Origin of the sequence: Protofrankia sp. Cas3, assembly GCF_963555955.1 — a bacterium.
Taxonomy (GTDB): Bacteria; Actinomycetota; Actinomycetes; order Frankiales; family Frankiaceae; genus Protofrankia.
In genome coordinates, this window is sequence record NZ_CAUVXP010000018.1 from 1 (window position 1) to 54,132 (window position 54,132).

Below are 54,132 nucleotides of genomic sequence, written 5' to 3' on the forward strand. Positions count from 1 at the left end.
CGGCTCCACCCCGAGGAGGGTCTCCGCGTTCGGTATCAGCGGCACGAACGCTCATGTGATCCTCCGGGACGCGCCCGTGGCCGAGCAGCGAGCGCCCGTGGCCGAGCGGGCTGCGCCTGCGGCCGAATGGACGGCGGGTGGTACGCCGCCGGAGCCCCGGACACACCCTCGGGCCGTACCGCTGCTCGTGTCGGCCAAAAACGAGGAGGCACTGCGCACTCAAGCGCAGCGGCTGCGGTCTCACCTGGACGAACACCCCGGGGCGACCCCCGCCGACCTGGGCCTGGCGTCGGTCACCACCCGTGCCACGTTCGAGCATCGTGCCGTCGTAGTCGGTGCCGACCACGCGGAACTGCGTGACGGGCTGGCGGCGCTGGCTACGGGGGAGAGTGTCGCGAACACCGTGCGCGGCCTTGGGGGTCGCGCTTCCGAGGTGGCGTTCGTATTCCCCGGTCAGGGTGCGCAGTGGGCCGGGATGGGCCGTGACCTGATGAAGGGGTGTCCGGCGTTCCACGAGCAGATGACGACGTGCGCCAAGGCGTTCGAACCGTACCTCGACTGGTCGCTGCTCGACGTGATCAGCGGCGCGGACGGGTCACCGTCGCTGGAACGCATCGACGTGATCCAGCCGGCGCTGCTGGCGATGATGGTGTCCCTCGCCGCGGTCTGGCGTGCGTACGGGGTGACACCCGCCGCGGTGGTCGGCAACAGCCAGGGTGAGATCGCCGCCGCCCACGTGGCCGGGGCGATCTCCATTGATGACGCGGCCCGCATCATCGCCCTGCGCAGCAGGCTCTTAGTCGAACGGATGCTGGGCCGTGGCGCGCTGGCGTCGGTCGCCCTGCCGCCCTTGGAGATGTCCGTACGGCTGGCGCGGTGGGGTGACCGGCTCAGCATCGGCGGGGTCAACGGTCCCCGCCTGGTCACCGTCGCCGGTGACGCCGTGGCGCTGGATGAGCTGGTCGCGGAGCTGACCGCCGACGGTGTCCGGGCCCGGACCCTGGCGTCATCGGTCGCCACCCACTGTGCTCAGGTGGACGGTATCCGTGCGGAGCTGATGGACCTCCTGCGCTCGGTCACGGCCGCCCGCGCGCGGATCCCCTTCTACTCGACGGTCACCGGAGAGTTGCTGGACACCACCGGCATGGACGCCGAGTACTGGTACGCCAACACCCGCGAGCCGGTGCTGTTCGAGCGGGCCACCCGCGCGTTGCTGGTCGCCGGAATCGGCGTGTTCGTCGAGGTGAGCCCGCACCCGGTAGCAGGGTTTGGGATCCAGGAGACGCTGGACGACACCGGCGGGGACGCCCTGGTCGTGGGCACGCTGCGGCGCGGGCAGGGCGGTCCCGACCGCCTGTTGACCTCCCTCGCCGAGGTTCACGTCCACGGCGTCGCCGTCGACTGGCGGCCGGCCTTCACGGATCTGGACGCCCTCCCGGCCGCGCTGCCCACCTACGCCTTCCAGCACCAGCGGTACTGGCCGGACACCACGGCGGCCTCCCAGCCCGCCGATCTGGCCGCGGCGGGCCAGGACGCGCTGGGGCATCCGGTGCTGAGCGCGGGCGTTCGGCTCGCCGACGGTGACGGCCACCTGTTCACCGGGCGGATCGCCCCGGCGGCCCACCCCTGGTTGGACAGCCAGGCCGTGGCCGGGCTCCGGCTGCTGCCCGCGGCGGTCCTGGTGGACCTGGCGATCCGGGCGGGTGACGAAGTCGGTTGCACGGTGCTGGACGAGCTCACCCTGGCCGAGCCCCTGGTCGTGGCGGACTCCGGCCGCGTTCAGATCCAGGTCCGGATCAATGCACCGGACGCTTCGGGACGCCGCCCGCTCACGGTGCACGCCCGGCCCGAGGAGGCGCCCGCGGAGGCGGCGTGGACCTGCCATGCCACCGCGACGCTGGCCGACCGGCCGCCCGCGGCGGCGTTCGAGCTCCACACCTGGCCGCCGCCGAATGCGTCACCGGTGGACGTCGACCGGCTGTATGAGGATCTGCTCGGTCACGGGTACCGCTACGGACCGGCCTGCCAGCGGCTGGCGAAAGCCTGGCGGCGGGGAGCGGAGCTCTTCGCCGAGGTCGTCCTCGATTCCGGGAGCGGGGCTGACGGGTTCCGCCTGCATCCCGCGCTGCTCGACGCGGGCCTGCACCTGATCCTGTGGGATCGGATGATCTCGGGGGGCAGCGCGATCCCCGTGGTGCCCACGGCGTTCCGCGACATCCGCCTGTCCGCCACCGGGGCCACCACTGTGCGGATGCGGATCGCCCCGGCGGAAACGGACACGGACCCGGACAGGGACAGGGACACGGTGTCGGTTGAGCTGGCCGACCACACGGGCGCACCGGTGGCGGCCATCGCATCGGTGGCCCTGCGTCCACTGGCGGCGGGCCGGCTGCACGCGCGCCACGACGCGGTGGCCGACGCGTTGTTCGCCCTGGACTGGGTTCCGCTCGTGGCTCCGGCCGTACCAGAGCCGGGCCGGGCTGCGGCCGTACCGGAGCCCGGCCCGCGGGGGTGGGTGGTGGCGGGACCGGATCCCCTCGGACTGCGCACGGCGCTGGACCGGGCCGGCATCCACGCCCGTGCGTGCCCGGAGCTGACCGAGGCCGCTGGTGAGGGCACCGAGGCGGTGGTGGTGACCTGCGTCCCGAACCCAACTGACGAATCGCCGGCGGCCGTGCGCACGGCTCTGCATCGAGTGCTCGGGCTGGCCCAGTCCTGGCTGGCCGACGATCGGTTCGCTTCCGCCCGGCTGGTCGTAGTCACCCGGGGCGCGGTGCCCGCGGAAGCGCACGACGACGTGCCGGACCTGGTGAACGCCCCGGTGTGGGGGCTGATCGCGTCCGCCCAGTCGGAGAATCCGGACCGGTTCACACTCGTGGACCTCGACGGCGATGAGGCGTCGTATCGGGCATTGCCCGCGGCGGTCGCCTGCGGCGAGCCTCGGCTCGTCATCCGGGCGGGCGTGGTCCTGGGACAACGGCTCACCCGGGCGGCGATCCCGGCCGTCGATCCCGCCGAGTGGGATCCGGACGGCACCGTGCTGATCACAGGCGCCACCGGCACCCTGGGCGGGTTGGTCGCCCAGCACCTGGTCGCCGAGCACGGCGTCCGGCATCTGTTGCTGGCCAGCCGGAGCGGCCGTCAGGCCGCCGGTGCCACGGACCTCGAGGCCGAACTGACGGCGCTGGGCGCCCAGGTGACGGTGGCCGCCTGCGACATCGCCGACCGCGCCGCCCTGTCCGCCCTGCTGGCTTCGATACCCGCCGGGCACCGACTGACGGCGGTCGTGCACGCCGCGGGTGTACTCGACGACGGGATCCTCAGCTCTCTGACGCCGGCGCGGGTCGACGCCGTGCTGCGGCCCAAGGTGGACGCGGCGTTGCACCTCCATGAACTCACCCTCGACCGGAACCTGGCCGCCTTTGTATTGTTCTCGTCGTTCGTGGCCCCCTTCGGCAGCCCGGGCCAGGCCAACTACGCGGCCGCCAACACGTTCCTGAACGCGTTGGCCCACCGCCGTCGGGCCGCGGGGCTGCCGGCGGTATCTCTCGGCTGGGGCTACTGGGCCCAGCGCAGCGGCATGACCGGGCATCTGGACCAGGCCGACCTGGAGCGGCGGATGACGGGCAACGGCCTGCGGCCGATGTCCGCCGCGGACGGGTTGGCACTGTTCGACGCCGCGCTCGCGGTAGACCGGCCCGTGCTGCTGCCGATGCGCCTGGACCTGCGGGCGCTGCGCGCGACCGGGGTCGTGCCGCCGTTGCTGCGCCTCCTGATCCGCACTCCGATCCGCCGGGTGGTGGACGCGGCTGGTGACATCCGGACGCTTGCCGAACGGCTGGCCGGGTTGACCGGCCCGGAACGGGACCGGGAACTGCTGGAGACCGTGTGCGCCACCGCGGCCGCGGCCCTGGGTCATACGTCCGCGGACGCCGTTGCGCCGCACCGGGCGTTCAAGGATCTCGGGTTCGACTCGCTCGCCTCGGTCCAGCTCCGTAACCGGCTAAGGGCGGCGACCGGCGTACGGCTGCGGGCGACGCTGGTCTTCGACTTCCCGACGCCCGCCGCGATCGCCGGTCACCTGCGGAGCCAGCTGTTTCCCGCCGAGTCCGCCGGCCCGGACGAGCAGCCGGGTAGCACGTTCGACTCGATGGACGTCGAGACACTGGTACGGCTGGCTCTCGACGGCGGCTCCTGAACTGTCGGACGTCCTTGGAACCGCCGGAGGTCATGGTGGCTTTATCCCCCGAGAAACTCGTCGAGGCGCTGCGCGCGGCGATGAAGGAGAACGAGCGTCTGCGGCGACTGGCCGCCGACCTGACCGAGCCCATCGCGATCATTGGGATGGCGTGCCGCTACCCGGGTGGCCTGCGGTCGCCGGAGGAGCTGTGGCGGTTCGTCGCCGCGGGCGGCGACGCCATCGCCGCCTTCCCCGACGATCGCGGCTGGGACACCGCGGACCTGCCGTACGCCGATGGCGGTTTCCTCCACGACGCCGCCGACTTCGATCCCGCCTTCTTCGAGATGTCGGCGCGTGAGGCTCTGGCCACGGATCCGCAGCAGCGGCTGCTGCTGGAGACCTCGTGGGAGGCGTTCGAGCGAGCGGGGATCGATCCGCTGTCGGTACGGGGTAGCCGCACCGGCGTCTACTTCGGCGTCATCTTCCACGACTACGGCTACCGGCTGCGGCCACCGCCCGCGGGAATCGACGGCTACGCCTACTTCGGCAGCGCGGGCAGTATCGCCTCGGGGCGGGTCTCCTACACGCTCGGCTTGGAAGGGCCCGCCATCACGGTGGACACCGCGTGTGCGTCCTCGCTGGTGGCGCTGCACCTGGCGAGCCAGGCCCTGCGGCGCGGCGAGTGCTCGCTCGCACTGGCCGGCGGCGTGTCCGTGATCTCCACCCCAGAGCTGTGGGGCGAGGTCACCCGGCAGGGACTGGGCCTGGCGGCGGACAGCCGCTGCAAGTCCTTCGCGGCGGCCGCGGACGGAACCGGTTTCGCTGAGGGCGTTGGCGTCCTGCTGGTGGAACGGCTCGCGGACGCGCGCAGCAACGGGCATCCGGTCCTCGCGGTGATGCGGGGGAGCGCCGTCGACCAGACCGGCGCGAGCAACGGCTTCATGGCTCCCAGCAGCATCTCGCAGGAGCGACTGATCAGCCGGGCGCTGGCGGACGCCGGGCTGTCGCCGTCCGACGTGGACGCGGTTGAAGGGCACGGCACCGGCACCCCAATTGGAGATCCGATCGAGTTGCAGGCCCTGCTGGCCACGTACGGGCAGGAGCGGCCGTCCGATCGGCCGCTGTGGCTGGGCTCACTGAAGTCCAATATCGGGCACACTCAGGCGGCCGGCGGGGTTGGCGGGGCGATCAAAATGGTGATGGCGATGCGCCATGGCGTGCTGCCCCCGACGCTGCACGTCGACGCACCGAGCCCGCATGTGGACTGGTCCGAAGGGGCGGTGGCGCTCCTCACCGAACCCGTGCCCTGGCCGGAGACCGGCAGGCCCCGCCGCGTGGGCGTTTCCGCCTTCGGGGCCAGCGGCACCATCGCGCACGTGATACTTGAGCAGGACGCGGCACCCATGCCCGCCGAGCGGCCCGTGCCCGCCGAGCGCGGCGCGGGCCGTCAGGTGGTGCCGTGGCCGCTGTCGGCCCGATCCGAGGCTGCGCTGCGGGCACAGGCGGAACGGCTTCACGCACATGTGAACGAGCACCCCGACCTGTCGCTGACCGACATCGGGTTCTCGCTGGCGACGACCCGGTCTGCCCTGGAGTACCGCGCGGTGCTGGTCGCCGGTGACCGCGCGGAGTTCCTGCGGGGCCTGGCCGCGCTGGCCGAGGGCCTGACCGCGAGCCACACGGCCGCGGGCGGCAGGCTCGCGTTCGTCTTTGCCGGTCAGGGATCGTGGGGTCCTGGCACAGGACGGGAACTGGCACGGATATTTCCCGTCTTCTCGGCGGCTCTGGACACGGTCTGCACGGCGCTCGACCAGCATCTCGAGATTCCGGTGCTGGAGATGCTGTGGGCAGGCGAGCGGGTGGACCCGCCGCAGGCCCACATGCGGGCGGCGGCTTTCGCGGTCGAGGTGGCGCTCTGCCGGCTGCTGGAGTCCTGGGGAGTGGCACCGGACATCGTCGTGGGATACGCGGCCGGTGAACCCTCCGCCGCCCACGTGACCGGCTCGCTCTCCTTGGCGGATGCGTGCGCCCTGGTGATGATGGAGCCATCGGCGTGCCACGAGGACAAGAACATTCCCCAGGACGTGACGACCGTGGTGGCGCTAAGCCCCGGCGTGCCGGACACTCTCCCGGCCAGGTCCACGCTGGTGTCGCTGCTGCCAGCCAGCCGGTCGGAAGTCCGCGCCGCCACCGACGCGCTGGCCTTACTCCACGCGCGGGGTATCGCGGTCGACTGGCGGGCCTTCTTCGCTGGCGTCGGCGCCCGGCGTCTGGATCTGCCCACCTACGCCTTCCAGCGTCGACGCTACTGGCTGGAGGCCGACACCACGTGCGCGCCTACCTCGCCGCTCAGCTTGGCCTAGCCGGACCGATACTCGTCGGCGACGAGTATCGGGTGTGACCAATTTCGGTCTTCGTTGGTTTCCGAAAGATGCCGGTGACGATGCTCCCATTAGCGTGGGAGGATCTCTCCATCCCGATAACAGGGGGCCAGCGGAGGGAGTGCCGATGTCGGCGGCGTTCCTGAATATCGTGATCGGGTTGGCCACTTCGACGTCGATGCGGGCGGAACATGCCTCATCCTCATGAACAACAAATGGAGATCGACGCCTGAGCATGGCTCAGCAGGCCGATAAGGGGTTGTAGGCATGGGTTCACCCGAGCCGCAGGCATTCACGGTCGAGGTTTCCGATGCGGCGGTCGACGACCTGAAGGCGCGGATTTCCCGGACTCGGTTCGCCGACGACTTCGCGAACGCGGACTGGTCCTACGGCGTGGCCGGTGGCTATCTGCGCGAGCTGGTCGGCTACTGGCTGGACGGCTTCGACTGGCGCAAGACGGAAGCACAGATCAACTCGTTTCCGCATTTCCGTGTCGAGCTGGACGGGGTGCCCGTCCACTACGTCCACGTGCCTGGTCGGGGTGTCCCGGGCGGTCCGGCACCGCTGCCGCTGGTGCTCACCCACGGCTGGCCGTGGACCTTCTGGGACTTCCACAAGATGATCGGCCCGCTCAGCGACCCGGCGGCGCACGGCGGCGATCCGGCAGACGCTTTCGACGTCGTCGTGCCGTCGCTGCCGGGTTTCACCTTCTCCTCACCGCTGCGCGTGCCCGGCATCAACCCGGTCGATATCGCGAAGCTGTGGGTGCGGCTTATGCGTGAGATTCTTGGCTACGGGCCGTTCTGCGCCCAGGGTGGGGACTGGGTGCGATCGTCACCGGGCGTCTCGGCCATGCCCATGCCGATGACCTGCTCGGTGTCCACCTGTCGATGCCTTCATTCCCGACTCTGCACTGGGACGATCTGCGGCCCGAGGACTACGGCCCGGGCGAGGAGCACTGGTACCAACGGATGCGGGCGCGGCTGCGGAACGCCCGCAGCCATGTCGCCGTCCACACCGCCGATCCGCAGACGCTGGCCTGGGCGTTGAACGATTCGCCGGCGGGGCTCGCGGCGTGGATCGTGGAACGTCGCCGCAACTTGAGTGACTGCGGCGGCGACGTGGAGCGGCGTTTCACCAAGGAAGATCTGCTGACGACGGTGTCGCTGTACTGGTTCACCGAGACGTTCCACACCACAGTGCGGCTATATGCGGAGACACGCCGACGACCGATGTCCCTTGCCCACACCCGCAGCCCAGCGATCGAGGCGCCCACCGCGATCGCTGTGTTCCCGCAGGACGTTGTGCTGTTCCCGCGGGCGGTCGCCGAACAGCACGCCAACCTGGCGCGGTGGACCGTCATGCCCAGCGGTGGCCACTTCGCGCCGATGGAGGAGCCGCAACTGCTCGTTGACGACGTCCGCGCTTTCTTCCGCCAGTTCCGCTGACCGCCACCCAGGCCCGCGGCAGGAAGGCGAGCTCCTCCCAGAATGCGTTGATCGTCGGTGTTTCAGTACCCGGGTAAGGTAGACGATCATCGCCGGTATGTCGTCTTCCCCACCGGTCAGGGCCGCGCCGAGCGCGGCGGTGCTCCGCCATGGCCGCCGCGGCGGCCCGGATCGCCTGGGCGCGGGGATGGGTCCTTGAGTTTTCATGGCAAACCTCCAGCGGGTCATGCCGGATGAGGAGCGAGCGCGGTACACGCCGCGCGGGCCGGCGGAAGGTGCAGAGCAGCTGTGGGGCGGCCCGGACGATCAGGCCTCAGGGCCGGTGTCTTCGGGGGGAAGAACAGGTCCTCGATCCGGCCCTCGAAGACGGCGGCGATCTTGAACGCTAGGGGCAGGCTTCGGGTCGAAGCGGCCCGTTTCGATGGCGTTGACCGTCTGTCGGGACACGTCGGGGCGGTCGGCTAGGTCCGCCTGGCTCCAGCGCCGCCCGGCCCGCAGCTCACGTAGCCGGTTCCTCATCGGATCCGCTGCGTCTTGAAGATTAGCGCGGCGATCCAGATCAGCATGTTCCCCGGCGATGACCTCTTGCAGTGCGGCAACGTGGGCGCTCAGGGCGGCCCTACCCGGCGCAGTCAGCGAGATCCACGTGGTTCGGCGACCGCCGTGAACTCCTTTGTGGCTCCTGACGTAGCCGAGCGACGCGAGGGCGCCCACGTGTTTGGAAAGCACCGAGTCGCTGACCTCGAGGCTGTCGCGAATGGTCGAGAACTCTGCTTCGGACACAGCGGTCAGCATGGTCATCAGCCTCAGCCGGGCCGGTGCGTGCAGGTTGGCATCCAGCTCAAGCATCAGTGGCCGACCAGCACCAGCAGCGCCAGCGCGGCCAGTGCAAGGGCCGAGATGACCACCAGCCACCCGGCCGACTCGGCACGAGCGTGAGTCGCCGGGTCTCCTCTGTAGAGGCGCAACCAACGTCGGCCGCTCAACGTGTAGGCCAGTCCCCCAGCACACGCGCAGACAGCCACCAGCCAGCGCAGGTCGCCTCCCCGCTCGCGGCGACGCCGTACGACCTGCGGCATGCCTGCGTATCGACATGGCTCAACGGCATGGTGCAGGGCACCCAGGTAGCCGAGTGGGCCGGGCATTCGGTGGCGGTGCTCTACCGGGTGTACGCGAAGTGCATAGACGGAGGCGTCGACACACAGCTTTGCCGGATCGAAGCGGCTCTCGGGATCGAGCGGGGGCACAGCGCCGCCGTTCGGACCGTGGATGGTTCTGTGCCGCGCATGGTCCGTGAACCGTCGATCGCCGCCGGGGACGACCGGACACCACCGGACACGACCGGATCGGGTAGTTGATCGACTACATAGGCTGTGGCCTGCGGAAACGCTGGAAAATAGCTGGTCGGATCAACCGGTGCGGGAGGGGGGACTTGAACCCCCACGCCCGAAGGCGGCAGATCCTAAGTCTGCTGCGTCTGCCATTCCGCCACTCCCGCGTAGGTACCACAGTAGCGATCGGCGGGCGTGTGCTGTCGCCGGTGACCGCGAACCCGCCCGTGGATCGCGGTCACCGGCGACAGGCGTGTCGGAGGCGGCCAGGATCTGACGATGCGCCTGACGGCCTCCGACATCCAGCCTGCCGGCCCGGCCGCCACGTGACCAGGGGCCTCTGGGCGCCCACTGACGGGTGCCTCCGGCGGGCGCCCAGAGGCCCGTCCGCGGGTGCCGGTATGGTCATCTGGCGGGTCCGTGAGGGCTTCCCGCGGGTGCCGGTACGGGGTCAGCCGGCCAGACCGAGATCGCGGATGAGTTTGGCGACGTGGCCGGTCGCCCGGACGTTGTAAAGCGCTTTCTCGATCTTTCCGTCGGCGCCCACGACGAAGGTCGACCGGATCACACCGAGGGTCTTCTTGCCGTACAGCGTCTTCTCGCCGTAGGCGCCGTAGGCCGTGAGCGTCGTCCGGTCCGGGTCGGACAGCAACGGGAAGGTGAGCCCCTCGTTGTCACGGAACTTCGCCAGCTTCGCCGGCTTGTCCGGGGAGATGCCCAGCACGTCGATCCCGGCGCCGTTGAGCTGCACGAGGCTGTCCCGGAAGTCGCAGGCCTGCTTGGTACAGCCGGGCGTGGAGGCAGCCGGGTAGAAGTACACGACCACCGCTCGCCCCCGGTAGGCGGCGAGCGACACATCCGTGCCCTCGGCGTCGGGCAGGGTGAAATCCGGGGCGGTGTCACCAGGGGTGAGACGAGCAGCGGCGGCAGTCTCGGTCATGGCCGGAAAGTTAGTCCGACGTCCGCCCTGTCGCAAACCCGCCCCCGTGCACATGCCCGTGCGCACGCCGGGGTGGCCGCGTTGCCGGCGGGGAACGGACGGCGAGCGGCTCGACCCCCGCCGCCGTCGCCACCCCGACGAAGGCAGTCGGGTCCACCTGGTCGGCGGCCCATCGGCGCAGCTCGTTCACGATCAATGCGGAAAGGTCGACTCCGGCGTCGGCGTCCGCGTCGGCGAAGACCAAGGGGTCGATCGCGACGTCCATGATGACCAGGAAGGTGCGGCCGTCACCGACGATACGGCCGCAACCCACCGCGCGGCCCGGTTCGTCGACGGCCTCCACGCACAGCCCGGCCAGACTGCCGGCAAGGGCGTCCGCCGCGGCTTCGGGCCCAGGGTCGGGCAGGCCGCCGGCGGTGCGCAGTCGGCGCAGCTCCGCCACATCGGGCATCCGGTGGACGACCACGAACCCACCGACCGACAGCGACAGCGACCGCGAGGTGGGCTGGCCGCCGGTCGTCGTTCCCGGTATCGGTTCGATGAGCGCCGGATGGATGGACGTCGGGCCGGGTCGGACCCCAACCACGAGCGTGTCAAACGCCGTGTGCCTGTGGCCGTCGAGATCAGGCGGGCGCGGTATGCGGCCGGCTCGGCTGATCCGCAGCGGCGGGCCGGCGGCCAGGTCCGTCAGCAGTTCGTCGGCGTCGAGCAGGCGTTCGAGCTGGACCGGTGCGCCGAGTTCGCTCGTCGGGCTGGCGCGGTCCTGCCCGAGTAGCAGCAACGTTCCACCCGGGATGATCGCGTTCACCGCATCACACAGAACCGCACGCCGCTCGCTGGGCGGCAGGTGAAGATAGCAGATAGTGACAAGGTTGTAGGACCTGGGCCTCGGTGTCCAGCCCAGGACGTCGGCGTGGATCCAGTCCGGCGTCACGTCGAACCGACGGGACAGTTCCCGTGCCTTGCGGATCGCGACATCCGAGAAGTCCAGACCCGTGACCCGCCAGCCCTGCGTGGCAAGCCAGACCGCGTTGCGGCCCACCCCGCAGGCCAGATCGAGGGCCCGGCCCGGGTGCAGGCCGGCGAGTTGTTCGATCACGACCGGGTTCGGCTCGGCGGTCCAGCGCAGGCCGCTTCCGGCGTGCCGGCGGTCCCACTGGGCGGCGTCCACAGCCGCTATCTCACCTCGTGCGGCCGTGGACTGCCGGGCCAAAGGGTGTGTGAGTGCGGTTCTTTTCGCACACCCGGAGGCCCTCAGGGACTCTCAGACGCCCCGCATTCGGGCCGGCGGCGTTGTTTACCGGGCGCCGGCGTTGTTACCGGGCGGCACTGCCGTTACCGGGCGGCACTGCCGTTACCGGGCGGCACCGGCTACCGCGGCGGTGAAGCCGTCCACCGTCAGGGCCTGCGCGGCAAGCTGACTGCCGTTGACGAACACGGTCGGGGTGCCGTTCACGCCGCGCTTGGACGCATCATCCTCCACCTTCGCGACATAACCGTTGTATGTGCCGTTGTTCACGGCGTCGGTGAATGCCGCGGATGTCAGCCCTACCTTGCCGCCGAGTTCGGTCAATGTGGTGTTGGTGAAGCCGCCGGTTCTCTCGGGTGGCTGATTGGCATAGAGGACGTCGTGGTATTCTTTGAACCTGCTTTCCTGGGCGGCGGCTGCGGCGGCGTTCGCGGCCCGTACTGACTCCGGCCCCAGAAATGACATCATGTGATAGACGGCTTTGATTTTTCCGGCGTCAATCAGTTGCTGGACGGTGGGGCCGAGCGATGTTTCGAGATTCTCGCAGATGGGGCACTGGAAGTCCTCGTAGAAGTCGACGGTGACCGGAGCCTTCGCCGTTCCGACGACGATCCCGTTGTCGCTCCCGGTCGCGTTCGCCGGCAGCACGACGGGTGTGGCGACCGTCCGACTGCTCTGGACGGCGAAGCCGATCACGCCGACCAGCGCGAGCACAGCCACGGCAACCGACGCGGTGATGATGCGCTGGCGTCGCCGCGCATGCGCGGCCTCGGCGGCTCGGGCCGCGGCGGCCTTTTCCCGCCGGGCCTCATCACGACCCGCAGGCCGCCGTCCGGCCGGGGCGTCTTTCGGCCCGTCCTTGCCTGGAGTGGCGTTCATCAATTCTCCTGGAACGGTCGGTCGAGGAGACGGTCGAGGGTCAGTACGCTGTGCGGCCAGCGCACCAACAGGCCGCTCGCGACGAGGAGCAGACTGTCCCGCACGATTTCCTCGGTGTAGTGGGTGGGCGCGTCCGCGGTAAGGTCACCGCCGGCTGAGAAACAGCCGCATTCGATGTGCAGCCCGCGCGCTGCCGCGGCCGTGATCGCTGCGATATAAGTGGCGAGCAGCAGGGTGGACACGACAGCGCCCACCCGCACGGCCAGGCCCACGAGCAGCAGCAGGCCGAGCGCGATCTCCACAAACGGGACGGCGTACGCGACCGGATGGACGAATGATTCAGGCAGAATGCGGAAGGCCCGGACCGACCGCACCATTCCCTGCGGATCACCGATCTTGAGGATACCGGCGGCGAGCCAGATCGCGGCCAGACCGAACCGCAGCACGGTCGCGAGGATCCGCGCCATCCGTGGGCCGGTAACCCACGCCTGAAGCGGTCTCCAGCCGGCTGCGGCGGTACCGGGAATGTCCACAGGGCTGTCCGCTGTCCGTTCCCATTTCACGGGGTCACGTGTTTCATGGCGTCACGTCGTCTTTCCGGTGTTGACCAGGACCGGCAGGTCATGGACATAGTCGGCGACCTGGGTTCCGGCCAGATACAGAACCGTGGCCTTGTCGTTCTTGGTGAATGCTATGACTTGCGTCCCATGGGTAACGGTATAGCTGCCATTTGGCTGGCGGACCGGTTCCTCGAGCGGGATACCGAGAGCGTCCGCCTGCGCGTGCACCTGCGTCAAGGTGCCGCGGACGCCCATGAAGGACGGGTCGAACTGGTTCAGCCATTGACCCAGGACGCCGCCGGTGTCGCGGTCGGGGTCGGTGGTGACGAACACCGTCGCCACCTGTGCGCGTACCGCGGTCGGCACCACGTTGAGCGCCGCTGCGATGTCAGCCATCGTCGTCGGGCAGACGTCGGGGCAGTGGGTATAGCCGAAGAACACCAGCGTGACCTTTCCCGCCGTCCGCGAGCGCAGGTCGAACGGGGCTCCGGCGGTGTCTGTCAGGTTCATGGCCGGCTTGTCGATCGGCTGCGGGACCGCTGTTCCACGCAGCCCGGTGGACGCTCCGGAGTCGTCCATGATGGTGACCGTTGACTCGCTACCCGCGGAGCAGCCGGCAGCGACGAGTACAAACGCGGTCAGCGGCACGGCGGCCAGCAGTCGGCGTCGGCGCGCGAGTGGAAAGGATAGTTGCATAATTCCTCGTGGTGAGTGGGCGTCGCACGAAAATGGGAACGACAAATATGGCAATGACCGAGCCGGTGGACGACCGAGCCGGTGGACGACCGAGCCGGCAGGCACAGCCCACGCCCGACGGTCTGTGGGAGATCGCCTGAGGGTTTGGCGCGAGCGTGGCGTGACCGACGGTCAGACCGCCGCGGGCACGGCGGCGAGGGCGGGCAGGCGCGGCGGTCCGCGCCGCGCCAGGACGTAACGCAGACAGACCATGGGCAGCCAGGACGGGCGCCGGCGGCCAACGGGTCGGCCGCGGGTTGATGCGGCGATCGTGACCGGCGCGACGGGTGGGCTCAGCTGGCTGGACAGCAGACGTATGACTGCGCGGGCCGCAGCGCTGCCGTGTCGCAGCCACCACAGCACTCCCGCCGCGGCCAGCATGTGGGCGCTCAGCACGATCAGGCCCCGTGCGTCAGGCGTCCACCCGGCACTGTGGATGGTGGCGCGGAAGTTCCCGGCCGCGCTGCCGGCCGTGCGGCCGGGAACTTCCGCGCCCGGGTTTCCCAGGCGCCCGAGAGCGGTGCCACTGGTGCCGGGCGGGTGGCAGAGCAGGCGGGCGGCCAGGGACGAGTGGGATGTTCGCGGTGACGCGGACATGGCGAGGAGCCCGTGCAGGCCCGCCTGGGTCGTGACCGCCACCGCGTACCCCACCGGTCCGTCGAGCCTCGGGCGCCTGCCGGTGGGCAGCAGACGTCCGCCGGCGGCGAGGCCCGTGGCGAGCGCGATCAGGCCAACCGTGATGAAGAGGATCGGCACGAAACCGGGCGTCGGCCCGGTCGACGGTAGATGGGCGAGCATCGCCAGCGCGACGGACGGCACGGCGAACCGGACGCCCTGCCCGAATGGCCCGCGCCACATCGCGCTCGCGGCGGACCGACGCGGGCGAACAGCGTGCCCCGGCCGCCGTCGCCGCCAGCGCGGACGTCGTCGGCAGCTCACCCGACCAGGGTAAACACCGGCGCGTGGGCCGCGGTTTTCGCCGGTCCCGGCGGGGCCGGTGAGCTGTGCCGCTCGCCGCCGTTTCGCCTCGCGCTTTTGTGCCCGTTCTGGCACGATCCTCGGCAGTGCTGCGGGCCAGGCGTCGCACTGCTTCGCGATCCACCGGTCCCCGACGATCGCACTGCCGGAGACCACCGGATCCTTGGCGTCGACTCGGGAGTTCGTGGCTGTCACAGTGTTGCCGGTCGCTCTAAGAGCGCCCGGCAACAGGGGTGTGGATCAAGGAACGGGGCTGGGGCGCGTAGATCGCGAGGCGGAGGAGGAAGTCACCCTGGTGTTGGGTGGCGACCGACGACAACACAGCGAGGTGCGCGCCCCAGCCCCGCGACGCCGCGTCCCCTATTGCCGGGCGCTCTAAGGCCAGGTAGGCAGTCATCGCGCGGAGGAAGGGCGACATTGGTGCCGCAGGACCCGGCTGCCATCCAGCAGCAGATCGAGAACACCCGTGCCGAGCTGGCGGTAACCCTGGATGCAATTGCCGAGCTCGTGAGTCCCAGAAGGGTCGTCGAGCGGACCGGCGAGCAGATCAGGGGCCGGGTGGCTGAACTTCGTCAGAAGGTGATCTCCGGTAGCTTCGCCGGGCCGGATGCGATCACCACGGGATTCCATGGGGAGGACGGGGAGGCTTTCGACGTCGGTGCGTCACCGGATGGGCAGCTCCTTGCCGGTGATACCGGTTCGGGATACGGCCTACGACGCACCGTTCGGTGGGATCGGGTCCTCATAGCCGGGAGCGCCCTGCTACTGGCTGTCGGGGTCGGTCGCCGTCGCCGCCGTCGTCGTCGAGCCCAGTGACGTTGGACTGCGTGGTGTGAGTTGCCGGCAATCCTCGTTCCCTCAGGTCGGCTCGTGCTGCTCCGCCATGGCGAGACCGGGTGGAGCCGGTCCGGTCGGCACACCGGTGTCACAGACGTGCCGCTCACGCCGGCCGGGGAGAAACAGGCCGCCCGACTTGCGGACAGGCTCGCCGCCTGGTCCTTCGTCCTGGTCGCGGCGAGCCCGAGGCAGCGTGCCCTGCGGACGGCCGAACTCGCCGGCCTGACCCGTTCGGCCGACCATTGCGACCGGGCTGCTGCCGGTGCAGGGGTGGCGCGGTTCGAGGTCTGGGACGATCTCGCCGAGTGGAACTACGGAGAGTTCGAGGGAGTCACGACGCCTGACATCCGCCGATCAGTGCCAGATTGGACGGTGTGGACCGGACCCACCGGCGGAGGTGAGACCCCCGCCCAGGTCGGCGGCCGCGCCGATGTGGTGATCGGACGCGTCCTGTCGTACCTGGAACGAGGTGACGTAGCCCTGGCCGGGCACGGCCACATGCTGCGGGTGCTGGTTGCGCGCTGGCTGGAGCTCGATCCGGTTCTCGGCGCCCGGTTCGTGCTGGACGCCGGTGGGCTGTCCATCCTCGGGCACGAGCACGAGACGCGTGCGGTCCTGCGGCTGAACGAGCCGGCATAGGTGACCTGCTTCGCGGGTCGCGGGTCGCGGGTCGCGGGTCGCGGGTCGTGGTTCGTGGTTCGTGGTTCGTGGTTCGTGGTTCGTGGTTCGGGAGTATCCAGCGGCCCCCGGCGGGTAGGCCTTCTTCACGCAGGCCCCGTCGGTGCGGCAGACCGCACCGACGGACAGGGCTGCACCGAGGAACAGGGCCGCCACGACGACTGGACAGGAGTGAGCCTCAATGGCCGAGTCTCGACCACCTGCGAACCAGACACCCGCGAACCAGACATCCGCGAACCAGACACCCGCGACGACGACTGATGCGGGCATCCCGGCCGCCAGCGACGAGCACTCGCTGTCCGTCGGCCCGGACGGCCCGCTGCTGCTCCAGGACCACTATCTGGTCCAGAAGATGGCGCAGTTCAACCGGGAGCGGGTGCCCGAGCGGGTCGTCCATGCCAAGGGGGGCGGTGCGCACGGTTACTTCGAGGTGACCGCGGACGTCACCCCCTACACGAGGGCCGCGTTCCTCGCCGAGGTGGGCAGGCGCACGGACGTGTTCGTCCGCTTCTCCACGGTGGCGGGGGAGCTCGGCAGCGCTGACACGGTTCGTGACCCGCGTGGCTTCGCGATCAAGTTCTACACCGAGGAGGGTAACTACGACCTGGTCGGCAACAACACGCCGATCTTCTTCGTACGCGACCCGAGTAAGTTCCAGGACTTCATCCACTCGCAGAAGCGGCGTGCCGACAACCACCTGCGAGACAACAACATGCAGTGGGACTTCTGGACGCTGTCACCCGAATCCGCCCACCAGGTGCTGATCCTGATGAGCGACCGCGGGACGCCACGCTCCTGGCGCAACATGAACGGTTACGGCAGTCACACATTCATGTGGGTGAACGCGGCTCGTGAACGGTTCTGGGTGAAGTACCACTTCAAGACCGAGCAGGGCATCGACACCTTCACCGACGCCGAGGCGAAGGCAACGGTGTCGGTCGATCCCGACTATCACATCCGCGATCTCGCATCGGCTGTAGATGCCGGTGAATATCCGTCCTGGCGGCTGGAAATACAGATCATGCCGTTCGCGGCTGCCGCCACCTACCGTTTCAACCCGTTTGACCTGACCAAGGTCTGGCCACACGCGGACTACCCGCCGATCACGATCGGACGCATGGTCCTGAACCGCAATCCCGGCGATTACTTCACCGAGGTGGAGCAGGCGTCGTTCGAGCCGGCGAACATGGTGGCGGGGATCGGCCCGAGTCCGGACAAGATGTTGCTCGGCCGGCTGTTCTCCTACCCGGACACGCATCGTCACCGGATTGGCCCGAACTACCTGCAACTACCGATCAACCGTCCGAAGTCGCCGGTCAACTCCTACAACAAGGACGGCGCAATGCGCTACGAGCCGTCCCGCGACCCGGTGTACGCGCCGAACAGCTACGGCGGCCCCAGGGCCGACGCGGCCCGGTACGCCGACGACGCCGTGTGGGAGGCCGACGGCGAGTTCGTCCGGTCGGCATACACGCTGCGGCGGGACGACGACGACTTCGGCCAGGCGGGCACGCTGTATCGAGACGTGATGTCCGACACTGACCGCGACCACCTGGTGGGCAACATCGTCGGGCATGCGTCCCAGGATGTTCAGGCCGACGTCCAGCGGCGTGTCGTCGAGTACTGGCGCCAGGTCGATCCGGACCTCGGCGCGCGGGTCGCCAAGGGCCTGGGCGTCGGCTGACCCACCGGCGCCGGCCACAACATCAAGGACTCCGGGTCGGACGGGAAGCACAGGCACTGACAGGCAGCATGGGAACTGACAAGTAGCACGGGAACTACAGCACGTTGCGACGGCGCAGGGTGGTCAGTGTCGCCGCTCCGGGCAGCACCGGGAGCCAGTAGCTGATCAGCCTGTACACGAGAACGGCGGCGAGCATGGACGCGGCTTCGCCCCCGGCGGCGGTGAGGCCGAGGGCGAGGGCCGGTTCGAGCGCCCCGACGTTGCCGGCTGTCGGCACGGCTCCGGCCACTGCTGCACCGATCAGGTAGATGGTGGCGATGGACAGCATCGACCCCGAACCGTTGAACGCCCAGACGCACGAAGCCAAGGCCACGATTTGTGCGATCTTGGTGCCGGCGGCGGAGGCGAGCAGGATCGCCGTCCGTCGAGGTGACCGGGCGAGCAGCAGAAGATGCCGGCCCGCGGCCGTCAGCGGGGGCCCCAACCGGGCCCGGACCCGGGGGTGCCCGCCGACCGCGACGCAGCCGAGCAGACAGCCGGCAACGCATGCCAGGGCCGGCCCGGACCCGACGTGTCGCGTGATCGGCCCGATGGGTGTGCCAAGCGCGGGCCCCCGACCGCCGACCAGGCCGGCGACGAGCACGATTCCGGCCACGTGCGCGAGGGCGACGGCGACCTTCACGGCGGCGACGGCGCTCAGCCCGGCCGACCGGGTGAGTTGCTGGCGTTCCAGGTAGTGGACGTTCACCGCGATCGCCCCGAGGCCCGCCGGCAGGACCCGGTTTGCAGCCGCGGCCGCGAGCTGGACCCCCGCCGCCGTCGGCAGCCGCAGCGGCAGCCCACTGGCCGCGCGCAGGGCGAGTGCGTTGGCCAGAAAAAACAGGGCGGAGGCGAGCCCGCACACCACGAGCCAGGGCCAGCTGGGAGCCGGGACGTTCGACAGCGTGGCGGCTACCTCGCTCCGAAATCTGATCACGAGGAGCAGCGTCATCGGGACGGCGATGGAAATCCCGATCAGGGCCCCGGGCCGGCGCAGCCAGCCCGCGCGAGCGCGATGCCAACGGATTCCTGTCAGCGCAAGCGGATGTGCCAGGCCCTCACCAGGCAGTTCCCGCATTAATGGGTGCGTCGTGCGTTGGTGGGGTATGGCGACCGGCGGTAGTACGACGGCGGTGCTGTCAGCAGCTGCTGTTGCCGGGGCCGCTCTTTCGGAGGCTGCCCATCCGGGCGTCATGGCGCCAACGGTAGATCGGGATTCATAACGGATGCTGAACAACGTACATCCTGTGGACGGATCTTCATTCCGGCGTCTCGGCGGACAGCGTGATATTCATCGGTTACACAGCCGGTTTGTGCGGGAACGCAATGGGATCGGCCGTACCCCGGCTGTTACACACGTGGGGTTCGTCACGGTGACTGATCGTGATCGGTGTTTGACATGATACGGAGAAGGCCGGTGCGGATCCGCTGTGCGACCCGATCCATCCGGACATCCGAATCCCCGCGGACCGGAACAGATTCGCCTGGCCTGTCGCTACCCGCGTCAGCTGGTACGGCCGTCCGGGCCGTACCAGCCCGGACGGTAGGTGCTCAGCCAGTTCACAATGGCCGTCCGCAGGTGCGCGGGCCGGAATTCGAAGGCGTCGAGGTCGGCCACGGCCAGCGAGCCCAGGTCGATGGCCTCTTCCCGGCTGGCGATCTCCGCGAACGGTGACAGGGTGGACGCGAACACCATGTTCAGCTCATGCCACGCCCGGCCGGCCTCGACGAACGAGTGCTCCACGCATCCCACGAAGTCAAGGGTGCGCACGGCCAGGCCGGTCTCCACCCGGATCTTGCGGTGCAGCGCCTGCTCCACGCGCTCGCCCGGCTTCACGTTCCCGCCGGGCAGGGTGCACCATGCCTGCCCCCGGCGGTTGGCGACGATGATGCGCTCGCCGGTCGTGAAGAGCACACGTGCGCTCAACACCACCGACGTGCTGGACGTGCTGGGCGCGGACATGGCTGCCGTGACGGTGTCCACCGGGTCGGCCCGCCTTTCTTCGGTCGTCGGGAGCGGTCGGTGGTGGCCAGGGGTGATCGGTGCTGCTCAGGGACGGTCGGTGGTGCTCAGGGACGGTCGGTGGTGCTCACGGACGGACTGCCTGGACTGCCTGGACTGCGAGGGTTGTGGGATCGAGCCCGAGAACATCGATCGCCTGTCGGACGGCGGTCCGCTCGGCCGGGTCGAACGTGCCGTCAGCGTGTCCGATCACCGCTCCGAACTGGACGACTGACCGTGCTCGCACCCTGCGCCCGCGCACCTTGGCAATCTCGCGGAGCGCCGCGGACCTGGCCTCGCCGGCATCCGCGCGAAACGCCGCCACGTGCGCGTCGAACAACGCGAGCAGTTCGTCCGGTGGAAAAGCGTTCAGGACCCGGTCGGTGGTGACGATGGTCGCCATCGCGTCCCGCTCCCGCGCGTCGATGGTGCCGTCGGCGGCGGCGACGAGTGCGCACATGGCGACGGCGGCGTCCCGGAAGGACGTGTCGTCGAGTTCGTGTCGGCGGGCATCCAGTTGGGCACGGAAAGACTGTGCGGACCCGCGTAGATGGTTCCACCACGGCTCGGGCTCGGACACCGGTAGGCCGCGCCACGTCGGCCAGCGGTCCTCCAGCCAGCGGATCGCCACAGCGGCGACCGCCGGGGGAGTCAATGATCGCTCATCGAGGCTCCCGAGGGACAGCACGACGAGCGGTGCGCCCAGATACGTGGCGGGTATGTCCGTGCCGGCCGGGATGTCGGCCGAAAACAACGTCGTGATCGTGCGGTGCTCAGCTGGCCCGGTCGCATGTTCGACGCAGCCCACGAAGGCGGGTAACGCCACTGACGCAGGCACGGCCGTGGCTGCCGGCGGCGTGCGTGCATCCCGGTCGCTGCCGACGAGTACGCGCAGGTGCCGGGCCGCGGCCGCGCCGACGCCTTCACCGGGTTCGACGGTTCCGCCGGGCAGCACGTGGGCCGCTTCGGCCGGCAGATAGACGGCCACCAGGTGGTCACCCGTATCGAGCAGGATCCGCACGTCCAGCCGGACATCCGTGGGAACGGGCATGGCGCCTCCCTGTCGGTGACCTCACACTGCCACTGCCACTGCGCTACGACGTGGGCGCGGACACCGTCTCATCATCCACCCGCCCACTGCGGCCACCCCTGACGGCCACCCCTGGATGGGCAGCCCGGGACCGGCGCAAAGACGCTGGAAGAGCCAGTCAATGGAGCAACTCGGGTTGGCAGCTCCCGATCGTTGCCGGCGGTGCGGCGCTGATGGGAATATGGACCGGCGCTGGCGCGGTCAGCTCGAACCACACGTGTTTGCCGGGGCTGTCGTCGGCCGGCTTGTCGATCACGCCCCACTCGCTGGCCAGAGCCGCCACCAGATGCATCCCGCGGCCGGATTCGTCGTCGTCGCACACCGTCCGCAGGATCGGACGCATCGCGCTGCCGTCACCGACTGCAATCCGCACCCGGTCGTTCTGCGCCAGAATCTGGACGTGCAGTGGGTCGTTGCACCGGGCATAGCGCACGGCGTTGGTGACGACCTCACTGACCAGCAGGCGGGCGATCTCGGCGTCCTCCTCGCGACCCCAGGTGGCCAGCAGTTCGTTGACGAGACGCCTGGCCCGCCCCGCGGCGCGGGCGTTGGCAGGTAGATCGAAGCGTGCGATAAGAGCTTCGGCCACGCCTCACCCTCCACCGGTCACTGCCGACGGGTATGCCGCCGAACATCACGATGTGTCCGAACATCGCCACCAGCCCGCCACTGTCGCCTTCATGCCACCCGCCGTCAGCGTTCAAACCTTGTTGGCATGGTCTTGTCACCGACTGTCGGCTACCTGGCGAACACGGGTCCACCCTTGCGTGTGATCGGACGGCACGCAGCTCGGGGGACGGCGGTCGTTGCCCCGAGCCCACCGCTTGTGCCGGCAGACGGCCGCATGCCCTGGTGGCTGCCCGGAGCCCCGGGGGATTGCGCAATAGCTGTCGGTGTGCCCAGCGTGGTCCGCGCAATCGAAGCTCTACCGGGCAGGTTCTAGATCACATCGATGCCGTCGAGGATGTTGCCGTAGCCCGGCCAGCGGCCGCCTTCGTGGTTTTTAGTCCCGTCAGGAGCTGATCCCGGATGCGGACTGTGGCCCGGCTGTGCTTGTAGATCTTGCGGCGTTCCGTGCTGTGGAGGCGTTCCAGGATGTTGGGCGTTTGCTGGCTGCGGGACATCGGCGCGCGGTGCAGCGGGATGCGGATAGCGCGGATGGTGTTGCTGGGGGTCAGCGGCGGCTCGGTCGATGCTCGACGGTGCCATTCGGTCGATGCTCGACGGTGCCGCCCGCCGGGCCATCCCGTTGCCAGTCGACACGGCCGGTTCGGCCGGGAAGGGTTGGGCGGGCATCCGGGTGGGCGGGATCCCCATCGGACCGGAAATCACCGGCGCGGGTCGGGCCGCGGGTATGGCTGGTCCGTGCAACGGCTGTCCGGACGGCTGGCTGCCGTTCCACGGCGCGGGTTGCTGGTGCGCCTGCTGCTCCCGCCCGAGCGGCTGGACGGGACCGGTGGGGCGCTGCCGCGGTGACGGTGGCATCGGGTAGGGAGCCGGTCCTGGCGGTTGTGCCGCGGTCGGTGACTGCGGCGGAGCTGGTGGTTGCTGCGCCGCCGGCGGCCGTTGAGGTGGCTGTACCCCTGGCTGTGGGCGTCCTGGCGGTGGCTGTACCGCTGGAAACTGTCCGGTCGCCGGCGGTGTGGGCGTTCCAGCCTGGCCCGTCAGCGGGCGTGGGATGCGATGTGCTCCGGTTGACAGCGACGCGGTCGAGGACGGGATCCATCCCGTCGGATTGCCGGCGGTCGCTGACACCGGGTACGCGCCCGTTCCGGGACCCTGCATGGCCGCCGGCGCGACGGGCCTGGCCGGACGCGGGGCTGTGGGCAGCGGCCCGCTGGGATGGGGTCCGCCGGGATGGGGTCCGCCGGGGTATGCGGCGGGCGAGGTCGGGGCAGGGTAGCCGTTCCGGGCGGCCAGCTCCATCGGCGCGGTCACCGGTGGCGCGGGCAGCGGCGCCGGCATGGTCTCCAGCCCAGGCGGCGGCCCCTGCGCCCGCACCTGCGCGGACGTGTCGACGGCAGGGGAAGACTCCGCGGTCGCGGACACAGTGGCCGGCGCAGACACGCCGCCAGCGCCATTCGGCCCGGTGTCGGGGCCGGTGTCGTCCGCAGCCGGGACCCCCGTGACCACCATGACCGTCGGACACGGCCAGAGGCGGTCGCAGCTCATACACAGGTCGAACTCGTTCGGCTGGTGAAGATCGAGGAGGTTCAGCAGGGCCCCGATGTGCTCGATCATCCGCGGACCGGCGAGAACAGGTCCGTTTGAGATCATGTGGAGCTCCGAGCGCAACTGGTTGCAGTAGCGCCCGACCTCGTCCGTCCGCTGATCCTCCATCGCAGGCAGCATGCACCATCGCTTCGTGGGATGTGTTACCGGTACCGCCCTTGACTGGTCAGTCTGGTAACAATACGACTATTTGTAGTAATTTGTCACACATTAGTAAACTGAATATTATACACCGTGTACATCACGATCCGTCCGGCGATGCCACGGCCTGACCCGCCGGGCCGACTGCGTGGGCCGACGCTCTCATCCCCGCTCGGGGCGAACCTCGTCCGGCCGGCGAGACTGGCGCATCAGGCCCTCCTGGAGGCGGGCGAACTCCTCAATGTAGGGGCTCTCGACCTGACCCTGGCCGCCTGCACCGGGCTCCTTGATCCCACCCTGACGGTCGAAGACCGGTTCGAAACCGGCGAACTGCCCGCCGGCTCCGCCGGCGCCGCCGGCGCCGAGCCGCTCGCCGCCCTGTCCGTCGAAGGCCGGGTAGTGCGTGGCGCCCGCCGCGGGCGGACCGCCACGCTCGCCCTGCCCCTCATAGCCGCCGGCGAACGAAGGCAGGTTGGGTGTGCCCTGGCCCGGGCGTTCGCTGGGGGTTTCGAAGGCCGGGTAGTGCGCACCGTTGCCGGTCACGCCACGCTCGCCGGGCGGTGTGTCGTAACCGAACGACGAGCCGTTGGGCGACGGCATGGCCGGCGGTGGTGCGACGGCCGGCGCTCCTGAGCGTCCGGTTGTCTCATTGGCGAGTTCCGGGTCACCGGAACCGAAGTTGTCTGACGGGTAGATCCGTGCGGACAGACTGACCGATAGCGGGTCGCTACCGTATGTGATCACGTCTACCTGGTCGTCGGGCCCGATGCCGCCGTTGCGGGCCAGGTCGACGAACCGGAAAAGATCAGCCCAGCGTAGCCCGTCGAGGTCCACACTGATTCGCAAAGCCATCGTTGCGCCTCATCTCACGGTTGCCTGCGTGCCGATCCTCGGTTGCCTGCCGGTGCCGGTAGACGCGCACGCGCCCCGGTCCCGACACCGACTCGCCGGCCTGGCCACAGCGGCCAGGTCGGCGATGGGCGGCAGCTTATACCCCGTTGGGGCTGCATTCCCCATCCGGGGAGCTTCGCGTGCTTCTATCTCGAATCGGCGCTCCCGCCGCCTGCGGTCGGGTGTCGGATGACCGGGGTGGCGGCCGTTGGTGCACCACTGTTGTCGGGCGATGTTCTCGCGGCGGGTAGTGTCCGGCACGTGAGTGTTGCTTCCGGCGGTGTCAATGGTGCGACCGGCGGCGGGATGGCCGGCGTCGACATGCGGGCCGGATCGTTGCCGATCAGACTTCTTCATGATCGTGTTCTGGTTGCCCCGCGTGAGGACTCGGCCGACCGTCGGTCAAAGGCCGGCATCGTTATTCCAGCCACCGCGCAGATGGGCAAGCGGCTGTCCTGGGCGGACGTCGTCGGGGTGGGCATGGCGGTGCGCACCATCCAGATGGGTGATCGTGTGCTCTATGACCCCGAGGAACGAGCCGAGGTCGAGCTGCACGGTACAACCTACGTCCTGCTGCGGGAACGGGATGTGCACGCGGTGGCCGCCGAGCGGCTGGATGACGGGCTGACCGGCCTCTATCTGTAGCTCTTACCCGATATCAGCGGCCTGTCCGGTATTCCCTCTTCGGGTAACCATGTGGCGGGTCTGACACCGCACCGTACACGTGATGCCTGGCCTGTTGCCGCGCGGGACCGTATTGTTCGCGTCGGTCGGGAGAGATCCGTTGTCTCGCCCCGACCACACGCGGATGCGGACAAACCTCACCCGTTGCATCTGCGCCAGGGTCGTTGCGTATTGTGACCACTCGATCCCGTTCGGGTATGGGCCTGAGTGGGTACCGACATGCGGTCGCGCACTGAACCCCAGTGCGCGACCGATCGGATCTGGAACGGAAGGAGACTTCATGGCTCGTGACTTCGACGCCCGGCGGGGCGCTGATGTCGAGGAGGACGAGCTCCAGGAACAGAGCCTGGAGACGCTGAAGGCGCAGCGTGCCGGGGCTGCCGCCGATCTCGGAGATGACGTTGATGCACTCGAGGCCGAGTTGGATCTTCCAGACGCCGAGGTCCGTGACGACGAACTGGCCCTGCGGGTGCTACCGAGACAGGCTGACGAGTTCACCTGCACCAGCTGTTTCCTCGTCCACCATCGCAGCCAGCTCGCTGACGTTCGCCGGACGGTCTGCTCAGACTGCGCCGCCTAGGAGGCCGCTGAATAACGGCGTTCGATCCGCGAGCGGGCTGTCCGCGCCCGGCTGGCGGCCAGGTGCTGTCCCGTGACGATCCACGGGACAGCACGCCGACGGACGCGCAGTCTCGATTGTGCGTCCTTCGGGCTTTTCGGGCTCTTCGGGCCTTCCAGGTCTCGCCCGTCTGGGCGGTCGGGCTGCGGGCGGTCGGCCTTCTGGTCGCCCGGGAGACGGCGGTCCCCGGCGGTGACCCGGACCCACAGCAAAAGATCGTAATGGCAGACCTGGCCTTGCCCCTAACCTCTCGTCGCGATACCACTACCTAACGCAGCTGAACGGTTAGGGGTGGAGAGATGGTTGACACGGAGGCTTCCGCCGTCGTCGTTCCCTACCCGGGCGCATCCGGTCCAGGGGTGCTGCCGATCGTCGTCTCTCGAACCTCCCCGCCGTCGCTGCCGGCCGCCCATGTCCCCCGGGCCCGTCTGTGGGAGGTGCTTGATCGAGGCGTGAGCGGTGGCATCACCATGATCAGCGGGGCGGCCGGCTCCGGCAAAACCGTCCTCGCGGCCTCGTGGGTCGCCGCCGCCCGATCGCCTGTGCCGGTTGCGTGGTTGTCCGTCGACGGGGATGCGGGTACTGATCTCTGGGCACATCTGTCGTGCGCGCTCGAACGTGGCGGCATCCTGCCAACCGGCCGCATTCCCGTTGGTCAGCCACTGGCGATGATCCCGCGGCCGGCACCGGACAGCGGCTTCGAACGGCGCTGGCGGGATCTGGCCAACGCGCTCGTGGAACTGCCCGCGCCCGCTGTGCTCATCGTCGACGACGTTCATCTGATCACCGACCCGGTCGCGATCGCCGGGCTCGAACTGCTCGCCACCGGTGCGGGCTCTGCGCTGCGACTGGTGCTGTGCGCGCGATATCCGATCATTGCTCTGCACCGGCTCCGGCTTGAGGGACGGTTGGTGGAGATCGGTCCGACCGATCTCGCGTTCACCGCACGGGAGGCGGTGGCCCTGTTCGAAGCGCACGGTGTCGATCTTCCGGACGAGAGTCGGGACTGGCTGTTGGAACGAACCGAGGGCTGGGCCGCGGGCCTCCGGCTGTCGGCTACTGAGGCGTCGGTGCACGACAGCGGTGGCGGCAGTGGTGATCGTGTCGGGCGTGGCGTCGCCGAGTACCTGCGTACGGAGGTGCTCGGTCGCCAGCCGGGGGAGGTTCGGCGGGTCCTCCTGCGCGCAAGCGTGCTGGACCGCCTCACCGGGCCCCTGCTCGACACGGTCGCGGCCGAACCATGCCCGACTGTTCGTGCCTCGACCGGCGTCACTGGGCCGACCGGCGTCACCAGGCCGGTCGGCGTCGCCGGGCCGGTCGGCCAGGTCGTGGACGGACGGGCGCTCTTGGCGGACCTGGCGGCGACCAACTCGTTCGTGGTCGGTATCGACGGCGCGGACAGCTGGTACCGCTTCCACCGCCTGCTTGTCGACATCATGCGAGCTGATCTTGCGGGGGAGGGTCGTGAGGACGAACCCGAGCTACACCTGCGGGCGGCGCTGTGGTTCGCCGAGCGCCGTGACTTCTCGGCCGCCGTCCGTCACGCAGGTCGGGCCGGGGATTGGCGCTATGCCGCCTGTCTGCTCGTTGAGGGCGGCCTCGGGGTGATCACAGGCTCCGGTGACGCTGGGCGCGAGGCCCAGGTCGGCGCATTGGTCGATGTGTTCCCGGTGGGGTCTGCCGACCAGTCGACCGAGTGTGCGCTCGTAGTTGCGGCACGCGGCGTCCGCGCGGGTGACGTCGAGGCCGCGGAGCGCTGCGTGAACAGTGTACGGATCCGGGTGGCCAGCCTTCCGGTGGGTCGCAGGCGTCTGGTCACGACCGTTCTCGACGTCCTCGAAGCGCGCTGTGCCGAACTGCGGGCGGATCCCGACGGGATGCTTGCCTGCGTTCGCAGGCTCCTGCGCGTCGGCCAGCGCCCGGACGTCACCGCCGTGCCGGCGGGAGCAGATGGTCATCATTGCGGGCTGTGGACCAATCTGTCCGCCATGCGTGCCGTCGCGTTTGCCACCCGCGGCCGGGCCGAGCTGTGGCGTGGTCGTCCCGATGGCGCATCCGAGTCGTTCCGGGCGGCACTGCGACTTGCCCGCGAGGTGGGCGCAGGTGATGTGGAGCTGTCGTGTCTGGGCGGACTCGCCCTGGCCCACGCCTGGCGCGGGCGGCTGCGCCAGGCCGAAGCCTGGGCTGGCAGGGCCGCGGAGGCGGACCGGAGCCGGTCGGCCACCACTGCTCGTGACGATGTCCAGCCGGCGGCGGTCACCGGGCTTGCCGACGTGCATCTTGCGATGGCGGTCGTCTCGTTCGAGACCGATGATTTTGTCGCGGCCCGCGGACACGCATTCGAATCAGAACGCTACTGTCGGCAATGGCCGCAGCCGGTGACCGCTGAGCTCCTCGTCCTGTTCAATGCGGCTGTCCTGGGTCGGGCGGGCGATGTCCGGACGGCCCGACGGTTGCTCGGCGCGCACCGTCCGGTCGGGCTGCCCGACATCTGTGTGCGGACCCGGCTGGCTACCGAGGTCGAGTTGCTGATCGCGGTGGGCAACCCGGACGCGGCGTTGGCCGTGGTGCGGCGCGGGATCACCGAACACCGCCCCGACCCGGCCGAACTGCTCGCCCTGGCCCGCGTCCATCTGGCCCGGGCCGACACGCCCGCTGCGGTGGCGATCCTGGCCCCCCTGCTGCGGGCCGACACCGGATCCGGGATCGGCAGCATAACGGCCGCGTGCGTGTTGGACGCGGTGGCGGCCGGCCGTGGCGGCGAGGTGGCACGTGCGACCGCGTCGCTGGCCCGCGCACTGGCGTTGGCGGAGGAGGAAGGCGTCATGCGTCCGTTCGTGGACGCGGGCGAGGAGGTGCGGGCGCTGCTGCGGGCGCATCCAGGACTGCGGGCCGCTCACCGGGTACTCGTCGACCGGCTGTTGACCCGGGGCGAGGCGGCGCAGCCCGGACCCGGGCCGGCGCAGCCCGAACCCGTGACCATGCCTCGAGGATCACTGTCGTCCATGGCTCGACCATGGCCGGAGCCGCGGGCGGTAGCCCAGAATTCCCAGGCGGCAGCTCAGGATTCCCAGGCGGTGGCCCGGCATTCCCTGTCTGCGACGCAGCATGCCCTGTCCGCGACGCAGCATGCCCCGTCGGGGCTGCTGGCAACGCCGGAGCCGATGGCGGTGCCGGTCGAGCCGCTGAGCGGCCGTGAGCAGGCAGTCCTGAGTTATCTGCCGACGATGCTCACCACGGCGGAAATCGCCAAGGAGATGTTCGTCTCGGTGAACACCGTCAAGACACACCTGAAGAGCATCTACCGCAAGCTGGACGTGGCGCGCCGGCGCGATGCCGTGCAGCGCGCCCGGGCGCTTCACCTCCTGTGACAGTCGCCCTCGCGTGCCGGTAGCCCTCGCGTGCCGGTAGCTCTTGTGCGCCGGTAGCCCTCGCGTGCCGGTTGCGGGCCACGTACGGGTACCGGCCGTTTACGGGTGCCCGGTGCCCTGAGTTCCCTGACATTGCCGTCGCTGCTTCCTCACCCGGCATGGAGGATGCGCTACCCGTGGTCGTGACCGGATTATAGTCCTCGCGGCGCTGGGCGACGGCATCCGATCGTGGGATGGGGTGTGTCGTTCGCGACGGGTGGAGGACCGGCGGCTTCGCCCGGTTCTGCGGACGCGGCGCGGAGGTGGCGCGATGGACCAGGTGCTCGACCGGATGGAGCTGCCGCTTTCCGGCGTCGAAGTCGAGCTGGTGAGCTCGCCGGTCGGACTCCTGCGCTGGCGGCTCAGGTCCGCGGATGCGTTTTCGGACGTTCTCGATCATCCGCTCGAACGCACGCCGATTCTCGGCTGGCGCCAGGGCACCACGTCGGTCGAGGGGCGCCGGCCGCCGGTGCCGTTCACGGTCGCGTGGGGGTCGCTTCTGGGCGGGCGTGGACCCCTGCGGGTCGTGCTCGTCCGCCGTCGCCGCTTCCGGGCTACCGTGCAGCGTAACCTTGACCCCATGACCCTCGGTGGCGCGTTTTGGATCACCGAGACCGAAGGTTTGTTCGAGCAGCTGGTCGTGTCGGATGGGACGATCGTCGAGAGTCGCGACCTAGGGCCTGGTCCGACTGCAGCTCGTCGCCCCCCGAGCACGCGGAGAGAAGCATGATCGTTTCTTCTTTGGTCGACTGGGCGTGGCGAGCCCGTCAGAACACCTGAAATAGGTTCTTGCTACCGGGTGAACTTTTCGTGGATGTATCCATCGGGCAAAGTCCGGCCGACGAGATGTTTCTTTGTGCCTATTAACCTGTTGCGCTCTCCGTCGGTTGGACCTGCCGTATGCCGGTTGGCCGAGAAACAGCCGTCGGCGTTTCCCGGCTGCGGGATGCTCACGCGGGTCCAGTGGACAAAGTTTGTTGTGCCTCCGATGGTTTTCTGTTGTTTTTCATGGTGTGATATGGTCGATATCGTAAAATCGATCCTATGCCAACGGCTTTGTGGCGAACAGGTACATGGTCATCGATTTTGTTCTGGTACGGCCAGAGTGGCCGTGGCAATGCGCGCCGTGGGTCTGTTTATGCGGCGAGTTTCGGCGGCGCCGCCTGCATCCGTTCGTAGGATTGCCGCCTGTGTCCGGTCCGCGGGGCCATTGTGTTCGCTCTTAGAGCGCCCGGCAGCAGGGCCATGGCGAGAACGCGCTGTGACCCTCCGCCTTCAACTGTCAGTGTTCCGCCCACGGCGCCTCGCCGACGGGTTGGGGGAGGGCCAGGAGGGATTGTCCAATGAGCATCAGCACGTCTCCAAACCCGCAGGCCCGGGAACGGGACCTTGTCATTGGCGTCACTCCGTTCACCGAGCCGGACGCGAGATTGGCAGCCGCCGTGACCCGGGCCGGTGGCCTCGGAGTTCTCGACCTGGGGCGCGACGCGGCGGCCGCGCGCACCGCGCTCGCCGACACGGCGCGCTGGGCCCGGGGCCCGTTCGGGGTGCGGGTTCCCGCCGGCTGCTCGACCGCGCCGGGCGATCTGCCGCCCGCGGTGGACACCGTCGTTCTTTCGTCCGACCTTCTTTCGTCCGACCTTCTTTCATCCGACCGGGCCTCGGTCGCCGGCTCGACCGGGGCGTGGTGGGACGTCGTGACCGCCTCCGCCGGGGGTCGCCGTCGGGTCCTGGTCGAGGTCACCTCGGTTGTACAGGCGCGGGCGGCGGTCGAGGCCGGCGCGGACGGCCTGATCGCCCGGGGTTGTGAGTCGGGTGGCCGGGTCGGCGACCTGACCACGTTCACACTGCTCCAGCATCTGCTGCACGCCGAGCTGGACCGCCCGGTGTGGGCCGCCGGTGGGATCGGCCCGCACACCGCCGCAGCCGCGGTTGCCGGCGGAGCACACGGGGTCGTGCTCGACGTCCAGCTCGCCCTGGTCCGGGAGATGGAACCGCGGACCGATGTGGCTGCCGCCATCCGGGCGATGGACGGCAGCGAGACCACGGTCATCGCCGGGCATCGTGTCTACGTCCGTCCGGACCTGCCGGTCGCCCACCTCGCCGGTCACGATCTTGACACGGCCGCTGTCGCCAACCGGCTGGGTGCCCGTGACCTGCGTGCGCAGTTCCTGCCGGTCGGCCAGGACGGAGCCTTCGCGGCCCTGCTCGCTGATCGTCACATCACCGCCGGCGGGGTCGTCGCAGCGCTCCGGGAGGCGATCAGGGGGCATCTCACCGTCGCCGCGCGGCTCGCCCCGTTGGCCCCTGGCGCGCCCTTCGCGGTCGACCGGGGTCTGCGCGTTCCGGTCGCGCAGGGGCCGATGACGCGGGTCAGTGACCGGGCCCAGTTCGCCAGGGCGGTGGCCGACGGTGGTGGCCTGCCGTTTCTCGCCCTTGCTCTGCTGAGCGGGCCCGAGGCCCGGACGCTGTTGGAGGAGACCGCCGCTCTGCTCGCCGGTGCACCGTGGGGTGTTGGAATACTCGGATTCGCCCCGCCGGAGATCCGTTCCGCCCAGCTGGAGGCGGTCAGCGCCGTCCGCCCGCCGTGCGCGTTGATCGCGGGTGGGCGTCCGTCCCAGTCGGCCCCGCTGGAGGCGGCCGGCATCGACACCTTCCTGCATGTGCCCTCGCCGGGTCTGCTCGGCCGATTCCTCGCCGACGGTGCCCGCAAGTTCGTCTTCGAGGGACGCGAGTGCGGTGGCCACGTGGGCCCACGCGCGAGCTTTCCGCTGTGGGAGGGCCAGATCGCGGGGCTGTTGGCCCACGGCGAACGGGTGGCCAACGAGGACGGGCAACAGGCCGGCACCGAGTTTTTCGAGGGTGTGCATGTGCTGTTCGCCGGCGGCGTGCACGATGCGCGGTCCGCGGCCATGGTTGCGGCAGCCGCGGCGCCGCTGGTCGAACGTGGCGCCCGGATCGGGGTCCTGATGGGCACCGCCTACCTGTTCACCGCCGAGGCGGTTGAGTCAGGGGCCATCCTGCCCGGGTTCCAGCAGGCCGCGGTGGACTGCGAGGGCACCGTGTTGCTGGAGACCTCGCCGGGCCACGCCACCCGGTGCGTGCAGTCGGACTTCGTCCGCGCCTTCGACGAACGCAAGGCCGAACTGCTCCAGCGGGGGTTGACCCGCGCGCAGGTGTGGGAGGAGCTGGAACGCCTCAACCTCGGCCGGCTGCGGATCGCGAGCAAGGGGTTGCGTCGCGAACGCGGGCGGCTGGTCGCGGTCGACCCCGAGGCCCAGCGCCATGAGGGCATGTTCATGATCGGGCAGGTGGCGGCGCTGCGGTCGGAACGGACCACGGTGGACGTCCTGCACACCCAGGTCACCGAGGGCGCGACCCAGGCCGTGGACGCCAGGGTCGCCGCGCTCGGTATCGACATGAGTGCCGTCGGCGGCGGCGGGTCGTCCGGCGTGGCAGGTGCGCGGCATGAGGTGCGCGAGGTCGCCCGTCCGCTGGATGTCGCCGTCGTCGGGATGGCCTGTGTGTTCCCGGGTGCCGCCGACGCGGACGAGTACTGGGCCAACATCGTCGGCGGCCTGGACGCGGTCACCGAGGTGCCCGGTAGCCGCTGGGACCCGAATCTCTACTACGACCCGGATACGGGCCCGCGCGACGCGGGGCGGCGGGTGCCGTCCAAGTGGGGTGGGTTCCTGGCCCCGCTGCCGTTCGACGCGCTGAGTTTCGGGATCCCACCGAAGGCGTTGAGCAGTATCGACCCCGGGCAGCTGCTGGCCCTGGCCGTGGCTGCCCGGGCCCTGCGCGACGCCGGATATGACGACCGTCCGTTCGACCGGTCGCGGACGTCAGTGGTGTTCGGCGCCGAGTCCGGCGCCGACCTCGCCTCCGCGTACGGCTTCCGGTCCACCTACCCGAGCGTGGTCGGCCCGGTTCCGCCCGCGCTCGACGAATGCCTGCCCACCCTGGACGAGAACTCCTTCCCCGGTCTGCTCGCCAACGTCATCGCCGGCCGGATCGCCAACCGCCTCGATCTCGGTGGGGTGAACTACACGGTGGACGCGGCATGCGCGTCCTCGCTGGCCGCACTCGACGCCGCCTGCAAGGAGCTGGTGGCCGGCACCTCCGACCTCGTGCTCTGCGGCGGTGTGGACACGCATAACAGCGTCCATGACTTTCTGCTGTTCTCCTCCGTCCAGGCCCTGTCACCGACCGGCCGGTCCCGCAGTTTCGACGCGGCCGCCGACGGCATCAGCCTGGGCGAGGGTGTGGCCGTCGTCGTGCTCAAACGGCTTGCCGACGCCGAACGCGACGGTGACCGCATCCATGCTGTGATCAAGGCGGTGGCCGGATCGAGCGACGGCCGGGCGCTGGGCTTGACCGCTCCGCGCAAGGCAGGCCAGGTGCTGGCGATGCAACGGGCATACGCCCGGGCCGGCATCTCCCCGGCCGACGTCGGCCTGGTCGAGGCGCATGCAACCGGCACGGTCGTCGGTGACCGGACGGAGCTCGCCGGCCTGACCGAGGTCTTCACCACCCACGGGGCGGCGCCGGCGAGCTGCGCGGTCGGTTCGGTGAAGTCCCAGATCGGGCACACCAAGTGTGCGGCCGGCCTGGCCGGTCTGATCAAGACGGTGAAGGCGCTGGAAACCGGTGTGCGCCCGCCGACGCTGAACCTCACCCAGCCCAATCCCTACTGGGACGCCGCAACCAGCCCGTTCTTCTTCGACACCGGGGCTCGTCCGTGGGCGGCACCCGCGTCGCGCCGGCACGCCGGTGTGTCCGCGTTCGGGTTCGGCGGGACGAACTTCCACGTGGTGCTCTCCGCCTACGACGGTGGGCCCGAGCCCGCCCACGGGCTGGACTCCTGGCCCGCGGAGCTTTTTGTCGTCCGGGGCACCGACCGGGTTGCCGCCGGCCGCACTCTGGACAAACTCGCCGAACTGATCAGGATCAACGACGGCGCCGGACAACCCTGGAAGTTGCGTGATCTGGCCGCGACGGTCGCGCGCAGACGCGGCGGAGCCGTCCAGGTGGCGTTTGTCGCGGCCACCCTCGATGATCTTCCAGACCTGGTGAGACGTGCACGGGCCTTTGAGCACGATCCGAAGGCGGGGATTTTCGTTGCGGCTGAGGCCGAGCGCGGGGCCGAGCGCGGCGCCGACGCCGAGACGGCTGACCCCGGTCCGGATGGTGGCGGAAAGATCGCCTTTCTCTTCCCGGGCCAGGGCAGCCAGCGGCCCGGGATGCTGGCGGATCTGTTCGTGGCCTTCCCACGCCTGCGTCACCTGCTCGAACGCGGTGAGAAGTGGGCGACGGCGATGTTCCCGCCGGCCGCCTTCAATCGTGGCGATGCCGCCGCCCAGCAGGCGGCGATCACCGATACGCGTACGGCGCAGCCGACTCTCGGGATGGCGGGGCTCGCCATGCACGAGATCCTCACCGGGCTCGGTGTCCGGCCTGACCATCTCGGCGGCCACAGCTACGGTGAGCTGGTCGCCCTGTGCGCGGCCGGGGCCATCCACATTGATGATCTTCTGTTGCTCAGTGCGGCGCGGGCGGAGGCCATCCTCGGCGCGGCCGACGCCTTCGCACCGACCGCCGACTCGGGAGCGATGGCCGCGGTGTCCGCCGCGGCCGGGCGTGTCCAGGAGGTCCTGGCCGCCGCTGGGACGGAGCTGGCCGACGTTGTGATCGCCAACCACAACGCACCGGACCAGACCGTGATCTCCGGTCCGACGGGCGCGGTCGACCTCGCCGTCGGACGCCTTGTGGCCGCCGGGCTGACGGCCCGGCGGATCCCGGTGGCGTGCGCGTTCCACAGCCCGGTGGTTGCGGGCGCGGTCGAGACGTTCGGCGCGGAGCTGGACAAGGTTGCGGTCGGCGAGCCGGGCGTCCCGGTCTGGTCGAATGTCACCGCCCAGCCGTACGAGCCGGAGCCCGACGCGGTACGACAGACGCTCGCCGGTCAGGTCGCGCGCCCGGTCCGATTTGTCGACCAGATCGAGGCGATGTACGCGGCCGGTGTGCGGATCTTCGTTGAGGTCGGGCCGGGGCGGGTACTCACCGGGCTGATCGGCCGGATCCTCGCCGGCCGGCCGCATACGGCGCTCGCCACGGACGTTCCCGGCGAACCCGGGCTCCGCCGGCTTCTGCTTGCGCTGGCTGAGCTTGCCGCTGCGGGTGTCGCCGTGGACACGACGCCGCTGTTCGCCGGGCGGGACGTGCGTACGGTCTCAGCCGCGAACTGCCCACGCCGACCCGGTTGGCTGGTCGACGGCCACATGGTGCGGACATCCGATGGACGGCATCTGGCCGGCGGGCTGCGGCCCGCGGACGAGCTGACCCGGCTGGCGGACGATGAGCCCATCCCACCGGCGATCCAGAGTTCCCGGCCGCTGCTCCCCCCCATGGCGCCTCCGCCGGTGGGATCCGCGCCGGTGGGATCCGCGCCGGTGGGAGAAGCGCCCCTGGGATCCGCGGCAGTGCGAGGAAACATCCCGCCACAGGGCCTGTCCCCGAACGTCGGCATGGACGTGACGGGCATGGACGTGACGGGCATGGGCGTGACGGGCATGGGCGTGACGGGCATGGCCGTGACCGGCACGAATGCCACCGCGGACGCCTCAATGGACACCACCATGGTTGAGTTTCTGCGCGCCACCCGGGAGCTGGTCGCCGCGCAACGCGATGTCATGCTCGGCTACCTCGGTGCGTCAGCCGGAGTGGGAGAACGGAAAGGCGCGGAGTCCACCCGGGAGCCGATCCGGGTGCCGACTGTGCCCACGCCCACTCTCCCCGTTCAGGGGCGTCCGGCGCTGGTACCTGCCCAGGCGGGGCCACCGGATGCGGGCGGCCCCGGGGTGGCCCCGATGACGTCGGTGCAACCGGCGGTGCCCGTGCTGGATCCACCTGCGGTGTTGGGTCTGGTTGTGGATGTGATCTGCGCGGCTACGGGTTATCCGCCGGAGATGCTGGAATCAGATTTGGATCTTGAGGCTGATCTGGGTATTGATTCGATCAAAAGAATGGAGATCCTGGGGGCGTTGACAGCGCGCGTCGGATCGGCGGGGGACGGCACCGCTTCGGCCGGTGGCAGCGGTGGCATGACCGGCGCCTGGGATCTCGCCGATGCGATGGTCGAGGAGCTGGCGCAGGTCAGGACCGTCCGTGGGATCGTTGACTGGATCGTCACCCGGCCAGGTCCCAACGCTGATGTGGTGCCTGCTCCGGCCGGTGACCAGGTCAGTGATCGTGCCGGTGACCAGGCCGACGACCTTGCCGGTGACCGTGCCGACGACCAGGCCGGTGGCCAGACCGGTGACCTTGCCGGTGACCGTGCCGACGACCCGGTCCCCGACAGGGACGCGCGGGTGGTGACGAACATCGGTTCCACCGTCGACGTCGACACCGTTTACATCGACCCGGGCAGGCTACTGGCGCATGCGGATCGTGAGCAGCCAGGTGTTGCATCGCTGCGGCGGTTCGTCGTCGACGTCGTCGCACTGCCGTCACCGCGCCCGCTCGCGGAGACTTTCGCCGCGGCCGAGAACAACACCGGGGCCGGGCCGTTGTCGGGTTCCCGGTTCGCCGTCGTCGAGGGTGGACTGGGTATCGGGCTCGTCCTGACGACCATGCTGGAGCAGTATGGTGCGGCCGTGCGGATGTTCTCCGCCGCCGACGAGGTGCTCGCCGATCAGCTTGCGAGCGGCGTCGGGGCGGACGGCGTCCTGTGGGTGTCGCCGGTGGACCGGGATGCCCCACCGGCCCTGCCCGCTGCGTACGGTCCGATCCGGGCCGCGGTCGCGGGCGGAACCCGCCGCCTTGTCGTCGCGACCGGCAGTGGTGGCAGTTTCGGTCGATCCGCGACCGATGAACCTGGTCCGAGCATCGGGATGGCAGGGCTGGCGCGCACCCTTGCGCGGGAGGCGCCCGACGTGCTCGTCCGGGCGGTGGATCTCGACCCCAAGGAGGCCCCGACCCGGCTCGCTGAGTACCTCCTCACCGAGTTGCTCACACCGGACGCCCCTGTCGTGGTCGGCTACCGTCATGGGGCCCGCTTAACTCCGCGGGTGGTGCCTGCGCAACTGTCCTCGACCGGTGTGGGCGTGCCCGCGCTCGGCCGGGACTCGGTTGTGCTGCTGACCGGTGGTGCCCGCGGTATCACAGCCAGGGTGGCGCTGGCTCTCGCCCGCGCCACCGGATGCGGGATCGAACTGATCGGCCGAACCGTGCTCCCGGCCGCGCCGGAGGACCCGGCAACCGCCGCCGCGCCGGATGCACCGCGGTTGCGGCGGGCACTGATCGACACGGGCGTGCGTCGACCGGCCGAAATCGAGGCCAGGGTGGCCCGGTTGCTGGCGGAGCGGGAAGTGCGGGCCACTCTCGCCGCACTCACCCAGACTGCGTCCTACGTTCGATACCACGCGGTGGACGTGCGGGACGCTGACGCCTTGCGTCAGGTCGTGGCCGCGGTCTATGCAGACCGCGGCAGGATTGACGGGGTCGTGCACGGCGCCGGGGTCGTTGAGGACAAGCTGCTGCGGGACAAGACACCGGAGTCGTTCGACCGGGTGTTCGCGACAAAGGTCGAAGGTGCCCGGACGCTTGTCGACGCACTGCGTCCCGATCTTGATTTCCTGGTCCTGTTCGGCAGCGTGGCAGGGGTGTTCGGTAACCGGGGTCAGGTTGACTACTCCGCGGCTAACGATGCTCTTGACACCTGCGCCCATGCATGGTCGCGGCGTTTTCATGGCCGCGTCGTCTCGCTGGACTGGGGGCCATGGGGCTCGTCCGGTCGCGATACCGGTCGCGATACCGGTCGCGAAACTGGTCGCGAAACTGGCATCGAAACCGGCGGCGTGGACGTCGGCAGGGGAATGGTGTCCGCCGAGTTGGAACGTCAGTATGCCCGCCGGGGTATCGGTCTGATCGATCCGGATGCCGGGGTCGTCGCCGTTCTACGTGAGCTGGCCGCTGATGTCGATGTTCCGCAAGTGGTGTACATGTGCGGCCTGCCCGGGGCGCTCGATGACGGATTTCTCGGTTTTGGGATCGCGGATGTCGAACTATAGCTCGCATAGGGCTAGCGTGCGCGCACAAAGAGTCACTATTGTGCGCCTTTGGCCCACCAGTGCTTCGGGGACTGCGGCCTCCGGCGATGCGACAGAACCACGATCGCATCGCCTTTGGCCCACCAGGCAGGCGCTCGCGTGAAGCCGGCGATCGCGGTCGTCGGGATGGCGTCGGTGTTCCCGGGCGCGGGTGACCTCGCTACCTACTGGAGCAACATCGTCAGCGGGGTGGACGCGGTCCGGGATGTGTCACCGCGGCGCTGGGATCAGGAGTTCTTTCATCCGGATTCCGCGGCTGACTCCGGTGCATCAGGTGGTGGCGCACCAGGTGGTGGCGCACCAGGTGGCGGCGCACCAGGTGTCGATGGACCAGATGGCGAACTCGGCTCCGGGGCGAAACCGGTGGTCGCCGCCGACCGGATCTACTGTCGGCGCGGCGGCTTCGTGGAGGAGTTCGCGACCTTTGACCCGATCGAGTTCGGGATCATGCCGCTTGCCGTGGACTGGGCCGAGCCCGATCAGCTGCTGGCGCTGCGGGTCGCAGCCGAGGCCGTCGCGGACGCCGGGGGCGCTGACACACTCGGCGATCGTGGCCGGACAGGCGTGGTACTGGGGCGCGGCAGTTACCTCGCCGCGGGTCTTGCCCGGCTGGACCAGCGGGTCAAGGTCTCCACCCAGCTCGTCACCACGCTGCGGGAACTCGTCCCCACGTTGACGACCGACCAGCTCGCCGCGGTCCGCGCCGCGTTCGTCGAAACCCTCGGTCCGGACCGTCCGGAGGCCGCGATCGGTCTGGTGCCGAACCTGGCCGCCTCGCGCATCGCCAACTGGCTCGATCTTCGTGGCCCGGCATACACGTTGGACGCGGCATGCGCGTCGTCCCTGATCGCGGTTGACACGGCCGTGCGCGAGCTGGCGGGCGGCCGGGCGGACGCCATGATCGCGGGTGGTGTGCATCTCGTCCAGGAAGTGACGTTCTGGAGCGTCTTCTCGCTGCTGCGGGCGCTGTCCCCGACCTCGCGGATTCGGCCGTTCGACCGGCGGGCCGACGGCATCCTGATCGGTGAGGGCGTCGGGATGGTCGTGCTGAAGCGACTCGCCGATGCCGAACGTGCCGGTGACCGCATCTACGCTGTGATCCGCGGTTGTGGTGTTTCCAGTGACGGGCGGTCCTCCACCTTGCTCGCGCCATCGCAGCAGGGGCAGATCCTGGCCGTCGAGCGGGCCTGGGCCGACGCCGGGCTGGACCCGACAGCGCCCGGTGCGCTCGGTCTCGTCGAGGCCCACGGGACCGCCACCCCGGTCGGGGACGCGGCGGAACTCGCCACCCTGGGACGGGTGTTCGGTCGCGCCACCGATGCTCCGCCGATCGGCATCGGTTCTGTGAAGTCCATGATCGGTCATGCCATGCCCGCGGCCGGCGCCGCCGGGCTCATCAAGGCCATCCTGGCGCTGCACCACCGGACACTGCCGCCGACCCTGCACTGCGAGCAGCCGCATCCGGCATTGGCGAGCACCCGATTCGAACCGATACGTGAAGCCGCCACCTGGGAGGCGCCCGACGGCGTCCAGCGGCGGGCCGGTGTGAACGCGTTCGGGTTCGGCGGTATCAACGCCCATGTCGTCGTCGAGGAGGCGCCGACGTCGTCGAACGCGCCGTCCATCGCGTTTCCGGTGTCGGGCGTCACCGGCGGTTCGACCAGGCAGCCCGGCAGGAGTCTGCAGCAGGGTGCCGAGCGGGTCCTGCTGGTCGCCGGGGCGAGCACCGCGGCGCTCGTCCGGGCGCTCGCCGTGCCCGACGAGGAGCTGCTCGCCCGCGACGATGCCGGCAACATGCCCACCGGGGGCCCGTACCGGCTCGCGATCGTCGCACCGGACAGCCGGCGGCTTGCGCTCGCCCGGACGATCGTCGAGCGTGGTACCGCCTGGCGTGGCCGCAATGACCTGTGGTTCACGGCGTCGCCCCTGCTGGGGCGGCGTGCGCTGGAACATCCTGACGGCACTGCCGGGCCGGGTAAGGTCGCTTTCCTGTTCTGCGGTCTGGAGGACGGGTTCCACCCGCGGGTGGACGACGTCCGCGCGCATTTCGCCCTGCCGCACCGGGCGGTCGACGCCGGCACCGTCGACGCCAGCACCGTCGACGCCAGCACTGGGGTACTGGGCACGCACGGTGTCGCCAGCGTCGAGGTGGGACGCATCCTGGACATGGCACTGCGCCGGCTGGAGATCGTCCCGGACGTCCTGGGGGGTCACAGCATCGGCGAGTGGAATGCGATGATCTCCGCTGGAATGATCGCCGATGACTTCGTGGACAGGTTCATCAACTCGTTCGATCCGAGTTCTCTCGATGTGCCCGGTGTGGTCTTCGGTGCGCTGGGGTGCGGGGTGTCCCAGGCCGTCGCAGCCATCGACGGACTGTCGGATGTGGTGATCTCCCATGACAACTGCCCCCATCAGTCGATCATCTGCGGGGGGCGCCGCAGCGTCACTACCACTCTTGAGCGGCTGCGCGGCCAGGGTGTGCTGTGCCGGATACTGCCGTTCCGGTCCGGCTTCCACTCCCCGTTCTTCGCGCCCTACCTGGACCGGGTGCGTATGGACGTGGCGCGGACCCCGATCGGCGCCGCCACGGTGCCGGTCTGGTCGGCGACGACGGTCGCACCGTACCCGCAGGATCCTGCCGCCGTCCGTGACCTGTTCGCGCGCCATCTGCTGGAGCCGGTCCGTTTCCGTGGGCTCACCGAAGCGCTGTACGCCGCGGGCGTGCGGGTGTTCGTTGCGGTGGGCACGGGGAGCATCGCCGGTTTCGTGCAGGACACAATGGCGCGCGCCGAGTACCTGACCGTCGTCACGAACACCCCGAAACGTAGCGGTCTTGACCAGTTGCGGCGGGTGGCGGCAGCGCTCTGGGTCGAGGGAGCCTCCCCGCGCATGGACCTGCTGCCGACGGTGGACCGGGCCGTGGCGGCGCCGGCGGCAGTCTCGGGGTCGGCGCCGGCGGCAGTCTCGGGGTCGGAGCCGGCCGCCAGCCGAACGCGACGCGGTAGGCCGATGCTGCTCAACCTGGGCGCGCCACTGATCCGGCTGGGTGAGCGGGCCGCCGCGTTGGCACCGCTGCCGCTGCCCGAGCCTGCCCGGCCGCTTGCCGACCAGCTGGCCGAGCAGCTTGCCGAGCAGCTTGCCGACCAGGGGGAACATCCCGTTCTCGCTGAATTCGCCGCGTTCATGGCAGACACGAACGAGATGGTCTCGACCGTCGTCGGACGGTGGGCCGCCAGAAAGCCGCCGGCCGCAGCCCCGGGGGCAGAGCCGGGCGCGGCCGTGACGGCCGCGCTGCCGGGGCCGCCGCGTAGCGTCCGGCGGACACTGTCGATCGAAACCATGCCGTACATCATTGATCACTGCTTCTACGGCCAGCCGCCGGGGTGGCCGCATCTCGCCGACCGTTTCCCGGTGATCCCGATGACCACCCTGCTCGAGATGATGATCGATGAGGCGCGGGCGTTCGCGCCCGGTCGGGTGGCGCTCGGGCTGACCGACATCCGGGCGCTGCGCTGGCTCGCGATCGCGCCTGCGGTCGAGGTGACCATCACCGCGGTCGCGGTCGGACCGGACGCGGTGATGGTCAATGTCGAGGGGTACGCACGCGGCACGGTCATCCTTGGCGACGACTACCCGGCGCCGCCGACGCCGTCCGATGAACCACTGCCCGACCTGCGGCGCGATGTGGTCGACGGACAGTCGATCTACCGGAGCGGACGGTTGTTCCACGGGCCCGGCTTCCAGGGCCTGGTCGCGGTCGGGCCGATCTCACCGAAGGGCGTCCACGGCGAGTTCGTCGTCACCGAGGCTCCTGGCGCGCTCCTGGACACCGCCGGCCAGCTGTTCGGCTACTGGCCGATGGAGTACCTCCGGACGGACTGGCTCCTGTTGCCCACGACGATCCGCTCCCTGCGGTTCTTCGGCCCGCCTCCGGTGGTAGGCGACCGGCTGACCGGCACTGTGTGGGTGCGCGACGTGGGGGACACGACCGTCACCGCCGACCTGGAGATACGGGCCGCTGACGGCACAGTGTGGGCGGTGATCGAGGGCTGGAAGGACCGGCGGTTCTCCCAGGATGACGTGACGTGGGCGATGCTGCTGAGTCCGGCGCGCAGCGCGATCGCCGAGCGCGCCGAGGGCGGATGGGTGTTCGTCCGGGAGCGATGGCATGACACCGCATCCCGCGAGCTCATGCTGCGTCACCACCTCGACGCCGATGAGCGGGCAGCGCTTGCCGCCAGGAATCCGAAGGCGGCGCGGCAGTGGCTGATTGGACGGATCGCGGCGAAGGACGCCGTCCGCCACTGGCTCTGGGACGGCGGCGCCGGTGACGTGTGGGGCATCGAGATCGGCGTGTCGAACGAGCCGTCGGGCCGGCCGGTGATCGACCGGTTGCCCGACCGTGGCGGCACACCGATCGCGGCGCCGCCACATGTGTCGCTGGCCCACACAGGATTCCTCGGCGTGGCGCTGGTGCATCCCGAGGGCGATGTCGGCATCGACATCGAGCGGGTGGCGCCGCGTGCGCCGGGCGTCGAGACGCTCGCCCTCGCCGAGACGGAACAGGTCCTTCTCACGGAGGTCGCCGGCGCCGACCCGGACCGGCGCGCACTGTGGTTCACCCGGTTCTGGACCGCGAAGGAATCGGTGGCGAAGGCGGACGGCGTCGGATTGGCGGGCCAGCCGAAGAGGTTCGTCGTGGACACGGTGGCACCCGGTCATCTCCGGGTCCGCGTGGACGCTCCGCGAGCGCACGTACGCTGGGTCGCCCACCAGCTGATCGACAAGGCCGGCGAGCCCGTGCCGGACCGCGCGGCCACCGGGTCCACCGGGTCCACCGCGGCCGCCGGATCCACCGACCGGGCCGAGGCAGACCATTATGTCGTGGCATGGACCTCGCCGGCGGTCGAGCGGGCGGCCAGCGGAAACCGGTGGAGCGCTGGTGAAGGAAACGGAAAAAACACGAATGAAAGCACCGCAGAGAGCGGTCCAAAAGGCGGCGAAGGAGTATGGACATGACGACCGAGTACGCGCTGGTTTCCGCCGAGGTGCCGGCCGGCGGCCGGGCTGTGGTTGAGGCCCGGGTCCTCGGTGAGGTGGCGGCGTTGCTGCGTGACATCATCGGCGAGGAATATGTCATCGATCTGGAAATCGCGATGGAGACGTCGTTCAACACCGACCTCGAACTGGAGAGCATCGAGTTTGTCACCCTTGCCGATCGGATGCGGGAACGCTATGGCGACATGGTCGACTTCGTCGGCTTTCTCGCTGGCATGGGTGTCGACGAGGTCATCAACATGAAGGTCGGCCAGGTGGTTTCTTACATCGCCGGCTGTCTCGCCCCACGGTCGTAGCAGTGGCCGAGATTCTTGCGAACGGCGTCCGGCTGCACGTCCAGCGGCTGCCACCCAACGGTGGCCCGCAACCGGGGTCGCCCGTTGTCGTCACGGTGCACGGCATGGTCATGGACAACATGTCCAGTTTCTACTTCTCGCTCGGTAACAGTCTCGCCCATGCGGGCGCTGACGTGATCTGTTATGATCTTCGGGGTCACGGGCGCAGCGAGCGGACGCCGGCCGGCTACGGTATGGCGAACGCGATGGCGGATCTGGCGGCGATGCTCGACGCACTGGGTGTCGACAGTCCCGTCCACCTGGTCGGCAACAGTTATGGGGCCACCATGGCGCTGGCCTACGGGCTGGAGTTTCCCGAGCAGGTCGCGAGCCTCACGCTGATCGAACCGCCGTTCCTCATCGACGGCCTAGGCGCTGAGATGGCCAGGTCGCTCACGCAGGTTCTGGTCGGGCTTTCCGACGTCGAGGTCGAACAGTGGCTGGCGGAGTCCGCCGGTCGGGCCGTCAGCCGGATCACCCGCAGCGCCCAGTCACTGCTGCGGGACACCTCGATCGCGCAGGACATGCTCGCCACCGTCGCCTTCTCACCCGAGCGGTTGGCGTGTCTGGACATACCCGTACTCGCGGTCTATGGGGGAAACTCCGACATCATCGGGCAGGCCGAGGGGCTCGCCAGACTTGTCGGCAACTGCACGCTGATCATCCTGGAGCATCACACGCATGCCGTGCTGCGCGAGGCCGCCGAATACCTGCGCAGGTTGATGCGGTGGTGGCTGTTCGACCGCGAGCACCCGATGCCGACCTACACCCGCGGCCCCGGGGGGGAATTCGACACCCCTGGGTGGGTGACACTGATGGTCCCGCCGGCGGATCTCAACAGCCCGAAACCGGACAGTCCGGAACCGGACGGCACACAACGAGCGGATCATGCGGCGATCGACGCCGGCCCGGTGACATCCCCGTGAGTCGCTTTCTGTTCGTCGTGCCGCCGTTGACCGGGCATGTCAACCCGGCCGCCGGAATCGCCGGTGAACTTACCGAACGCGGTCATGACACCGCCATCGCCGGCCACGCCGGTGTGATCGGGCCGCTCCTGCCACCCGGACTCGCCCTGCTTCCGCTGACGGGCGAACTGTCCAGCGCCGATCAGGCTGCCATCAGCGAGAGGTCGAGGACGCTGCGTGGCCCGGCATCGCTGAAGTTCCTGTGGGAGGACTTCCTCATCCCACTGGCCGCGTCGATGGTCGCGGATGTGGAGGCTCTGGTCGACGAGTTCGCGCCGGATGTGCTCGTGGTGGACCAGCAGGCGATCGGTGCGGCGTTGGTCGCCCGCCGTCGCGGCCTGGCGTGGGCCACCCTGGCGACCACGTCCGCGGAACTGGACAACCCGTATGAGGTGCTCACCGGGGTCGGGCAATGGGTCGTCGATACTTTACGTGACTTCCAGCGTGCCCAGGGGGTGTCAGAACACGACGCACGCGTCGGCGATCTGCGCTTTTCCGACCAGCTGACCCTGATCTGTTCAGTGCCGCAGATGCTGCGGACGGCCGACTTCCCCGGGCACTACGTCTTTGTCGGGACGCCGGCCGGCTGGCGTCGACCGGCGCCGGCCTTCCCCTGGGAATGGCTCGACCCGCAGCGGGAGCATGTGCTGGTCTCGTTGGGGACAGTGACCCGAGAGGCCGGCGGGCGATTTCTGCGGATCGCGGTGGAGGCCCTTGACCCGCTCGCGCATCGGCTGCAGGCGATAGTCGTGGCGCCGCCCGGGATCGTGAATGCACCCACAAGCGGTGCGGCCGAATTCGGCGAGCTCGGATCGGGCGTCGCGCGCGGTGACATCAATGGCGGTGACATCAACGGCGGTGACATTCGGAAGCACGTTCTCCTGCTACCCTACGTGCCGCAGGTTGAGCTGATGCCGCGATTGTCCGTGGTGGTGTCGCATGGCGGGAACAACACCGTCTGCGAGGCGCTCGCGCACGGGGTTCCACTGGTTGTCGCGCCGGTCCGGGACGACCAGCCGATTATCGGTGAGCAGGTCGTACGCGCCGGCGCCGGTCTGCGGGTCCGGTTCGGGCGGGTGAGCGCGCCCGCGTTGCGCGAGTCGATCACTTCAGTGTTGGACGACCCCTCCTTCCGCACGGCCGCCGGGCGGTTGCGCGAGGACTTCACGGCGGCCGGCGGCGTCACGGCCGCTGCGGATCACCTGCTTACGATGGTTTAGCCCGATCACGATGGTTTAGCCCGGTCAGGATGTTTTAGCCCGGTCAGGAGGCGATGCCGGGCGATGTTGTGGTGGCTGCCGATCCTGATGTGCGTCGGGATCATCGCGAACGGAATACGGCTGCGCGGCCGGCTCCGTCGTCTGGACACGGTGCCCGCGAGCGGCCGGCCGGTGGATCCGCGCCACGAGTTCCTGGTTGCCCGTGACGTCCGGCTCACCGCCGCCGCGCGCCGCGCCGCAAGCAACCACGCCAGTCGCGAACGCCTGCGGGTACTCGACCTCATCCCCGCTGATCTGACGGTCGAACGCGCGCTCGACGTCGCCCGGATGGTGGACACCCGGACCTACCGGACCGACCGCGCCGCGCTCGGCCGTGGAGCCTTTCAGGCGATCCTCGCGGACGCGGAGCTGTTGCGCCTGGCCGGCATCCACCAGCGGGAGGGCTTCGACCCGGTCGAGCTCGTCGACATCATCGCCCGGCTGAAGAACTATGCGACCACCGGTACGGATCTCGTGGTCGTACCTGGGCTGAGCGCCGCCCGGGATGATCCGGTCAGCCGGGCGCGCGTACAGAAACGGACCTACCGGGCTAGGCCGCTGAACCTGCTCGCCCCGACGTTTCGGGACATCGCCATGGTCTGCGGTGGATCCGTCAACCTGGGCTGGGCGCTGGTGGCCACCGTCCTCTTCTGGTTACAGCCCTTCTTCGTCTGTTTCGGGCGGGTACCGTTGCAACCACGCGACCTTGCGCGCAGCCCGGTCGTTCGGATTCTCGCCGGTGTCGAATTTGTCGTCGCCGCGGCCAGGAATGGTCGCCGTACCGCTGCGCGGAAAAAAGCGCTGAAGTCTTCGGGGCTGCCCGTGGACGGGGCAGAAAAGGACGTCCGGATCGCGGCCGGACGATGCCGTGAGTCATTTCAGAGCCGGCTCGGGGAGGGCAGCGATGCCCTTCTGGAACCTGCTCGGGAAACCTGTCCGTGGTGCGGATCGCCTGACGTTGTGACCCGCCTTGAGTCCCGAGACATCCAGCAGCTCACGCCCGGTCGTTTCCGGTTGGAGCGGTGCAGGGGATGTGGTCATGTTTTTGTCAACCCGCGGCTGACGAATGCGGTCGGCGACTTTTTCGGCCGCGGCCACGAGGACTTGGTGGGCGGTCCTGCCGGATATTTTCCCGGCAGCATGCGGGTATACCGGGAACGCGCCGAGATGCAACGACCATTTGCCGCTCCACGGGCCTGGCTCGATGTGGGAACCGGTTCCGGTCGCTTCTGCGATCATGCTCGGGATATCTGGCCCGATACCGTGTTCGACGGGCTGGACACGTCGCCGGGGGTTACCGAGGCCGGTCGCCGCGGGTGGGTCGATCATGCTTTCCAGGGAACTTTCGCCGACCGTGCCGCCGAGCTGGGTGGCCGTTACGACGTTGTCAGCATGTTCCGGTATCTGGAATATGCACGCGATCCGTATCTCGAACTCGACCTGGCGGCCAAGACACTGGTCGCCGGGGGATATCTCGTGCTTGAGCTTCCCCATGCCCAGTGCCCGGCCGCGGGTTTCCTTGGGCGTTTCTGGGTGGGCTGGTCCGTTCCCCGGCATCTGCACCTGCCGACCCCCGACAACCTCACCGCGGCCCTGGCCGAACGCGGCCTGCGCCCGGTCGCGCTCCGGTTCGGCCGGGTGCACCGACCGGGCGACCTCACCGCCGCTGTTCACCTTGCCCTGCAGCGGATGGCGCCGGACCCGAGCTTGCCGTGGTTGCCCGCCGGGTCGACGGGTTGGCGCAGGTTGCGTCGCGGCAGCGCGCTGGTGCTGGCCACGCCGCTTTTTCTGGCGGCCGCAGCGATGGATTTCGCGCTGCAGCCGGTGTTTCGTGGTGGACGCCGTGCGAATGCCTTTCGGGTGGTCGCCCGAAAGGAGGTCTGAACGCTTGGGCCGATCGGGTTGTCATGCCGGTAGGGCCGTTGTCCCGATTGGTCCCCTATGTCGTTGCGTGGGTGTCCGGCCGCGGTCCGCCCGAATCGAGTGCTCTGGGCGCCGCGTCGTCCCGCCAGTCGCGGACGAGGCCGACGATGAAGATTCCGATGAAGAAAAACAGCAATGGCAGCAGGATCATCTGTGCTCCCAGCGGAAGAGGAGAGCCGGCGCGGCCGCACTGCGCAGGACAACCCCAGGTGCCTACCCTCCTGCGGAACACATCTCACCTGACGTCCGATCCCGGTGACGCTGTGACACACGTGGAGGTCGTCGGTGATGTTTTACCGATCCGGTGGCGGCAGCGTCCGGGCTGCCGTACCGTTCGCATCATCCAACGTCAACGCGGGAGCTTCCGCCACAAGGAGGCTGAGAGGGCGGTTGGGGTCACACCCAGGTGCCGCCGACCGCCGAACCTGTCCGGATAATGCCGGCGTAGGGAGCCATCGCCGTGGTGCTGCCTGTTGACCGAACCGCTTCAATTTCCGTATCCGGGCCGCCACCTGTGCCCGTTTCGGTACCCACTTCGGTACCCACTGCCGCAGCCGGCGGCGACGCCGCGCCGGTGACCTCCGGCCCGCTGCCGGGCAGCCGCAAGACCTACCTCGTCGGCTCCGCGGACGACCTGCGGGTACCCATGCGTGAGGTCGTGCTGTCCACGGGCGACAGTGTGATCCTGTATGACACATCCGGTCCGTATACCGACACTGATCAGGTCACCGACGTGCGCCGGGGGCTGGCACCCCTGCGCGACACCTGGATCGCCGCCCGCGCCGACACTGAGGTCGTGCAGGGTGCCGGGCCCGTGATCCGTGACGGTGAAGGGCTGCGGGCGCGGTCACCTCGTCGGGCACTGGCCGGTCGGGCGGTCACCCAGCTGGCGTACGCCCGCCGCGGCGAAGTCACGCAGGAGATGCAGTTCGTGGCCCTGCGGGAGGGTCTGTCCGCCGAGACCGTACGCGCGGAGATCGCGGCCGGTCGGGCGGTGCTGCCGGCGAACCCCAACCACCCGGAGTCCGAGCCGATGGCGATCGGCCGCGCCTTCCTTGTGAAGATCAACGCGAATATCGGAAACTCGGCGGTGACCTCGTCCATCGAGGAGGAGGTCGACAAGATGGTGTGGGCGACCCGCTGGGGTGCCGACACCGTCATGGATCTGTCCACCGGGCGTGACATCCACACCACCCGAGAGTGGATCATTCGAAACTCCCCGGTGCCGATCGGAACTGTGCCGATCTATCAGGCGCTGGAGAAGGTCGGGGGCAAGGCCGAGGAGCTGTCCTGGGAGGTCTACCGGGACACCGTGATCGAACAGTGCGAGCAGGGTGTGGACTACATGACCGTCCATGCCGGGGTGCTGTTGCGTTACGTCCCGCTGACCGCGCGGCGCAAGACCGGGATCGTCTCCCGCGGCGGCTCGATGCTCGCCGCCTGGTGCCTGGCTCACCATGAGGAGAACTTCCTCTACACGAATTTCGCCGAACTGTGCGAGATCCTGCGGGCCTATGACGTCACGTTCTCCCTTGGGGACGGGCTGCGGCCGGGGTCGATCGCGGACGCCAACGACGCCGCCCAGCTTGCGGAGCTGGCAACGCTGGGGGAGCTCACTTCTGTCGCGTGGGCGCACGACGTCCAGGTCATGATCGAAGGCCCGGGGCACGTCCCCATGCACAAGATCAAAGAAAACATGGAGCTGCAGAGCGAGTTGTGTCACGACGCGCCCTTCTACACCCTTGGGCCGCTGACCACGGATATCGCGCCGGGCTACGACCACATCACCTCCGCGATCGGCGCCGCGATGATCGGCTGGTACGGCACGGCGATGCTCTGCTATGTCACGCCCAAGGAGCACCTCGGGTTGCCCGACCGCGACGACGTGAAGGCAGGCGTGATCGCCTACAAGATCGCAGCCCACGCGGCGGATCTCGCCAAGGGGCATCCGGGCGCCCAGGCGTGGGACGATGCCCTCTCCGACGCCCGGTTCGACTTTCGCTGGGCCGACCAGTTCCATCTTGCGCTCGACCCGGAAACCGCCGAGGCGTTCCATGATGAGACGCTGCCCGCGGCGCCCGCCAAATCGGCCCATTTCTGCTCGATGTGCGGCCCGCACTTCTGCTCGATGCGGATCAGTCAGGACGTGCGTAAGTACGCCGCCGACCACGGGCTGGATACCACCGAGGCCGTTGAGGCGGGGATGCGGGAGAAGGCCGAGGAGTTCGCAGCCCACGGTGCCCGGCTCTACCTCCCCATCGCCGACCAAGCGTAGGCCGTTGAGGCCGTCCTGATGACCGGAACCACCTACCGTTCGGCCGAATGTCGTCCGACGGTAGGTGGAATCGGTCGCCATGGTGACGTGGTCCACCTAACCGCGCCCGGTGCCGCGTCCCTATTGCCCCGGTCGTTCTAAAGATCCGGGTCCCACCCGCGCTGGCGGAGCGCTGTCATGACCTGACCGGCGACGTGTTCCGGCTGGCTCCGCAGCGCGTGAACGGGAAAGCGGAGGATCATGCGGTCCTGAAGGACCCCGGCATTCTGCCGGGCCAGATCGCTCCACCAGTGCTGTGCTTCCCGGTGATACCCACCGTCGATCTCGATCCAGACCCGCCACGGTTCGTACCAGACGTCGAGATAACGCCGGCCACCGGCGTCGATCTGCTTCTGTCGTTGGCCGGAAGGCAGCCCGAAGCGTTTCTCGATATTCCGGTACAGGATTTCAGCTACCGAGTGGGCGCCGTCGTCAAGGTCGCTCAGGGTGTCGATGATCAGGCTATGGCGGCGTAGCGGTCCGCGTCCTTCCACGGCGCGACGAAGGTCCGCGACGGTGACCAGCCGCTGCTGGACACCGGCGGCCAGCGCCGCGCGGGCGTCATCGTCTTCCTCGGCCCAGTTGGCCATGTCCAGGATCGACCGGGGAAGCCGCGTCCTGGGCGGCACCTTCCGTGGGTGTACGTGATCTGAACCGAGGTTCTTGCTCCGATGGATGCGGACACCGGGTCGGGGAGCGACATGGCGGGTGGCATCGACGATCACGATGATCGGCCCGCCGTCGAAGCCGCGGAGGCGGTCGAAAGAGGCGGCACAGGCGCCGCCGAGGACCGCGCCCGGACCGATCGATTCGATGGCGGCCCACATCGCCTGGATGCTGGTGATCGGACCGGAATGGGTGACGAGTACGCCGTGCATCGGGCGTTGCCAGCGGCCACTGGTGATCTTCCAGCGGATGTCCGACCGGGTGAGGCCAGCCCGGAGAGCGGTGCGCACCGCGATGACCCCGCACTGGGACTCCGCGATCTTTTCCCAGCCGGAGCCAGGGCCATGAGTATCGATATGGGCTGAATCCGGGTTAAAAGCCATTCCGGTACGGTGGCACGACTTCAGCCTGGTCCGAAAGGCTGATCAAAAACCTGTGGATGGCGAGACCGACCGGCCAGATCTGGCCAGATCTGGCCAGATCTGGCCGTGTCCGGCCAGGTCCCGGTTAATCTGATGATCGGTAGGTGGGTAGGGTCATTCACGCGACCGTATCCACCTACGCGCCCGCCGATCGGCGTCTGACGGTAGGTGAAAGTTGTCGCCATCACGACCGAAATCACCGACCCTGCGACCATGGAGTTGACCACGGCACTTGTCGAAGGCGCCGTGGGCGCGTTACATGTGCCTGGACCAGGGCACCCCGGGCTGCGGAGGGGAGGCACGGACGGCCGGATGGAGTACACGACGATTTCTGAGTTTGGTGCGGAGATGTCCGGGCGGATCACCGACGTGAACCGCCAGGTGGTTGTGGTGTCGGCGCCCGACCAGACAGCCACGATCAACACAGTTACCTTGTGGCAACGCCTCGACGGTGGTGGCGGCTGGATCCAGGTCGCTGCTCCACTCACCGGCCGCAACGCGGAAAACGGCTGGTCGTCGGACCATATAGATGGTGATCTGCGTAGCCCAGTCGGTGTGTTCACCCTCACCGCCGCGGGCGGGCGTCAACCCGACCCGGGCACGCTGATGCCGTACGAGTACCGGCCGTCCTACTATCAGGCGGGTGAGCCGGCCATGGCGGCCGCGTTCGACTACGTGGTCGCGATCGACTACAACCGGATGCCCGGCTACCCGCCATCAGACCCGAACCGTCCCCTCGGCGCGGCGGCCGGCGGCGGCATCTGGCTACATGTTGATCACGGTGATGCGACCCAGGGTTGCATCACCGTGACCCGAGAGGGCATCATCGCCATCCTCGCGTGGCTGTCGCCCGCCAGCCGGCCGCTGATCGTCATGGGCGACGTGGCGTCACTCAGCAAGTAGCAGCGCTCAGCACGTCGCAGCGTTCAGCACATAGGCGTCAGCCGATTGGTTTTTCGGTGTGGCCGCCGAACTGCTTGCGCATCGCAGACAGCAGTTTGTCCGCATACATGGCCTCGCCGCGGGAGGCGAACCGCTCGTACAGCGAGGCGGTGAGCACATGGGCGGGTACACCCTCCTCGACCGCGGCGAGTACGGTCCAGCGGCCCTCGCCCGAGTCGGACACCCGGCCGCTGAACGACTCCAGTTTCGGGTCCTCGACGAGCGCCGCCGCTGTCAGGTCCAGCAGCCAGGAGCTGACCACGCTGCCGCGGCGCCAGACCTCGGCCACCTCCGCGATGTCGAGGTCGTACTGGTAGTACTCAGGATGCGCCAACGGGGTGGTCTCGGCGTCGTGGTCACCGGCATGCTCCCGGCCGATGCCGGCCTTGCTGAGGATGGCCATCCCCTCGGCGAAGGCTGCCATCATCCCGTACTCGATGCCGTTGTGGACCATCTTCACGAAGTGTCCGGCTCCGTTCGGCCCGCAGTGCAGGTAGCCCTTTTCGGCCTGGGTCGGTTCACCGGTGCGACCCGGCGTACGCGGTGCCGTCGCCAGCCCCGGGGCGATCGTGGCGAACAGCGGTTCGAGCCGTGACACGACGTCACGCTCGCCCCCGATCATCAGGCAGAAGCCGCGTTCCAGCCCGAAGACCCCACCGGATGTGCCGACGTCGACGTAGTGGATGCGCCGGTCGGCGAGCTCGGCAGCCCGGTCCACATCGTCGCGGTAGTAGGAGTTTCCACCGTCGATGATGATGTCGTCAGCGTCGAAGTGCTCGGCGAGCGCGAACACGGTCTCACCGGTGAGACCGGCGGGGACCATCACCCAGGCGGCGCGGGGGACGGTGAGCGCCGCCGCGAACTCCGCGAGCGTCCTGGCGCCGGTCGCGCCCTCGGCCGCCAGCTGCTCCACCGCCGCCGGGTTGACGTCGTAGACGACGCAGTCGTGCCCGTCGCGCATGAGCCGACGCACCAGGTTGGCGCCCATCCGGCCAAGACCGATCATCCCGAGCTGCACGAGGTCTCCCGTCGTTGTTGGGCTGGTGCTGGTGCTGGTGCTGGTGCCCGTGCCGGCCCGGTGCCGGCCTGCGCCGTGCCCCGGCGGGCGGTTCTGCGCCAGGCCGGTAGGCCGGTAGGCCCTAGGTCATTGTCTCGCGGCCCACCGGCCACGGCACCACCCCGCCGGTCAGTCCTGCTGATCCGTGTGCCACACGACCCGCGGCGCTGGTTCAGGCCCGGGCGGCGGCGAGCGCGTTCGCGCGCTTCTCTTCGTGCTTCCTGGCGAGACCATCGACAGCCTCGAGGTACTGCGCGACGTTTGTGCGGGCCTGTTCGGCCTGGGCGTCGAGACCGTCGAGGTCGAAGAACTTCCAGTGCCGCAGGAGTGGCGTGACGACCTCGTCGTGGTGGATGCGAAGGTCGTAGATCCCGGCCCGGGCGATCTGCTTGGCTTTGCGATCGAAGTCGTCGATACCCGTCCCGGGCATCTGGAACGTCACGATCTCCTCGGCGATGGCCCGGACCGTCGCGGACCGGGCGATCTCCAGTGCGGCGGTGATCAGGTTCCGGTAGAAGATCATGTGGAGGTTCTCGTCCGCGGCCACCCGGGCGAGCAACTTCTCCGCGGTGGGGTCCTGGGTGAACCGGCCCGTGTTGCGGTGGCTGATCCGCGTCGCGAGTTCCTGGAAGGAGACGTAGGCGATGGCGCGCAGCGGTGTCTTCTCGTCGCCGTCGAACCCGTGCTGCATCTGGATCATGCGGCCCCGCTCAAGGGCCACCGGGTCAACACCGCGGGTCACCATCAGATAGTCGCGCATCGCGATGGCGTGGCGTCCCTCCTCCGCCGTCCAGCGGTGCACCCAGGTACCCCAGGCGCCGTCCCGCCCGAAGGTCGTCGCGATCACACGGTGGTAGCTGGGCAGGTTGTCCTCCGTGAGCAGCCCGACCTCGAAGGCGACCTGGGCGACGTCTGACAGCCTGGACTGGTCCGGCTCCCAGGCCAGGGTGTCGAAGTCGCGGCCCTGGCTCCACGGGACGTACTCGTGCGGCATCCATTCGGCGGCCAGGCCCAGGTGGCGGTCGAGGTTGGCCGCGGCAACGGGCTCAAGCTCACGCAGAAGGTCAATGTCTGTGAACGAGGTCATGGG

At 69.3% G+C, this 54,132-nt stretch carries 37 protein-coding genes, 1 tRNA gene, 1 pseudogene and 1 riboswitch; of the genes and pseudogenes, 20 read left to right on the plus strand and 19 right to left on the minus strand.

What is annotated here, in order from left to right; genetic code table 11:
- The 4 genes from U9983_RS05605 to U9983_RS05620 all read left to right on the plus strand — a co-directional run.
- Window positions 1-4,198 (plus strand): type I polyketide synthase (locus U9983_RS05605; protein ID WP_322752995.1); only part of this gene is annotated, 4,198 nt, incomplete at its 5' end.
- Between the two features lie 32 nt (window positions 4,199-4,230).
- Window positions 4,231-6,543: a type I polyketide synthase gene (locus tag U9983_RS05610; protein ID WP_322752996.1), complete on the plus strand. Its 2,313-nt coding sequence runs from the start codon at window positions 4,231-4,233 to the stop codon at window positions 6,541-6,543.
- Between the two features lie 285 nt (window positions 6,544-6,828).
- Entirely contained in the window at window positions 6,829-7,611 is a 783-nt protein-coding gene (locus U9983_RS05615) for an epoxide hydrolase (protein ID WP_322752997.1), read from the plus strand.
- Window positions 7,608-8,009, plus strand: a complete 402-nt coding sequence (locus U9983_RS05620; RefSeq protein ID WP_322752998.1) for an alpha/beta hydrolase — start codon at window positions 7,608-7,610, stop codon at window positions 8,007-8,009. The genes U9983_RS05615 and U9983_RS05620 overlap by 4 nt, the downstream gene beginning before the upstream one ends.
- Window positions 8,010-8,315: 306 nt before the next feature.
- Here the strand turns inward: U9983_RS05620 and U9983_RS27735 are convergent, their stop codons facing one another.
- Both U9983_RS27735 and U9983_RS05635 read right to left on the minus strand, forming a co-directional pair.
- Complete coding sequence (locus U9983_RS27735; RefSeq protein ID WP_416211286.1) at window positions 8,316-8,858, minus strand: transcriptional regulator; 543 nt, start codon at window positions 8,856-8,858, stop codon at window positions 8,316-8,318.
- Window positions 8,858-9,088, minus strand: coding sequence for a hypothetical protein (locus U9983_RS05635; RefSeq protein WP_322752999.1), 231 nt, complete (start codon window positions 9,086-9,088; stop codon window positions 8,858-8,860). Before U9983_RS05635 ends, U9983_RS27735 begins: the two co-directional genes overlap by 1 nt.
- Here U9983_RS05635 and U9983_RS05640 point away from each other — a divergent pair.
- Window positions 9,038-9,367: pseudogene (locus U9983_RS05640) on the plus strand (integrase); the annotation flags it as partial. The gene U9983_RS05635 and the pseudogene U9983_RS05640 sit on opposite strands and share 51 nt — an antisense overlap.
- A gap of 59 nt (window positions 9,368-9,426) precedes the next feature.
- Here U9983_RS05640 and U9983_RS05645 read toward each other — a convergent pair.
- From U9983_RS05645 to U9983_RS05675, 7 genes are all read right to left on the minus strand, one after another.
- Window positions 9,427-9,507: transfer RNA gene (locus U9983_RS05645), tRNA-Leu, on the minus strand.
- A gap of 284 nt (window positions 9,508-9,791) precedes the next feature.
- On the minus strand, window positions 9,792-10,280 hold the full coding sequence (gene bcp, locus U9983_RS05650) for a thioredoxin-dependent thiol peroxidase (protein WP_322753001.1): 489 nt from the start codon (window positions 10,278-10,280) through the stop codon (window positions 9,792-9,794).
- Window positions 10,281-10,290: 10 nt separating this feature from the next.
- Complete coding sequence (locus U9983_RS05655; RefSeq protein ID WP_322753002.1) at window positions 10,291-11,451, minus strand: class I SAM-dependent methyltransferase; 1,161 nt, start codon at window positions 11,449-11,451, stop codon at window positions 10,291-10,293.
- 183 nt (window positions 11,452-11,634) lie between these two features.
- Entirely contained in the window at window positions 11,635-12,408 is a 774-nt protein-coding gene (locus U9983_RS05660; protein WP_322753003.1) for a DsbA family protein, read from the minus strand.
- On the minus strand, window positions 12,408-12,941 hold the full coding sequence (locus U9983_RS05665) for a MauE/DoxX family redox-associated membrane protein (protein ID WP_322753004.1): 534 nt from the start codon (window positions 12,939-12,941) through the stop codon (window positions 12,408-12,410). Before U9983_RS05665 ends, U9983_RS05660 begins: the two co-directional genes overlap by 1 nt.
- A 51-nt stretch (window positions 12,942-12,992) precedes the next feature.
- Entirely contained in the window at window positions 12,993-13,664 is a 672-nt protein-coding gene (locus U9983_RS05670) for an SCO family protein (RefSeq protein WP_322753005.1), read from the minus strand.
- A 171-nt stretch (window positions 13,665-13,835) separates the two neighbouring features.
- A complete protein-coding gene (locus tag U9983_RS05675) occupies window positions 13,836-14,561 on the minus strand; it encodes a hypothetical protein (protein ID WP_322753006.1) in 726 nt (241 codons plus the stop codon).
- Between the two features lie 540 nt (window positions 14,562-15,101).
- Here U9983_RS05675 and U9983_RS05680 point away from each other — a divergent pair.
- From U9983_RS05680 to U9983_RS05690, 3 genes are all read left to right on the plus strand, one after another.
- Window positions 15,102-15,497, plus strand: coding sequence for a DUF3618 domain-containing protein (locus U9983_RS05680; protein ID WP_322753007.1), 396 nt, complete (start codon window positions 15,102-15,104; stop codon window positions 15,495-15,497).
- Window positions 15,498-15,551: 54 nt separating this feature from the next.
- Window positions 15,552-16,157 (plus strand): histidine phosphatase family protein, encoded by a 606-nt coding sequence (locus U9983_RS05685; RefSeq protein ID WP_322753008.1) that lies wholly within the window; start codon window positions 15,552-15,554, stop codon window positions 16,155-16,157.
- Between the two features lie 220 nt (window positions 16,158-16,377).
- Window positions 16,378-17,880, plus strand: coding sequence for a catalase (locus U9983_RS05690; protein ID WP_322753009.1), 1,503 nt, complete (start codon window positions 16,378-16,380; stop codon window positions 17,878-17,880).
- 94 nt (window positions 17,881-17,974) lie between these two features.
- Here U9983_RS05690 and U9983_RS05695 read toward each other — a convergent pair whose 3' ends face one another.
- From U9983_RS05695 to U9983_RS05720, 6 genes are all read right to left on the minus strand, one after another.
- Complete coding sequence (locus U9983_RS05695) at window positions 17,975-18,997, minus strand: YbhN family protein (RefSeq protein WP_322753010.1); 1,023 nt, start codon at window positions 18,995-18,997, stop codon at window positions 17,975-17,977.
- Window positions 18,998-19,423: 426 nt separating this feature from the next.
- Window positions 19,424-19,903 (minus strand): NUDIX domain-containing protein, encoded by a 480-nt coding sequence (locus U9983_RS05700; protein WP_322753011.1) that lies wholly within the window; start codon window positions 19,901-19,903, stop codon window positions 19,424-19,426.
- A gap of 106 nt (window positions 19,904-20,009) precedes the next feature.
- Window positions 20,010-20,972: a tellurite resistance TerB family protein gene (locus tag U9983_RS05705; protein ID WP_322753012.1), complete on the minus strand. Its 963-nt coding sequence runs from the start codon at window positions 20,970-20,972 to the stop codon at window positions 20,010-20,012.
- A 157-nt stretch (window positions 20,973-21,129) separates the two neighbouring features.
- Window positions 21,130-21,600 carry an ATP-binding protein gene (locus U9983_RS05710; RefSeq protein ID WP_322753013.1) on the minus strand — a complete coding sequence of 157 codons (471 nt, stop codon included), beginning with the start codon at window positions 21,598-21,600 and terminating at the stop codon, window positions 21,130-21,132.
- A 350-nt stretch (window positions 21,601-21,950) separates the two neighbouring features.
- Window positions 21,951-23,363 carry a hypothetical protein gene (locus U9983_RS05715; RefSeq protein ID WP_322753014.1) on the minus strand — a complete coding sequence of 471 codons (1,413 nt, stop codon included), beginning with the start codon at window positions 23,361-23,363 and terminating at the stop codon, window positions 21,951-21,953.
- Window positions 23,364-23,546: 183 nt separating this feature from the next.
- Window positions 23,547-24,236, minus strand: a complete 690-nt coding sequence (locus tag U9983_RS05720; RefSeq protein WP_322753015.1) for a hypothetical protein — start codon at window positions 24,234-24,236, stop codon at window positions 23,547-23,549.
- 300 nt (window positions 24,237-24,536) lie between these two features.
- On the opposite strand from U9983_RS05720, the gene U9983_RS05725 reads away from it, so the two are divergent.
- The 10 genes from U9983_RS05725 to U9983_RS05770 all read left to right on the plus strand — a co-directional run bounded on the left by U9983_RS05725 (window position 24,537) and on the right by U9983_RS05770 (window position 47,602).
- A complete protein-coding gene (locus U9983_RS05725) occupies window positions 24,537-24,920 on the plus strand; it encodes a co-chaperone GroES (protein WP_322753016.1) in 384 nt (127 codons plus the stop codon).
- A 319-nt stretch (window positions 24,921-25,239) separates the two neighbouring features.
- Entirely contained in the window at window positions 25,240-25,539 is a 300-nt protein-coding gene (locus tag U9983_RS05730; protein WP_322751111.1) for a DUF4193 family protein, read from the plus strand.
- 338 nt (window positions 25,540-25,877) lie between these two features.
- Window positions 25,878-28,949: a LuxR C-terminal-related transcriptional regulator gene (locus U9983_RS05735; protein ID WP_322753017.1), complete on the plus strand. Its 3,072-nt coding sequence runs from the start codon at window positions 25,878-25,880 to the stop codon at window positions 28,947-28,949.
- A 310-nt stretch (window positions 28,950-29,259) separates the two neighbouring features.
- A complete protein-coding gene (locus tag U9983_RS05740; RefSeq protein ID WP_322753018.1) occupies window positions 29,260-29,718 on the plus strand; it encodes a hypothetical protein in 459 nt (152 codons plus the stop codon).
- 613 nt (window positions 29,719-30,331) lie between these two features.
- Window positions 30,332-38,059: an SDR family NAD(P)-dependent oxidoreductase gene (locus U9983_RS05745; protein ID WP_322753019.1), complete on the plus strand. Its 7,728-nt coding sequence runs from the start codon at window positions 30,332-30,334 to the stop codon at window positions 38,057-38,059.
- A 165-nt stretch (window positions 38,060-38,224) separates the two neighbouring features.
- Window positions 38,225-43,120 carry a beta-ketoacyl synthase N-terminal-like domain-containing protein gene (locus U9983_RS05750; protein ID WP_416211288.1) on the plus strand — a complete coding sequence of 1,632 codons (4,896 nt, stop codon included), beginning with the start codon at window positions 38,225-38,227 and terminating at the stop codon, window positions 43,118-43,120.
- A complete protein-coding gene (locus U9983_RS05755) occupies window positions 43,117-43,455 on the plus strand; it encodes an acyl carrier protein (RefSeq protein ID WP_322753021.1) in 339 nt (112 codons plus the stop codon). The genes U9983_RS05750 and U9983_RS05755 overlap by 4 nt, the downstream gene beginning before the upstream one ends.
- A gap of 2 nt (window positions 43,456-43,457) precedes the next feature.
- Window positions 43,458-44,420, plus strand: a complete 963-nt coding sequence (locus tag U9983_RS05760) for an alpha/beta hydrolase (RefSeq protein WP_322753022.1) — start codon at window positions 43,458-43,460, stop codon at window positions 44,418-44,420.
- Window positions 44,417-45,679: a glycosyltransferase gene (locus tag U9983_RS05765; protein ID WP_322753023.1), complete on the plus strand. Its 1,263-nt coding sequence runs from the start codon at window positions 44,417-44,419 to the stop codon at window positions 45,677-45,679. Before U9983_RS05760 ends, U9983_RS05765 begins: the two co-directional genes overlap by 4 nt.
- Window positions 45,680-45,742: 63 nt before the next feature.
- Window positions 45,743-47,602, plus strand: a complete 1,860-nt coding sequence (locus U9983_RS05770) for a class I SAM-dependent methyltransferase (RefSeq protein WP_322753024.1) — start codon at window positions 45,743-45,745, stop codon at window positions 47,600-47,602.
- Between the two features lie 55 nt (window positions 47,603-47,657).
- Here the strand turns inward: U9983_RS05770 and U9983_RS05775 are convergent, their stop codons facing one another.
- The gene (locus tag U9983_RS05775; RefSeq protein WP_322753025.1) at window positions 47,658-47,792 is read right to left on the minus strand and encodes a hypothetical protein; all 135 of its coding nucleotides are present in this window, start codon (window positions 47,790-47,792) and stop codon (window positions 47,658-47,660) included.
- Window positions 47,793-47,985: 193 nt separating this feature from the next.
- A riboswitch (TPP riboswitch) is annotated at window positions 47,986-48,109 on the plus strand.
- Between U9983_RS05775 and thiC the strand changes: the two genes are divergently transcribed.
- Window positions 48,102-49,916 carry a phosphomethylpyrimidine synthase ThiC gene (gene thiC, locus U9983_RS05780; RefSeq protein WP_416211287.1) on the plus strand — a complete coding sequence of 605 codons (1,815 nt, stop codon included), beginning with the start codon at window positions 48,102-48,104 and terminating at the stop codon, window positions 49,914-49,916. Its footprint overlaps the riboswitch before it by 8 nt.
- Window positions 49,917-50,053: 137 nt before the next feature.
- Here thiC and U9983_RS05785 read toward each other — a convergent pair whose 3' ends face one another.
- Window positions 50,054-50,911, minus strand: coding sequence for a hypothetical protein (locus U9983_RS05785; RefSeq protein ID WP_322753026.1), 858 nt, complete (start codon window positions 50,909-50,911; stop codon window positions 50,054-50,056).
- Window positions 50,912-51,355: 444 nt separating this feature from the next.
- Here U9983_RS05785 and U9983_RS05790 point away from each other — a divergent pair, with 444 nt between their 5' ends.
- Window positions 51,356-51,946 carry a L,D-transpeptidase family protein gene (locus U9983_RS05790; RefSeq protein WP_322753027.1) on the plus strand — a complete coding sequence of 197 codons (591 nt, stop codon included), beginning with the start codon at window positions 51,356-51,358 and terminating at the stop codon, window positions 51,944-51,946.
- Between the two features lie 37 nt (window positions 51,947-51,983).
- On the opposite strand, the gene gnd is transcribed toward U9983_RS05790, so the two are convergent.
- Together gnd and U9983_RS05800 are read right to left on the minus strand one after the other, a co-directional pair.
- The gene (gene gnd, locus U9983_RS05795) at window positions 51,984-53,003 is read right to left on the minus strand and encodes a phosphogluconate dehydrogenase (NAD(+)-dependent, decarboxylating) (RefSeq protein WP_322749046.1); all 1,020 of its coding nucleotides are present in this window, start codon (window positions 53,001-53,003) and stop codon (window positions 51,984-51,986) included.
- A 211-nt stretch (window positions 53,004-53,214) separates the two neighbouring features.
- Window positions 53,215-54,129, minus strand: a complete 915-nt coding sequence (locus tag U9983_RS05800; RefSeq protein ID WP_322753029.1) for an acyl-ACP desaturase — start codon at window positions 54,127-54,129, stop codon at window positions 53,215-53,217.
- Between the last annotated feature and the right edge of the window lie 3 nt (window positions 54,130-54,132).

What these genes read in the sequence shown, in the direction of transcription:
- U9983_RS05610 (WP_322752996.1), top strand. Translation starts at nt 4,231, where the DNA reads ATGGTGGCTTTATCCCCCGAGAAACTCGTCGAGGCGCTGCGCGCGGCG.
- U9983_RS05615 (WP_322752997.1), top strand. Translation starts at nt 6,829, where the DNA reads ATGGGTTCACCCGAGCCGCAGGCATTCACGGTCGAGGTTTCCGATGCG.
- U9983_RS27735 (WP_416211286.1), bottom strand. Translation starts at nt 8,858, where the DNA reads ATGCTTGAGCTGGATGCCAACCTGCACGCACCGGCCCGGCTGAGGCTG.
- U9983_RS05635 (WP_322752999.1), bottom strand. Translation starts at nt 9,088, where the DNA reads ATGCCGCAGGTCGTACGGCGTCGCCGCGAGCGGGGAGGCGACCTGCGC.
- bcp (WP_322753001.1), bottom strand. Translation starts at nt 10,280, where the DNA reads ATGACCGAGACTGCCGCCGCTGCTCGTCTCACCCCTGGTGACACCGCC.
- U9983_RS05660 (WP_322753003.1), bottom strand. Translation starts at nt 12,408, where the DNA reads ATGAACGCCACTCCAGGCAAGGACGGGCCGAAAGACGCCCCGGCCGGA.
- U9983_RS05670 (WP_322753005.1), bottom strand. Translation starts at nt 13,664, where the DNA reads ATGCAACTATCCTTTCCACTCGCGCGCCGACGCCGACTGCTGGCCGCC.
- U9983_RS05675 (WP_322753006.1), bottom strand. Translation starts at nt 14,561, where the DNA reads ATGTGGCGCGGGCCATTCGGGCAGGGCGTCCGGTTCGCCGTGCCGTCC.
- U9983_RS05690 (WP_322753009.1), top strand. Translation starts at nt 16,378, where the DNA reads ATGGCCGAGTCTCGACCACCTGCGAACCAGACACCCGCGAACCAGACA.
- U9983_RS05695 (WP_322753010.1), bottom strand. Translation starts at nt 18,997, where the DNA reads ATGCGGGAACTGCCTGGTGAGGGCCTGGCACATCCGCTTGCGCTGACA.
- U9983_RS05705 (WP_322753012.1), bottom strand. Translation starts at nt 20,972, where the DNA reads ATGCCCGTTCCCACGGATGTCCGGCTGGACGTGCGGATCCTGCTCGAT.
- U9983_RS05715 (WP_322753014.1), bottom strand. Translation starts at nt 23,363, where the DNA reads ATGCTGCCTGCGATGGAGGATCAGCGGACGGACGAGGTCGGGCGCTAC.
- U9983_RS05720 (WP_322753015.1), bottom strand. Translation starts at nt 24,236, where the DNA reads ATGGCTTTGCGAATCAGTGTGGACCTCGACGGGCTACGCTGGGCTGAT.
- U9983_RS05730 (WP_322751111.1), top strand. Translation starts at nt 25,240, where the DNA reads ATGGCTCGTGACTTCGACGCCCGGCGGGGCGCTGATGTCGAGGAGGAC.
- U9983_RS05735 (WP_322753017.1), top strand. Translation starts at nt 25,878, where the DNA reads ATGGTTGACACGGAGGCTTCCGCCGTCGTCGTTCCCTACCCGGGCGCA.
- U9983_RS05740 (WP_322753018.1), top strand. Translation starts at nt 29,260, where the DNA reads ATGGACCAGGTGCTCGACCGGATGGAGCTGCCGCTTTCCGGCGTCGAA.
- U9983_RS05745 (WP_322753019.1), top strand. Translation starts at nt 30,332, where the DNA reads ATGAGCATCAGCACGTCTCCAAACCCGCAGGCCCGGGAACGGGACCTT.
- U9983_RS05750 (WP_416211288.1), top strand. Translation starts at nt 38,225, where the DNA reads ATGGCGTCGGTGTTCCCGGGCGCGGGTGACCTCGCTACCTACTGGAGC.
- U9983_RS05755 (WP_322753021.1), top strand. Translation starts at nt 43,117, where the DNA reads ATGACGACCGAGTACGCGCTGGTTTCCGCCGAGGTGCCGGCCGGCGGC.
- U9983_RS05770 (WP_322753024.1), top strand. Translation starts at nt 45,743, where the DNA reads ATGTTGTGGTGGCTGCCGATCCTGATGTGCGTCGGGATCATCGCGAAC.
- U9983_RS05775 (WP_322753025.1), bottom strand. Translation starts at nt 47,792, where the DNA reads ATGATCCTGCTGCCATTGCTGTTTTTCTTCATCGGAATCTTCATCGTC.
- U9983_RS05790 (WP_322753027.1), top strand. Translation starts at nt 51,356, where the DNA reads ATGGAGTACACGACGATTTCTGAGTTTGGTGCGGAGATGTCCGGGCGG.
- U9983_RS05800 (WP_322753029.1), bottom strand. Translation starts at nt 54,129, where the DNA reads ATGACCTCGTTCACAGACATTGACCTTCTGCGTGAGCTTGAGCCCGTT.